At 63.0% G+C, this 57,671-nt stretch carries 48 protein-coding genes and 3 pseudogenes (2 of these 51 running past the window's edge); 17 read left to right on the top strand and 34 right to left on the bottom strand.

Features of this window, described 5'->3' with window-relative positions:
- The 13 genes and pseudogenes from OKW30_RS26070 to OKW30_RS26010 form a co-directional block, all read right to left on the bottom strand.
- Window positions 1-2,157, bottom strand: the 5' portion of a protein-coding gene (locus tag OKW30_RS26070) for a DUF3141 domain-containing protein (RefSeq protein WP_429347999.1). 180 nt of this gene lie to the left of the window's left edge; only the first 2,157 of its 2,337 coding nucleotides appear in the window; it begins with the start codon at window positions 2,155-2,157; its stop codon lies off the left edge, out of view.
- Between the two features lie 178 nt (window positions 2,158-2,335).
- Window positions 2,336-2,947, bottom strand: coding sequence for a PqiC family protein (locus OKW30_RS26065; protein ID WP_429347998.1), 612 nt, complete (start codon window positions 2,945-2,947; stop codon window positions 2,336-2,338).
- Window positions 2,944-4,557: an intermembrane transport protein PqiB gene (locus tag OKW30_RS26060; protein ID WP_184064535.1), complete on the bottom strand. Its 1,614-nt coding sequence runs from the start codon at window positions 4,555-4,557 to the stop codon at window positions 2,944-2,946. The genes OKW30_RS26065 and OKW30_RS26060 overlap by 4 nt, the downstream gene beginning before the upstream one ends.
- A complete protein-coding gene (locus OKW30_RS26055; RefSeq protein ID WP_429347997.1) occupies window positions 4,541-5,821 on the bottom strand; it encodes a paraquat-inducible protein A in 1,281 nt (426 codons plus the stop codon). Before OKW30_RS26055 ends, OKW30_RS26060 begins: the two co-directional genes overlap by 17 nt.
- Window positions 5,818-7,332 carry an efflux transporter outer membrane subunit gene (locus OKW30_RS26050; protein WP_184064526.1) on the bottom strand — a complete coding sequence of 505 codons (1,515 nt, stop codon included), beginning with the start codon at window positions 7,330-7,332 and terminating at the stop codon, window positions 5,818-5,820. The genes OKW30_RS26055 and OKW30_RS26050 overlap by 4 nt, the downstream gene beginning before the upstream one ends.
- Window position 7,333: 1 nt before the next feature.
- Window positions 7,334-10,567 (bottom strand): efflux RND transporter permease subunit, encoded by a 3,234-nt coding sequence (locus OKW30_RS26045; protein ID WP_184064523.1) that lies wholly within the window; start codon window positions 10,565-10,567, stop codon window positions 7,334-7,336.
- 13 nt (window positions 10,568-10,580) lie between these two features.
- Window positions 10,581-11,828, bottom strand: a complete 1,248-nt coding sequence (locus OKW30_RS26040; RefSeq protein WP_429347996.1) for an efflux RND transporter periplasmic adaptor subunit — start codon at window positions 11,826-11,828, stop codon at window positions 10,581-10,583.
- Window positions 11,829-11,844: 16 nt separating this feature from the next.
- Window positions 11,845-12,237, bottom strand: a complete 393-nt coding sequence (locus OKW30_RS26035; RefSeq protein ID WP_184064517.1) for a hypothetical protein — start codon at window positions 12,235-12,237, stop codon at window positions 11,845-11,847.
- Window positions 12,238-12,453: 216 nt separating this feature from the next.
- Window positions 12,454-12,840: a response regulator transcription factor gene (locus OKW30_RS26030; protein ID WP_090808964.1), complete on the bottom strand. Its 387-nt coding sequence runs from the start codon at window positions 12,838-12,840 to the stop codon at window positions 12,454-12,456.
- 162 nt (window positions 12,841-13,002) lie between these two features.
- Window positions 13,003-13,627, bottom strand: a pseudogene (locus OKW30_RS26025) (response regulator transcription factor).
- On the bottom strand, window positions 13,624-15,093 hold the full coding sequence (locus OKW30_RS26020) for a PAS domain-containing sensor histidine kinase (RefSeq protein ID WP_429347995.1): 1,470 nt from the start codon (window positions 15,091-15,093) through the stop codon (window positions 13,624-13,626). The pseudogene OKW30_RS26025 and the gene OKW30_RS26020 overlap by 4 nt, the downstream one beginning before the upstream one ends.
- 937 nt (window positions 15,094-16,030) lie before the next feature.
- The gene (locus OKW30_RS26015) at window positions 16,031-16,618 is read right to left on the bottom strand and encodes a BPSL1445 family SYLF domain-containing lipoprotein (protein ID WP_409340005.1); all 588 of its coding nucleotides are present in this window, start codon (window positions 16,616-16,618) and stop codon (window positions 16,031-16,033) included.
- A 283-nt stretch (window positions 16,619-16,901) separates the two neighbouring features.
- Complete coding sequence (locus OKW30_RS26010; RefSeq protein WP_429347994.1) at window positions 16,902-17,582, bottom strand: hypothetical protein; 681 nt, start codon at window positions 17,580-17,582, stop codon at window positions 16,902-16,904.
- A gap of 231 nt (window positions 17,583-17,813) precedes the next feature.
- On the opposite strand from OKW30_RS26010, the gene ppk2 reads away from it, so the two are divergent.
- Window positions 17,814-18,629, top strand: a complete 816-nt coding sequence (ppk2, locus tag OKW30_RS26005) for a polyphosphate kinase 2 (protein WP_429347993.1) — start codon at window positions 17,814-17,816, stop codon at window positions 18,627-18,629.
- 27 nt (window positions 18,630-18,656) lie between these two features.
- Here ppk2 and OKW30_RS26000 read toward each other — a convergent pair whose 3' ends face one another.
- The 5 genes and pseudogenes from OKW30_RS26000 to OKW30_RS25980 form a co-directional block, all read right to left on the bottom strand.
- Window positions 18,657-18,935, bottom strand: a complete 279-nt coding sequence (locus OKW30_RS26000; protein ID WP_311539612.1) for an acyl-CoA dehydrogenase C-terminal domain-containing protein — start codon at window positions 18,933-18,935, stop codon at window positions 18,657-18,659.
- Between the two features lie 196 nt (window positions 18,936-19,131).
- Window positions 19,132-19,503, bottom strand: a pseudogene (locus OKW30_RS25995) (acyl-CoA dehydrogenase family protein); the annotation flags it as partial.
- 62 nt (window positions 19,504-19,565) lie between these two features.
- Window positions 19,566-21,362: a feruloyl-CoA synthase gene (locus OKW30_RS25990; protein WP_429347992.1), complete on the bottom strand. Its 1,797-nt coding sequence runs from the start codon at window positions 21,360-21,362 to the stop codon at window positions 19,566-19,568.
- Between the two features lie 72 nt (window positions 21,363-21,434).
- Window positions 21,435-22,886: an aldehyde dehydrogenase gene (locus tag OKW30_RS25985; RefSeq protein ID WP_184064501.1), complete on the bottom strand. Its 1,452-nt coding sequence runs from the start codon at window positions 22,884-22,886 to the stop codon at window positions 21,435-21,437.
- 38 nt (window positions 22,887-22,924) lie between these two features.
- Window positions 22,925-23,752 (bottom strand): p-hydroxycinnamoyl CoA hydratase/lyase, encoded by an 828-nt coding sequence (locus OKW30_RS25980; RefSeq protein ID WP_090810398.1) that lies wholly within the window; start codon window positions 23,750-23,752, stop codon window positions 22,925-22,927.
- 214 nt (window positions 23,753-23,966) lie between these two features.
- On the opposite strand from OKW30_RS25980, the gene OKW30_RS25975 reads away from it, so the two are divergent.
- Window positions 23,967-24,380 carry a MarR family winged helix-turn-helix transcriptional regulator gene (locus OKW30_RS25975; RefSeq protein WP_311539611.1) on the top strand — a complete coding sequence of 138 codons (414 nt, stop codon included), beginning with the start codon at window positions 23,967-23,969 and terminating at the stop codon, window positions 24,378-24,380.
- Window positions 24,381-24,413: 33 nt separating this feature from the next.
- Window positions 24,414-25,313 carry an amidohydrolase family protein gene (locus tag OKW30_RS25970; RefSeq protein ID WP_429347991.1) on the top strand — a complete coding sequence of 300 codons (900 nt, stop codon included), beginning with the start codon at window positions 24,414-24,416 and terminating at the stop codon, window positions 25,311-25,313.
- 58 nt (window positions 25,314-25,371) lie between these two features.
- On the opposite strand, the gene mhpT is transcribed toward OKW30_RS25970, so the two are convergent.
- Window positions 25,372-26,601: a 3-(3-hydroxy-phenyl)propionate transporter MhpT gene (gene mhpT / locus OKW30_RS25965; protein ID WP_429347990.1), complete on the bottom strand. Its 1,230-nt coding sequence runs from the start codon at window positions 26,599-26,601 to the stop codon at window positions 25,372-25,374.
- Window positions 26,602-26,836: 235 nt separating this feature from the next.
- On the opposite strand from mhpT, the gene OKW30_RS25960 reads away from it, so the two are divergent.
- The 3 genes from OKW30_RS25960 to OKW30_RS25950 all read left to right on the top strand — a co-directional run bounded on the left by OKW30_RS25960 (window position 26,837) and on the right by OKW30_RS25950 (window position 28,690).
- On the top strand, window positions 26,837-27,310 hold the full coding sequence (locus OKW30_RS25960; protein ID WP_429347989.1) for a MarR family winged helix-turn-helix transcriptional regulator: 474 nt from the start codon (window positions 26,837-26,839) through the stop codon (window positions 27,308-27,310).
- A 334-nt stretch (window positions 27,311-27,644) separates the two neighbouring features.
- Entirely contained in the window at window positions 27,645-28,223 is a 579-nt protein-coding gene (locus tag OKW30_RS25955; RefSeq protein ID WP_184064488.1) for a DJ-1/PfpI family protein, read from the top strand.
- 128 nt (window positions 28,224-28,351) lie between these two features.
- A complete protein-coding gene (locus OKW30_RS25950; protein WP_184052147.1) occupies window positions 28,352-28,690 on the top strand; it encodes a ribbon-helix-helix domain-containing protein in 339 nt (112 codons plus the stop codon).
- A gap of 77 nt (window positions 28,691-28,767) precedes the next feature.
- On the opposite strand, the gene OKW30_RS25945 is transcribed toward OKW30_RS25950, so the two are convergent.
- Entirely contained in the window at window positions 28,768-30,006 is a 1,239-nt protein-coding gene (locus OKW30_RS25945) for an MFS transporter (protein WP_429347988.1), read from the bottom strand.
- Between the two features lie 463 nt (window positions 30,007-30,469).
- Here OKW30_RS25945 and OKW30_RS25940 point away from each other — a divergent pair, with 463 nt between their 5' ends.
- The 7 genes from OKW30_RS25940 (at window position 30,470) to OKW30_RS25910 (ending at window position 41,651) form a co-directional block, all read left to right on the top strand.
- Window positions 30,470-30,838, top strand: a complete 369-nt coding sequence (locus tag OKW30_RS25940) for a hypothetical protein (protein WP_429347987.1) — start codon at window positions 30,470-30,472, stop codon at window positions 30,836-30,838.
- Between the two features lie 520 nt (window positions 30,839-31,358).
- Complete coding sequence (gene ptsP / locus OKW30_RS25935) at window positions 31,359-33,887, top strand: phosphoenolpyruvate--protein phosphotransferase (RefSeq protein ID WP_429347986.1); 2,529 nt, start codon at window positions 31,359-31,361, stop codon at window positions 33,885-33,887.
- A 22-nt stretch (window positions 33,888-33,909) separates the two neighbouring features.
- A complete protein-coding gene (gene ptsG / locus OKW30_RS25930; protein ID WP_429347985.1) occupies window positions 33,910-35,694 on the top strand; it encodes a PTS glucose transporter subunit IIBC in 1,785 nt (594 codons plus the stop codon).
- A 98-nt stretch (window positions 35,695-35,792) separates the two neighbouring features.
- Entirely contained in the window at window positions 35,793-37,382 is a 1,590-nt protein-coding gene (locus OKW30_RS25925; protein ID WP_429292196.1) for an aspartate:alanine exchanger family transporter, read from the top strand.
- A gap of 185 nt (window positions 37,383-37,567) precedes the next feature.
- Window positions 37,568-38,875 carry a c-type cytochrome gene (locus OKW30_RS25920; RefSeq protein WP_429347984.1) on the top strand — a complete coding sequence of 436 codons (1,308 nt, stop codon included), beginning with the start codon at window positions 37,568-37,570 and terminating at the stop codon, window positions 38,873-38,875.
- Window positions 38,872-39,354 carry a (2Fe-2S)-binding protein gene (locus OKW30_RS25915; RefSeq protein WP_184064464.1) on the top strand — a complete coding sequence of 161 codons (483 nt, stop codon included), beginning with the start codon at window positions 38,872-38,874 and terminating at the stop codon, window positions 39,352-39,354. The genes OKW30_RS25920 and OKW30_RS25915 overlap by 4 nt, the downstream gene beginning before the upstream one ends.
- A complete protein-coding gene (locus OKW30_RS25910; RefSeq protein ID WP_429347983.1) occupies window positions 39,351-41,651 on the top strand; it encodes a molybdopterin cofactor-binding domain-containing protein in 2,301 nt (766 codons plus the stop codon). Before OKW30_RS25915 ends, OKW30_RS25910 begins: the two co-directional genes overlap by 4 nt.
- Before the next feature lie 124 nt (window positions 41,652-41,775).
- On the opposite strand, the gene OKW30_RS25905 is transcribed toward OKW30_RS25910, so the two are convergent.
- The 3 genes from OKW30_RS25905 to OKW30_RS25895 all read right to left on the bottom strand — a co-directional run bounded on the left by OKW30_RS25905 (window position 41,776) and on the right by OKW30_RS25895 (window position 44,699).
- Entirely contained in the window at window positions 41,776-42,249 is a 474-nt protein-coding gene (locus tag OKW30_RS25905) for a carboxypeptidase regulatory-like domain-containing protein (protein WP_429292192.1), read from the bottom strand.
- Window positions 42,250-42,379: 130 nt separating this feature from the next.
- Window positions 42,380-43,882, bottom strand: coding sequence for a Na+/H+ antiporter NhaC family protein (locus OKW30_RS25900; RefSeq protein WP_429347982.1), 1,503 nt, complete (start codon window positions 43,880-43,882; stop codon window positions 42,380-42,382).
- Window positions 43,883-44,234: 352 nt separating this feature from the next.
- Window positions 44,235-44,699, bottom strand: a complete 465-nt coding sequence (locus OKW30_RS25895; protein ID WP_429347981.1) for a hypothetical protein — start codon at window positions 44,697-44,699, stop codon at window positions 44,235-44,237.
- A gap of 701 nt (window positions 44,700-45,400) precedes the next feature.
- On the opposite strand from OKW30_RS25895, the gene OKW30_RS25890 reads away from it, so the two are divergent.
- On the top strand, window positions 45,401-45,838 hold the full coding sequence (locus tag OKW30_RS25890; RefSeq protein ID WP_187630525.1) for a response regulator: 438 nt from the start codon (window positions 45,401-45,403) through the stop codon (window positions 45,836-45,838).
- 90 nt (window positions 45,839-45,928) lie between these two features.
- Window positions 45,929-46,483: a hypothetical protein gene (locus OKW30_RS25885; protein WP_429347980.1), complete on the top strand. Its 555-nt coding sequence runs from the start codon at window positions 45,929-45,931 to the stop codon at window positions 46,481-46,483.
- A gap of 282 nt (window positions 46,484-46,765) precedes the next feature.
- On the opposite strand, the gene OKW30_RS25880 is transcribed toward OKW30_RS25885, so the two are convergent.
- From OKW30_RS25880 to OKW30_RS25860, 5 genes and pseudogenes are all read right to left on the bottom strand, one after another.
- Window positions 46,766-47,887: a sensor histidine kinase gene (locus OKW30_RS25880; RefSeq protein ID WP_184064446.1), complete on the bottom strand. Its 1,122-nt coding sequence runs from the start codon at window positions 47,885-47,887 to the stop codon at window positions 46,766-46,768.
- 636 nt (window positions 47,888-48,523) lie between these two features.
- On the bottom strand, window positions 48,524-48,739 hold the full coding sequence (locus OKW30_RS25875) for a hypothetical protein (RefSeq protein WP_184064443.1): 216 nt from the start codon (window positions 48,737-48,739) through the stop codon (window positions 48,524-48,526).
- 62 nt (window positions 48,740-48,801) lie between these two features.
- Window positions 48,802-49,221, bottom strand: a complete 420-nt coding sequence (locus OKW30_RS25870) for a hypothetical protein (protein ID WP_260336015.1) — start codon at window positions 49,219-49,221, stop codon at window positions 48,802-48,804.
- Between the two features lie 313 nt (window positions 49,222-49,534).
- Window positions 49,535-49,806: pseudogene (locus tag OKW30_RS25865) on the bottom strand (translation initiation factor IF-1).
- Between the two features lie 370 nt (window positions 49,807-50,176).
- Window positions 50,177-50,464, bottom strand: coding sequence for a hypothetical protein (locus OKW30_RS25860; protein ID WP_090810393.1), 288 nt, complete (start codon window positions 50,462-50,464; stop codon window positions 50,177-50,179).
- A 536-nt stretch (window positions 50,465-51,000) separates the two neighbouring features.
- On the opposite strand from OKW30_RS25860, the gene OKW30_RS25855 reads away from it, so the two are divergent.
- The gene (locus OKW30_RS25855) at window positions 51,001-51,285 is read left to right on the top strand and encodes a hypothetical protein (protein ID WP_429292187.1); all 285 of its coding nucleotides are present in this window, start codon (window positions 51,001-51,003) and stop codon (window positions 51,283-51,285) included.
- A 444-nt stretch (window positions 51,286-51,729) separates the two neighbouring features.
- On the opposite strand, the gene OKW30_RS25850 is transcribed toward OKW30_RS25855, so the two are convergent.
- The 6 genes from OKW30_RS25850 to OKW30_RS25825 all read right to left on the bottom strand — a co-directional run bounded on the left by OKW30_RS25850 (window position 51,730) and on the right by OKW30_RS25825 (window position 57,112).
- Window positions 51,730-51,954 carry a hypothetical protein gene (locus OKW30_RS25850; protein ID WP_184032310.1) on the bottom strand — a complete coding sequence of 75 codons (225 nt, stop codon included), beginning with the start codon at window positions 51,952-51,954 and terminating at the stop codon, window positions 51,730-51,732.
- Between the two features lie 276 nt (window positions 51,955-52,230).
- Entirely contained in the window at window positions 52,231-52,434 is a 204-nt protein-coding gene (locus OKW30_RS25845) for a cold-shock protein (protein WP_012428559.1), read from the bottom strand.
- 512 nt (window positions 52,435-52,946) lie between these two features.
- Window positions 52,947-54,062 (bottom strand): dihydrolipoamide acetyltransferase family protein, encoded by a 1,116-nt coding sequence (locus OKW30_RS25840; RefSeq protein WP_429347979.1) that lies wholly within the window; start codon window positions 54,060-54,062, stop codon window positions 52,947-52,949.
- A gap of 7 nt (window positions 54,063-54,069) precedes the next feature.
- Window positions 54,070-55,047, bottom strand: a complete 978-nt coding sequence (locus OKW30_RS25835) for an alpha-ketoacid dehydrogenase subunit beta (RefSeq protein ID WP_187630139.1) — start codon at window positions 55,045-55,047, stop codon at window positions 54,070-54,072.
- Window positions 55,040-56,128, bottom strand: coding sequence for a pyruvate dehydrogenase (acetyl-transferring) E1 component subunit alpha (gene pdhA / locus OKW30_RS25830; RefSeq protein WP_429347978.1), 1,089 nt, complete (start codon window positions 56,126-56,128; stop codon window positions 55,040-55,042). Before pdhA ends, OKW30_RS25835 begins: the two co-directional genes overlap by 8 nt.
- Window positions 56,129-56,452: 324 nt before the next feature.
- The gene (locus OKW30_RS25825) at window positions 56,453-57,112 is read right to left on the bottom strand and encodes a TetR/AcrR family transcriptional regulator (protein WP_316251690.1); all 660 of its coding nucleotides are present in this window, start codon (window positions 57,110-57,112) and stop codon (window positions 56,453-56,455) included.
- 18 nt (window positions 57,113-57,130) lie between these two features.
- On the opposite strand from OKW30_RS25825, the gene OKW30_RS25820 reads away from it, so the two are divergent.
- Window positions 57,131-57,671, top strand: the start of a protein-coding gene (locus OKW30_RS25820; RefSeq protein WP_429347977.1) for an efflux RND transporter permease subunit. Its footprint extends 2,678 nt past the window's final position; 541 of the gene's 3,219 nt are visible here — the first part of the coding sequence; its start codon is at window positions 57,131-57,133; its stop codon lies beyond the right edge, outside the window.

Here is a 57,671-nt window from a genome sequence, read left to right as displayed (position 1 = left end):
GGAAAGCAGCTTCGGCAGCGTGGCTATCGCCTCGTCCGGTTCGAAGCTGACGATGATTTCCTGCTCGCCCCGGATCCGCCGCCAGTGATCGGGGCTGATGTCGGGCAGGTACTCCGCGCAACTTTCGGCGATCTCCTTGCGCATCTCCAGGCGCGCGAGCGGCAACGACCCGCCCTTGCGCGACAACAGATAGGCCGCGCGCGCGAGCGCCTCCGTGTAGCCGCCGTCGCCGATCGCCTGCAACGCCGTGCGCACGAACGGCAGCTCGCGCGGATCGATCGCGCCGGCTTGCGCGGCCACGCCATCGGCGGCCGGCTTGCTCAGATACGTCGCATACAGATTCGCGTACACGCTGAAGAAGCTGGCCTCGGTCCCCGCGTCGCGCATCGCGCGGTAAAAGTCCAGCGACGCGCTGATCATTTGCGAGCCGTTGCGTTCGAGCTTGCTCCACGGGTTATCGGCGGCGGCCCGCTGGCGATTCTCACGAACCGACTGCGCGGCCGCCGGCAGCCAGCCAAGCCACGGGTTCATCGCGGACACGGCCCAGCGCTGCCAGCGCAGCGGATGAAACTGGCGCAGCAGGCGGGCGCTCGTTTCGTTCGACATCGCCTGCACGAACGGCTGCGCGAGCAGTTCATACATGCGCTGATTCAGATTGGACACCGCGGCGACCGCTTCGAACGGCTTTTCGTCGATGCGGCCGAAGCGGTTGTAACGCGCGGAAATCTCCTCGAGCCGCCGCTCATGAAATTCGACCTCGTATTCGATCTCCCCGGCCGCGTTCCTGGCCTCGTTGATGGTCATGCCGTAGAGTCCCGGCGGAAAGGTTTCGATGGTCTCGAGCACGGACATGATCTGCTTGTGCTCCTTCTTCGCGACTTTCCCGGACACGAAAATGCCCAGATGCCCGATGTTCTGGTGCGTCAGACCGACGATCACCTGGCCGCGCGCCTTGATCTCCTCGGTGCTGCCGTACAGGTCCGCGACCCAGTTGAACGCCTGTTGAGGCGGCCTGATGTTGTCCCCCATCGACGCGAACAGGATGATCGGCGAGCGGATTTCACGCAGATCGAAAGCCTGGCCGCTGCTATTCGTCACTCCGCCCGACCACAGCTTGTTGCCGACGAACAGGTTGCGCGTGATCCATTCGATCTCCTCGCGATTCATCAGGTAGTAGCTGCCCCACCAGCGCTCGAATTCCAGAAAGCGTGGCGGCTCGGTATCGACGTTCGAGAACAGGTGGTAGTACTTGTCCCAGAACGTGTTGGCCGGGTTCAGGTTTTCGAAGTTCTCCACCAGATACGCGCCGTCGAACTTGCCGTTGCCGAGATCCGCCGCGTACGACGCGACCCACGCGCCGCCCAGCATGCCGCCCGCGTAACGCATCGGGTTGTCGCCCTCGCCTTCGCTCCAGGCCGCGCTCCAGTACGACATCGGCGCACCGTTGATGACGATCGGGCCGGTCTCCTCGGGGTCGGAGCTGGCGAGCATCATCGCCGCCCAGCCGCCCTGGCAATTGCCGATGATCGCGGGCTTCGGACTGTCGGGATGCAGCGCGCGCACCTTGCGCACGAATAGCTGCTCGGCGTTGCACACGTCGAGCAGGGTCTGACCGGGCTCGGGGTCGCGAAAGAACACCACGAAGTAGACGGGATAGCCCGCGCGCAGCGCGATGCCCGCCTGCGAATCGTCCTTGAAGCCGCCAATGCCGGGGCCGTGCCCCGCGCGCGGATCGATGATCAGATACGGGCGTTTGCGCACGTCCACGCCCACGCCTTCGAGCGGACGAAGTTGCAGCAGCGCATAGTTGACCGGCCGCTCGAACGTGCGGCCGTCCAGCACCATGTCGTACTCGAAATGCAGCACGGGCGTGGGACCGCTGACGCTGCGTTCGACGAACTCGTTGCCGCGCCGGTACAGCGTGTCCCAGAACAGCAGCGAGCGCTGCGCGGCATCTACCGTGTATTGCCACGCACTGAGCGGATCGAACGGCGCGGGCATCGCGCTTGCGGTCGGGGCGCCATCGTGATCGAGCCCCAGCGTTTCGGTGACCCGTTCACTCAGATGCCGCTGGGCGATTTGCGTGCGCTTCTGCAGCACGTGGGTGATTTTCGAGGCAATGTCCTGGCTTTGTGACAACAGCGTTTCAGCGTCCATCGGAAGACTCCTGAAAGGTGCGCGTCACGATCGGTGCCGAGGCACGCGCCGTGCATCGATTGAATCGTGGAGTTGACCCAGAGCTCTAGCAATCGGACCAAGGTCTTATTATGCGCGCGACCCGGTGCAGCGCACGGGTTCGGGCGCGGCGCGTGTGGACGTGACGCAGCGCGACGTCTCATTGAACGGGGTTCGCCTGCACCGCTGCGGCGATATCGCGGCTCACCGAGGCGAGCGCGCGATCGTAGGCGGCGATGATCGGCTCGAATCCGGGACCGGACACGCTCTCGCGCGCAACCGAGCGGCCGGTGACGGCGCGGACCTTGCCGGGCGGCCGCACGGTCCACAGCACATCGACGGTGACGTCGCGCCCCGGCACGGACTCGAAGCGCATCACGTCGATCCGCACGCGCCAGACGACGGACGGATCGCGTACCGCATCGAATACCGAAATCTGCTGCGAGTTCAGGAGCGCGCCGAGATCGGCCGCGATCACGCGGCCGATGTCGCCACTGAGCGGCTGCGCCCAGCGGTCGAATTCGTTGACCGCGACCTCGTTGTTAGCGATCCGCGTGACGATCTGCGGCCGGTCCACGATCTCGGGTATCGTGACCGGACCGATCACCGCCGTAATCGGCCGGCTCGCGCCGGTGCTGCTCAACGAATCGTCCGGGCTCAGCGTGTAGAAGTTCGTCGCCGGCGACTTGCAGGCGCCGAGCAGAGCGCCGGCGAGCACGAGCATCAGGCCGGCCGCGAAGCGGCTTATAAAGCGGCGCATCGCATCTGTCATGGCTTCTTGTCCTCGGACTTGCCGCGCACGAGCGATTCCGGATGCTGCGCCAGATAGTCGGCCAGCGTGCGCAGCGAGGCAGCGGTGCGAGTCAATTCACGCATTGCGTCCTCCGTCGATTGCTGCAGCGACGAGTCGGGCTGCAGCGCGGCATTCGCGGAATCGAGCGTCGATTGCGCGGACAGCAGCGTGTCGCGCGCTTTCGGCACGACCTGCGTGTTGAGCTGCCCGAGCATCGCGTTGGTGGTGCGCAGCGTCGAGCGCGCGTCCTTGCCGATATCCTCGAACGGTATGTTGTTGATCTTGGCGAGCAGTCGCGTGACCGATTCCTGCAGCGATTGCAGCGTGCGCGGAATCGCGGGCATTTCGGGCGGCGTCTTGCTCCAGTCGATCGACGCCTTCGGCGCGTCGGGGAAATAGTCGAGCGCGAGATACTGCTGGCCGGTCAGCAGATTGCCGGTTCTCAGCTGGAAGCGGAAGCCGTGCTCGACCAGATAGTTCGCGAGACCGCGCGGGTCGTCGGTGAGGTGTCCGCCGGCGCCGTCGTTCTGATAGCGCGACGTGAACCGCTCCGGATAGATATTGATCTCGACCGGACTGCTGAAGCGGCGGGTGTCCGGATCGAAGCGCGTGTAGAGCGCCGTCACTTCGCCGATTTCGACGCCGCGGAAATCGACCGGCGCGCCAACTGTCAGACCGCGCACCGAATCCGTGAAGTTCACCACGTATTTGACGACGATGCGATCGTGCATCTTCATCGCGTCGGCGCGCGTGGTGTACAGCTCGAACCGGGTGCTGGTATCGGCGCTCGTCTCTACCTGTGAATCGGGCGGCGATTCGAACGCGATCCCGCCGATGATGATCGACACGATCGACTGCGTTTCGACGCGCAAGCCGCTGCTGTCGAACGCCATATCGACACCGCTGGCGTGCCAGAAGCGCGTGTCGGTTCTGACGAAGCGGTCATACGGCGCGTTGACGAACACCTTCACCGTGACGCCGCGGCCGTCGGGGTCCAACTGGTACGACGCGACCTGGCCCACCTGAATTCTGCGGAAAAACACGGGCGTACCCACGTCGAGCGAGCCGAGTCCCGTGCCGTGCAACGTGTACTCGTGCCCCGGCACGTCGCTCGCGATCACGGGGGGCTCCTCGAGGCCGACGAAACTGCGGCGCGCTTTTGGCGAATTGCCGACGTCGACGTCAATATACGAGCCCGACAGCAGCGTGCCGAGCCCCGACACCGTACCGCCCGAAATGCGCGGACGCACGACCCAGAAGCGCGTGTTGTCGACGAGCAGGTCCGACACGTCGCGCGTCACCTCGGCCTTGGCCACCACGCGCTTGTGGTCCGGCGTCAGCGAGACCGCTTCGACCACACCGATATCGACGTCCTTGAACTTGAGCTTGGTCTTGCCTGCTTCGAGACCGTCGCCGGTCTTGAAGCTGATGCTGATCTGCTCGCCGCGCTCCATCACCGCCTTCACCGCCAGCCAACCGCCGATCAGGATCGCCACGATCGGCACGAGCCAGACCAGTTGCATCCGCCAGCGCGAGCGCGGCACCGGCTCCGCGGCGGGCAGCTCGGGCTCTTCAGTCGGAGTGGACACGTTCCGTCTCCAAAGCGTCCCACATCAGGCGCGGATCGAACGCCATCGAGGCCAGCAAGGTCAGCACGACGACCGCGCCGAACGCGATCGCCGCCGGCCCCGCCTTGATCGTCGCCAGCGCCTGGAACTGCACCAGCGCGACCAGCATCGTGATCACGTAGATGTCGAGCATCGACCAGCGACCGATCAGCTCGATCAGGCGATAGATCCGCGTGCGCTGCCCGGGCAGCCATTGCCAACGAAGCTGCGTCGACAGCGCGAGATACCCGATGCCGAGAATCTTCAGCATCGGCACGACGATGCTCGCGATGAACACGAGCAGCGCAAGCGGCCAGGAGCCCGATACCCACAGATAGACCACTCCGCTCATGATCGTGTCCTTCTGCGTGCCGAACAGCGAACTCGTGTCCATCACGGGCAGCACGTTGGCCGGAATGTAGAGCACCATCGCGGCCACCAGATACGCCCACGTGCGCGACAGGCTCGCGGGCTTGCGCTGGTGCAACGACGCCTTGCAGCGCGGACAGACGTGCTTGACCGCGCCGCTGGGCTGCTTGAGCAGCAGGCCGCATTCTTCGCACAGCACGAGCCCGTAGGCAGACGCCGTGATGGCATTGCGGCGCACGCGGATCGGCGGCAACTGCCACGCCTGCGCGCCACGCGCTGCCATGATGCGCGCCCACACCTCATGCGGATCGAAGGTCGCCGCCGCGGCCGCGAGCAGCAGCATCAGCGCGATGAACGACCACAGCGCGGTGCCCGGCACCACCTTGGCGATGTGCGCGAGCTTGACCAGCGCGACCAGCAAGCCGAGGATCAGCACCTCGGTCATGCCCCACGGCCGCGCGAGCTGAAACAGACGAAAGCACTCGGCCGGCCGCCACGGCACGCGCCCGAAGCGCAGCGGCAGCAGCAGCCACAGCATCGCCGCGGTTTGCAGCACCGGCGTGACGATCGTCGTCAGGCCGACCAGCAAGGCGAGCGGCCACGAGCCGTGGCTGTACAGCATGCGCACCGAACCCGCGAGCGTCGTCTGCACGACATGGCCGTTCAGCGACAGACCGACGATCGGAAACACGTTCGAGATCACGAGCAGCACCGCGGACGCGCACGAGAATGCGAGCGCATACTCCGGCCCGTTCGAGCGTCCGCGCCTCAACTCCGCGCGGCAACGCCGGCAGCGCAACGCATTGCCGGCGGCGGGCGGCGCGCCGAGCTGAAGCAGGTCGCACTCTTCGCACGCAATCAGCTCGTTACCCGTCATCTCGCCTCCACTGCACCCGACGTTCCAGCCGGCGCGGGCGCGTTCTGCGAGACCGGCGCCATCGCCGGCGAGTTTTGCGGCGCGGGCGGCGGCGCCGTCAGTTTTTCCGCCTCGGCCACCCAGCCACCGCCCGTCGCCTTGTAGAGCGTGACATACGAGGCCAGCACCGCGCCTTGAGTTTGCGCATAGTTCAGTTGCGCGTTGAACAGGCTGCGCTCCGCATCGAGCACTTCGATGTAGCTCGTATAGCCGCCTTCGTAGCGCTGCCGCGCGAGGTGCGCATAGGTGTGCAGCGCCTCGACCTGGAGGTTTTGCGCATCGAGTGCCTGATGCGTCTTCTGCACGGAGATGAGCGCGTCCTCGACCTCCTGGAACGCGACCTGGATCGCCTTTTCGTACGAGTACAGCGATTCCTGCTGGCGCGCTTCGGCCTGGTGCACCTGGCCGGTGATGTTGCCCGCCGTGAAGATCGGCTGCGTGACGCTGCCGGCAAACGACCACACGCGCGCCGGGCCGGTGAACAGATTCGAGAACTGCGCGCTGACCGAACCGAACAGCCCGGTCAGCGAAATCGACGGGAAGTACAGCGCGCGCGCCGCCCCGATCAGCGCGTTTTGCGCGACCAGCGTCTGCTCGGCCTCCAGCAGGTCGGGACGGCGTTCGAGCAGATCGGACGGCAGCCCCTCGGGAATCGGCGGCGTGCCCATCTGCGACAGCTCGCGGCCGCGCAGTATCGCGCCGGGATTCCTGCCGATCAACACCGACAACGCGTCTTCCTGCTGGGCGATCTGCGCTTCGAGCTGCGGAATCGTGACTTGCGCGGCTTGATACTCCGACTGGCTTTGCGCGAGTTCCATCTGCGAGACCTCGCCGTAGCGGAAGCGCGCCTCGAACACGCGCACCGATTCCGCGCGGCTTTGCACGGTCTCCTTCGCGATCACCAGCTGCCGGTCCAGACTGCGCAGATTGATGTAGGCCGACGCGACCGAGCTCACCAGCGTCAGAATCGTGGCGCGGCGGCCCTCTTCGCTTGCGAGCAGATTCGCGCGTGCCGCCTCGGTTTCCCGGCGCACCTTGCCGAACAGATCGACTTCCCAGGACACCGCCAGCGTCGCGTCGAACTGGTTGTAGACGGGGCTCACGCCCTTCGGCACCGGCACGCCTTCGTCCTGCGAGACCCGTTGACGCGACGCGTCGGCGCCTGCCGAAAGCTGCGGGAACAGCCCGGAGCGCGTGGTCACGAACTGCCCGCGAAACTCGTCGACGCGCGCGGCCGCGACCTTCACGTCGCGATTGTCCTGCAGCGCGGCGGCGATCAGCTGATCGAGCACCGGGTCCTGAAACTGCTCCCACCACACGGGGTTGGCGATGCCCGCGGCCTCGCCCTGGGCGAAACGATAAGTGGCCGGCACGTCGACCGCCGGGCGCTGGTAGTTGGGGCCTAGCAGGCATCCGCTCAGCGCGAGCAGCATGACGGATGCGAGCAAACGCGCCGGTGCCGTGCCGTGCATGTCATTCACCTGCCTGCGGCGCGGACGGCGCCTCGCTCGACGCACCGGGCCCCGGCACCGCCGAGGGTTCGCGTCCTGCGCCGCCGCTGGGCTCCACGCCCGGCGTCGGCTTTTTGCCTCCCTTCGAGCGCGACGACATGGTTTCGAGCAGGTAATAAAACATCGGGATGAAGAATACGGCGATCGCCGTCGCGCCCAACATGCCGCCGATCACACCGGTGCCGATCGAATGACGGCTGTTGGCCGACGCGCCCGTCGCGATCGCGAGCGGCACGCAGCCGAGAATGAATGCGAGCGAGGTCATCACGATCGGGCGCAGCCGTTCTTCCGCCGCGGTCATCGTCGCGTCGAACACCGAGGCGCCGCTCTCGCGATTGAGCACCGCGAATTCGAAGATCAGGATCGCGTTCTTCGCGGCGAGCGCGACCAGCATCGTCAGCCCGATCTGGAAGTAGACGTCGTTGGACAGGCCGCGCAGCATGATCGCGAGCAACGCGCCGAACAGCGCGAACGGCACCGCCATCAGCACACCGACCGGCAGCGACCACTTCTCGTACTGCGCGGCGAGGATCAGGAACACCATCACGAGACCGAACACGAACACCAGCCCGGACGTGCCGCCCGACTGCCGTTCCTCGAATGCTTCGCCGCTCCATGCCACGTCGTAGCCTTCCGGCATCTGCGCGGCGATCTGTTCCAGCGTCGAGATCACCTGTCCGGAGCTGTAGCCCGGCGCGGCATTCGCCGTGACCTTGATGGCCGGGAAATTATTGAATCGCGTGACGAGGTCCGGGCCCGTCGTAAAGCGATAGCTTGCCACCGACTTGATCGGCACCATCGTGCCGTTCGTGCTGCGCACGAAGATCTGATCGAGATCAGTAGGCTTCAGGCGATACCGCGGGTCCGCCTGCAGGATCACCTGCCACAGCCGGCTCGAGCGGTTGAACTGCGATACGTACAGCGAGCCGAACATCGTCTGCATCGAGCTATAGACGTCTTCGATCGGCACGCCGAGCGTCTCCGACTTGTCGCGATCCACGTCGACCAGCAGTTGCCGCGACGCCGCATTGAAGGTCATCGTGACGCCGGTGAGCTCCTTGCGCGCCCGCGCTTTCTGCACGAACTGGTCGGCCACGCCCGCGAGCTGTGCGATGGAAGCATCCCCCTTGCTCTGAATCCACACCTCCGTGCCGCCTGTCGTGCCGAGCCCCGGAATCGACGGCGGGTTGACCGGCAGAATAATGCCCTCCTGGACGTTCGCGAAGTGGCGATACGCGTCGAGCAGCACCTGGCGCGCGTTCTGCGTCGCGCGGTTGGCGCGCGTATAGCGTTCGTCGAAGCTCTTCAGACCGACGAAGAAGGTGCCGGCATTGTTCTTGTTCTGGCTGTCGAGCAGGCTGAAACCATCGACCGTGGTGATGCTGCCGACCGCCTCCTGTTTCATGAAATAGTCAGTGATGACTTGCGACACCTGGCCGGTGCGGTCGAGGCTAGCCGCGTCCGGCATGATGACCGCGCCGAGCAGATAACCCTGGTCTTCAGGCGGCAGGAACGCCGACGGAATCGAGCGCACCATCAGCACCGCCAGCACGATCATCGCCGCGAAGAACACGAGCCCCATGACAAAGCGCTTGATGATGAGCTTGACCGCGCGTGTATAGCCCGACGTCATGCGGGCGAACTGATTGTCGAACCAGCGGAAAAAGCCCTTCTTCTCGTGGTGCGTGCTTTTCAGCAGCAACGCGGCGAGCGCCGGTGACAAGGTCAGTGCGACGATGCCGGACAGCACCACCGAAATCGCGATCGTGATCGCGAACTGCTTGTACATCTGGCCGGTGATGCCGCCGAGAAACGCGACCGGCACGAACACCGCGCACAGCACCAGCACGATCGCCACGACCGGGCCGGCGACTTCGTCCATCGCCTTCTTCGAGGCGTCTTTCGGTGACAGCTTGTACACCGTCATGTTGCGCTCGACGTTCTCGATCACGACGATCGCGTCGTCGACGACGATACCGATCGCGAGCACCATGCCGAACAAGGTCAGCATGTTGATCGAAAAGCCGAGCAGCAGCATGAACATGCAGGTGCCGACGATCGACACCGGCACCGCGATGATCGGAATCAGCGTCGCACGCAGGCTTTGCAGGAATACGAACACGACGATCACGACGAGCACCAGCGCTTCGAAGAACGTATGGATCACGTCCGAGATCGACGCTCGCGTGAACTCGGTCGTGTCCATCGCGATTTCGTAAGTCATGCCTTCCGGAAACGACTTCTTCAGTTCCGCGAGTGTCGTGCGCACCTGCTTCGCCACGTCGAGCGCGTTGGCGCCCGGCTGCTGATACACGGCGAGCACGGTGGCCGGCTTGCCCTGGAAGCGGCTGCGAATCGAGTAGTCTTTCTGGCCGAGCTCGGCGCGGCCGATGTCCTTGAGCCGCACGATCGCCGCGCCGCCGCTCGCGGCGCGCACGATGATGTTGTCGAACTGCGAAGGCTCGGCGAGGCGCCCCGTGGTCGTGACCGCGAACGATTGCTGGACCGCTCCGCTGGTCGGCGACTGTCCGATACTGCCCACCGCGAACTGCTGGTTCTGGTTCGCGACGACCCGTTGCACGTCGGCGGCCGTCACGCCCAGCTGCGCCATCCGGTCGGGCTTCAGCCAGATCCGCATCGCGTAGTCTGGCGTGCCGAAGATACTCGACTGGTTCGCGCCCGGAATCCGCTTGATCGCGTCAAGCACGTAGATGTTCGTAAAGTTCGCGATATACGTCGAATCGTAGCGGTTGGTGGGCGAATAGATCGCGATCACCATCATGAACGCCTGTGACTTTTTCTGTACCTGAATGCCCTGCGCCTGTACCGATTGCGGCAGCTGCGGCAGCGCGAGATTCACGCGGTTCTGCACGTCGACCTGGGCCAGTTCGGGGTTCGTGCCGATCTGGAAGTACACGTTGAGCGTCATACTGCCGGTCGACGAACTGGACGAGTTCATGTAGATCATGTTGTCCGCGCCATTGACCTGCTGCTCGATCGGCGCGGCGACGTTGTTCGCGACGACCTCGGCGCTGGCGCCCGGATAGGTGGCGGACACCGTGATTTGCGGCGGCGTGATGTCGGGGTACTGCGCGACCGGCAGCGAGAACATCGCCAATGCGCCGCCGAGCGTGATGACGATCGAAATGACTGACGCGAAAATCGGCCGATCGATGCAGTAGCGCGAAATGTTCATGGCGACTGCCCCGTCACTCGGCGGCGGGCGCTGCCGCGGCGCCTTGCGATGCAGCCGTCGCCACCGCCGCCTGGCTTTTCCCGCCGGCCGCCAGGGTTTTGATGATTTTCAGCTGCGAATCCGCGGTAACGCGCAGCGCGCCGTCCACGACGATGCGCTCGCCCGCCTTGAGTCCGTCGGTAACAAACCAGTTATCGCCCTGCCAGTCGCCGACCTCGACGACGCGCTGATGCGCCTTCGAGTCGCTATCGACGACCCACACGAAGTGGCTCTTCGCGCCCTGCAACACCGCGCGCTGCGGCACGAGCGTCGCATTGGGCCGGATCGCACCGGAAACGCGGGCCCGCACGAACTGGCCGGGGCGCAACGTGCCCTGCGGGTTTTGGAAGGTCGCGCGCACGAGGAAGGTTCCCGTTTCGGTACTGAACGCCGGGTTCGCGAAGTCGATCTGACCTTGCTCGGCATAGGGCGAGCCGTCGGCGAGAATCAGATGCACGGAGAAATCGTTGTGCGCGGGAAATCGCAGAAGTCCTGCCGCAATGTCATCCCGGTACTTCAGCATTTCGTTCTCGGAGATGCTGAAGTTCACCCACATCGGATCGAGCTGGTACACGTAGGTCAGCAAACCGTTCGTGGTCGCCGTCACGTAGCTGCCATCCTGCAGACGCGCGAAACTCGCCAGGCCGTTCAGCGGCGACTTGATCGTCGTGTAGCTGAGGTTCAGCAGCGCGGTGTCGACTTCACCCTGGGCGGCGATCACGGCGGCGGCGCTTTGCTTCTCGTTGCCGACCGCGTCGTCGAGATCCTTCTTGCTCAACGCGTTCTGCGCCGCCAACGGCACCACGCGCGCGAGATTGGCCTTGGCGACTTCGAGACGCGCCTCCTGCTGGGCCAGTTGCCCTTTCGCGGTCCGCAGCGCCGCCTCGAACGGCTTGCGGTCCATCTGGAACATCGTTTGTCCCGCCTTGACCAACGCGCCTTCGGTGTACATGCGCTTGTCGAGGAAGCCGTCCACCCGCGCGCGGATCTCGACTTCACGCGAACTCTGCGTTTGCGCCGTAAATTCGAAGTCGACCGGCGTGTCCTGCTGCGTCACCGTCATCACGGTCACTTCCGGCGCGGCGACGACCGGCGGCGGTGGCGCCTTCTTGCACGACGCGAGCAACGTGAGCAGCGTCAGCGCCGCGACGACGGCGAGCAATGGGAGAGCGCCGCGAGAATGTGGCCGCGGCGAGGCCAGGGACACGGGTACGGTTTTCATCGCGCACTCCGCCTGATCACAAAGGCGTGCAGTTGCCGAACAGCACGAAGGCATCGTTTCTGTTCGCGATCGTCAGCGTCATCTCGCCGTCCGTCGAATCGACGACCAGCGTCCAGCCAAAGCCCATCTCATTGCCGAGGATCAGGAGCTGATCCGCGTCCTTGGTGACCGACAGCATCGGCGTCGTGCGCGCGGGACCGACGACCGCGCGTTTGTCGAAATCGAGAGTCAGGAATTTCGGCAGACCGAGATCCGCGGGCAACGCGCGCGTGCAGGCGATGCCGGGATCGCAGGCGTGCGCGTCGATCGTCGCGCAGATCAGCCGCTTGCTGCCGTCGAAGTCCGCCGCGCCCACCTGCATCGCAGCGGTACCGAGAAGAATCGCGAGACAAACCGAAATTGATTTCATCACGTGCGCTCCCGCTTTTATCCTTGAACGCTGCCGCACTCCGCGCGGCGCATCGCACGCGCAAAGGCACGCACGCGCCGCAACCTGTCCGGTTTCGAATTCGGTGCGGCGCAGCCGGTGTTCGGTTCGACGCGTTGACTGAGTTCAGTTTGGTGGTCCGAAGAAACGGCGACAATCGGACCTTGGTCTCATATCATCCGGCGCGAAGACGCGCGTTCAGGGTGTCGGCGGACCACCGATGGCCACCTCGACCGCCTTGAACAGAATCGCGCTGGTGAAAGGCTTGCGCAGATACGCGGCCGCGCCGGCCGCGAGCGCGGTCTGGCGGACGGAGAGATCGTCATAGGCGGTAATCACGATGACCGGCACGCCCATTTGCGCGAGCTGACGCTGGACTTCCAGGCCGTTGGTTCCCGGCATCTGGACGTCCAGAATCACGCAGGCAGGCCGATACGACGGAATTGCCACAAGCGCATTCAAGAACTCGTCACCGCTGCAAAACGTCTCCGCCCTGATACCTTCGGAATGCAGCAAACGCTTGATGGCTCGGCACACCGACTCGTCATCGTCGACCACCGCAACGAATTGGTTAGGGTTGACCATATGACAGCGCGAACGCGCAGTCGCTCCGGAAAGTGGACCACTGATGCCTTAGCGTACTGGTTGAAACCCCAATGAGATATAAGACTTTGGTCCACTAGCGGTATCGGCCAGCGCCGCTGAAAGTGGCGGCGCAACGCGGGAGTCGGCGCCTGGTTCGGGCGATTATTCTTCGTCGGCCGTACAAACGCCGCCCTTTCGCACCAGATGAACGAGGTCGACGATCGATCGGGCCTTCATCTTCTCCATCACGCGGGCCCGATGAATCTTGATCGTTTTTTCGGCCGCGCCCAGATCGCTCGCAACCTGTTTGTTCAGGCGGCCAGTCACGACGAGTTCCATGACTTCGCGTTCGCGGCGGGTCAGATGCCTCATCCGCTCTTCTATTTCCTCGCGTTCGTGGCGCCGCCTGCTTTCCACACACGCGCGCGCGAGCGCGCCGATCCACCGCGGCGAGCAACAGCGAGTCGCGCACCGGCTTGGGCAGAAAGTCGACCGCTCCGCCTTTCATCGCGTCGACGCTCGAGCCGATGTCGCCGTGCCCGGTCAGGAATACGATCGGCAGCAGCTGATCGAGCTTGCGCTGCACTTCGAGTCCCGTCATGCCCGGCATCTGCAGGTCGAGAACGAGGCAGGCTGGCATGCTCGTCAGATCGGCTCGTTCGAGAAAAGCCTCAGGACTGTCGAAGCATTCGACCTGGTAGCCGGAGGCGCGCAGCAAGCGGGCGAGCGCGCTGCGCACGCTGTCGTCGTCGTCGACGATGAAGACGCGAGTGTTGGTCTGGTTCATGATGATCGGGGCACGAGTCTCTGTCGGATATCGGTCGCGACGGGAAGCGTGACGTGAAACGATGCCCCTTTGCCCTCGTTGTTTTCCGCCCACAGCCGGCCGCGGTGCGCCGTGACGATCGTGCGGCTGATCGAAAGACCCAGTCCGAGCCCCTGCGGTTTGGTGGTGAAAAATGGCCGGAAAATCCTTTCCATGCTGTCGACGTCGAGGCCCTGGCCGCGATCTTTTACCGTTATCCGTATCAGTCCGTCCGCTTCCTCACGCGCTGTCGTTTCGACGAGGCGGTCCGCGGCAGGGCAATCCTTGACCGCGTCGAAAGCGTTGAGCAGCAGGTTCAGGATCACCTGCTGAAGCTGAACCTTGTCGCCGCAAATCAGCGCCAGATTCTTCGGAATGTCGAAGCTCGTGCGCACGCTGCGCGTCAACGCATCGCTGTGCACGAGCGTCGCGATGTCGCGCACGACGTTGCCGACGTCCAGCAACTGCAACTCGATATCGCCTTTGCGTACCAGCGCGCGGATCTTCTGCAGCACGTCGTTCGCGCGGCAATTGTCGGCCACGATGTCTTCGAGCGCTTCGCGCAGCTCCACTACGTTGGTCGTCTCCGCATCCATGAATTTGCGTGCGGCTTGCGCGTTGAACAGGATCGCGGTAAGCGGCTGCTTCAACTCGTGCGCGAGCGATCCGGCGAGTTCGCCCAATGAAGAAACGCGCGCGAGATGCGCGAGATCCCTCGTATTTCCATCGACTTCGCCGCACGCACTGCAATCCGATATCGCGGTGATCCGCAATTCCTGATCGTGCACGCGGCATCGCGTGGTTTCCGCCTCCGCGTGAAAGCCGCCCCCATCGCGCCGCCGCGCGATCAGAATCTGCGTGGTCGTGACGCCGGGGATTTGTATCTTCGCGCCACGCTTGCCTGAGGCCGACCGATCGGCATTGATGCCATCGATCGGAAACAGCTTGGCGGTCGGCGCGCCGATCAGCTCTTCCCTCGTGTAGCCGAACAGTTGCGCCGCCCGCGTGTTCGCGAAGATGATCTGGTCCCGCTGATCGACCGTGACGATCGGAACCGGCAACATTTCGAGCGTCTCGCACAGCGGCATTCTCGCTTCGAGCATGCGCCGCGTGCTGCTGTCGCCTTCGCCTCGCAGCCACGACGCGCAAGCGGCGACACAGCGCCGCCATGCCGGCAACGCGTACGGCGGCTCGTGGGTATCGCGGGTATCGTGGGTACTCTGTCGGCTCGACACGCCGGAGATACTGCGAGCGCGCTGAAACCGGTGATGCCTGGGTGAAGACTGTCTGGAAGGGTCGCGCCCGGACAGTGGAGCACCGTCGTTGCGCGTAGCGTCGATCTGTGACGGGCCGCTTTGACCCATGTGGCGCGGTTGCGCGTTCAGCGCCGTGAGAATTCCCGCTACCCCGATCGCCAGGTGTCTGCCACGCACGATCAGATTAATCATTGGCACCTCCGGGTCCAGTGCGAACGGATTCCGTACAACTGCGACGTCTTTATCTTTGGGCTTCGAACCACATAATTGACTTCACAATCGATACTTCGCACGTCGGGTGGCTGGAAGTCAGTATAGGCTATCCAGAATCACTTACCGAAGGGTTACCTTAATTTATGCCGCTTACTCGGGAAACTACTCAATAGTGTTCTGCGTTGTCCGCCATCAATCGGAAAATGCCGACAGAGTTTGTTAGGCAGTTAATTATTGCCGGGCGGGGCAGTGTCCGTGCCGTCCGTTTGCACGCACAGGAAAGTTAGCAAACTGGCAACGTCGCCGTACGAGCCGCAATGTTCCCCTGCGCCGTGACGGATTTGCACTAGCCCATGAAGCCCGGCGAGATAGCGCTTTCAGATGAAAACTTCCAACCGTAAAGCTTTCATGCATCGCGAATCGCAGAGTCAGCGGGTATACCCAACGCTAATTCTCCAATTTAATTAATTGGTCGGCGATAGGTTTTTTTGAAGCAAGTCAACGCTTTTATCGCCCGCTATTCCAGTGCGAATCATTTTCATTCATCGACCACAAAAAATAAAATTATGCCAGGCAGATGACTAAACGCAGCGCCGCGGCGAGAAGGCGTGTTTCGGCTTCGTCTTTTCTACCGGTATTGAATAAACAGGACGGTCAGTGCAGATTACAGGCAGCGTGGCTGCGAGTCGCGAGCGCATCTGGCTCGCAGCATTTCGTGGGAACAACGGGAGGGATGATAGGGAGGCTTGGCGAGGTGAGTCCGCCAAAAAACTATCCACTGCGCGTCACCGTGCCAAGGCACGCGTAGCGTGTCGCGCGGCCTGGCTGTAGCGAAACCGCGCAACACGCGATAGACGCGCCACCGTGTGACAGCGCCATGACGATTCGATCGAATGCCGCTGCTTGCCGCGCCCTGTTACAGATTCATGCGCGTAACCTTGGTGCCGGCCAGCGACAGGTCTGCCATTAGGCCCGTATTTGTCAAGACCATCGCGACGACCTCGGCGGTCGCCGACGAGGTATCGACCGCGCCGGTAGCGCCGACCTTCAGCAGTGAAACCGAAGCATCGGCGCCCACCGACCAGCCCTTCGCGTTGCGGAATTTCTCGAGCGAATCTTTCGTCATGAACAGGAAGAACACGGCGGTCGACTGCGCGCCGGCCTGCAATCCGAACGATGCCGCGGCGGTACTGTAATAGCCGACCGTCGCTCCGCCGACGCGCAATGCCCCTTCGCCGTACTCGCCACCGACGATGAACGCCGCCTTCTTCACCGAAGGAAACACCAGCACGCCCTGCGCCTTCGATACCAGTTCGTGCGAGCCTTGCACCGTCTCGAACAATTTCGACAGCGCACCGTTCACGGCCGCGTCGATCTCCTGCCGTTTGGCGGCGTCGGTAGTGGCGCTCTCGCCACTGCCTCCGGTCGTCGTGCAACCCGCCAAAGCCAGACTCGCGGCCATGGATGTAAGCGCGAGCGTGTGCACAAAGTTCCGTCTGTTCACTATCGACTCCGTTCTGGTTACGATCCGAGTCGCCAGTCCTGATGGCTGGAAGCCTCGATCTTTTTTCTCCGCCGTGAAGCGGCATAGCCGCCCAAGGAACCATCAATGCCATCGCCGCGCGTCGATTTTCTTCGGTATCCGGATGCGACGACTACAACGCTTGCAGATACATGATGTCACGCTGAAACCGCTGCGGAATCGGACCTTGGTCTTACAGGAAGCGCGGTGTCGATGATGAATGAAACGCGAAGCCAGCGAAGCTGATTGGCGGGGCCGACCTCGATCATCCGCCGAGCGCGATGATCGCCACGGTCAGCAGGACGCCGACCGCCGCCATCGCAAGGCCGGCCTGCCAGCCGCGAAATCCCGCGTAATGCCCCAGCGCCATGCCGCTGCCGAATAACATCGCGATGGTCAAGACACGGGAGACGATCAGCGCCGTCGGAACGTTCGCGAACAGCACGAAGGGCAACGCGACCGGGAATGTTGCGGCTACTACGAGCACAAAGATAGCCGCGGCGGCGGTGAAATCGTCGCGCACGAATACTGCCCGCTGCGGCAGATCCGGCCGCGCCGCAACACGCCTGCGGATGGACTCGAGCTCCGTATCGCCGATCAACGGTCTGAGCCACGCGGCCATTGCGTCGTGAAGCGTCCGAACGCCCGCGGCCGCATTCGGCTGGCTTCGCACGGAATGCGCAAGCGTCACACGCCTGCCGCGAGCCACCAGCGTACGCACGAGGAACATCACCGCGTCCGCGAGGCCCCATGCGAGATTGCAGCCGAGCGCGGTGTAGAACATCTTGTGCCCCGCGTCGGCACCCGCGCCGACGGCCGAGACGGTGCCGACGAACGTCAGCGCCATGAAGAGGCCGAAACATAACTCGCACACTCGATCGACGACATCGAGAACCGGCTCCCTATCGCCGAAGTTTTCCTGCTCCGTGTGACCCGTGGCATCCATGAGGCCTCCCGTGGCGATGACGTGAACCGGACCCGCCCGTTGCTGGCATACGGATGAGGCGCGACGAGGACAGTCGGATCGGGCAGGCGCGAGCGGACGCCCGCAGCATACAGCGCGCCCCGTACCGGCGATATTGGACCAAGGTCGTATGGCCCTGCTTCGCGTCGCGCTCTACCGTGGGAATGGATCATTGCGTAGTACGCTGGAACAGTCCGCGCTGGGGAGAAGAGAATGGCCAAAACGAAGTCGGACAACGAGCAGCCCGAGCAAGACAGGGCGCTGTCGTACAAGGAATATCGCAAGGCGCTTTTCGATCTGCATGTCGAGCTGGTCAAGCTGCAGGAATGGGTCGTGCAAACGGGAAGCAAGGTCTGCGTCGTCTTCGAGGGACGTGACGGCGCGGGCAAAGGCGGCACGATCAAGGCGATGACCGAGCGCGTCAGTCCGCGCGTCTTCCGCGTCGTTGCATTGCCCGCGCCTAGCGAACGTGAAAAAAGCCAGATGTATATGCAGCGCTACGTGCCGCACTTGCCGGCCGCGGGCGAGATCGTCATTTTCGACCGCAGCTGGTACAACCGCGCGGGCGTCGAGCGCGTGATGGGTTTCTGCTCCGAGGAGGACGTGCAGACGTTCTTCAAGGCCGTGCCGCTCGTCGAGCGGGCGATCGTCGAATCCGGGGTCCTCCTCCTCAAGTACTGGCTCGAGGTCAGCCCCGAGGAACAGACCCGACGTCTCGAGGCACGCATCCACGACGGTCGCAAGATCTGGAAACTGACCGAGATGGACCTGAAATCCTATAGCCGATGGTATGACTACTCGCGTACCCGCGATGAGATGCTCGCGGCGTCGGACACCGACTATGCTTCGTGGTTCATAGCGAATTCAAACGACAAGCGGCGCGCGCGACTGAACATCATCAGCGACATGCTTCAGAGGATTCCGTACAAGCAGCCTGCCCGCAAGAAGGTCTCGCTGCCGAAACGGCAAAAGCCCGACGGATACAAGGAACCAGACTATCCGTTTAAATACGTGGCCGAGCGGTATTGATCAGGCAGGTGTTGCTCAAGCTGACTTTCAAACGTACGGCAGCGTTGCCTCGCACCCGGCTTCAACGAGGCTGCGGCGATAAGCGAAGGCCGCGAGCGGGTAGTCGAAGAAGAAGCGGCCCGTCTCCCGCTTCTCCACATAGAACGTTTCCGCCTCGCATTGCGGCGTCGCAATTCGCAGCGTGCGCGCCCATGCGAACGCCAGCAGCATCCAGCCAAGCATCGCGAGATAGTCGTCCGCGACCCGGTATGCCGTCTCCGGGTCTTGCGCGTGGCGTGCCTTGATCGACCGTGTCGTGCTCTCCACTGTCTGTGCGAGCTCTGCGAGCTTCGCGCCGGCGGCACGAACCGGCGGATCGGACTCCTGACACAGCCGCGCGCGAACGGATCAGGCCGACATCGCTGCCGGCCTGGGGCTCGGTCAGACACATCGTCGATAGCCGCTCACCACTCGCGACTTTCGGCAGCAATGCCTGTTTCACGCGTTCGCTGCCATACGTCTGCAAGCATGCCGTCGCGCCGTGCGTGAGCCCGGGCGACATCAACCATGCATGGTTGGCGCCCGCGAGCATTTCCTGAAGCGCGACGTCGAGAAGCTGCGGCAGGCCCTGTCCGCCGTGCCCGGTGTCGAGCGATAATGTCGGCCAACCCGCTTCGACGAATTCCGCGTAGGACTCGCGAAAGCCCGCGGGCGTCGTCACCTTGCCCGCGTCGAAACGACATCCTTCGAGATCGGCGCTCGCGTTGAGCGGCGCGATGCGCTCCTCGACGAAACGCGCCGCTTCCTCGAGCACCTGCTGCGCGGTCTGCGAGTCGAGGTCTTGCCAGTCGGGCACGTCGCGCCACCACGAAGTGGCGTCGAGCCACTCGTCCATCACGAAGCGCATATCGCGTAGCGGCGCCTGATAAGTCAACGTCATTTGTTCCTGTCCCTGGACTAGCTGCCTCTGCGCGCATGGATCACGGTCGCGTCGGCGGCGTCGGCTTCGTGCATTGCTTCCACGAGCGCGGCCCGGTGCTGGAGCACGGCGCGCTGATTGATCGAGCCTTTGTCGGTGATCTCGCCGAGGTCGAGCGACGGCGGCACGCTCAGCAGGTGCATGCGGGCAATGAACGAGGCACTGCCCGTCGCACTCCGATTCAGCCGCGCGACGAGTTCGCTGAAGAAGTCGCGCACGGCGGCCGTGTTGAGCACGTCCTCGGCGCTCGCATCGGCGGGCGAACCCGCCAACGAGCGACACGCGTCGAGGCGCGGAAAAATCATCGCGCCCACTTCGTCGCGATTCATCCCCGTAATGACGGCATCCTGAACGTAGGGCGCCCCTTCGCTGATGATGCGCGCGCGCATCGGCCCGACGCTGACGAACGTTCCCGACGCAAGCTTGAAGTCCTCCGCAATGCGGCCATCGAACATCAGGCCCAGTTCGGGACGTTGCGGGTCGACGAAACGCACGGCGTCTCCTGTGCGGTAGTAGCCTTCATCGTCGAACACGCTGCTCTGAAGCGCCGGCGATGCTCGCCAGTAACCGCCCATCACGTGAGGGCCGCGAAAGCGCGCTTCGAATTTGTCATCGACGGGCGCGACCTTGGCCTGGCACCCGGGCGGCGGCAAGCCGATATAGCCGGCGCACGATACCGGTCCCGTCGTGAACAGACACGACGGCGCGGTCTCGGTCATGCCGAGCCCGGCCATGATGCGGATGCGTTCTCCGCAATGTTCGAGCGTTACGCGCTCGAGACGCTCCCACGCCGCCTGCGACAGACCGGCGCCCGCGAAGAAATACATCTTCACGCGCGAGAAAAACCGCTCGCGCAGCGCCGCATCCTTTTCCAGCGCGATGGTCAGTTCTTCCCAACCCTTCGGCACGTTGAAGTAGATGGTCGGCGCGACCTCACGCAGATTGCGCAGCGTCTCGTCGAATTTGCCGGCCACGGGCTTGCCGTCATCGATATAGAGCGTGCCGCCGTTGTACAGCACGATGCCGACGTTGTGGCTGCCGCCGAACGTGTGATTCCACGGCAGCCAGTCGACGAGGACCGGCGGCTCGATGCCGAACTGCGGAAAGGTTTCGAGCAGCATCTGCTGGTTTGCGCCCAGCATGCGATGCGTCGTCGGCACGGCTTTCGGCAGGTTCGTCGAGCCGGACGTGAACAGGAACTTCGCAATCGAGTCGCCGTTCACGCGCGCGTTGGCAGCGTCGACGTCGCTTCCCAGCGCGGCATCGAGCGCCGCTGTGTATGCGCCGATATCGTCCGCGTAGACCAGACCCGGTTTGAGCAGTTCGAGGACATGGCGCAGCTTTCCGTAATCGCCCGACATCAACGAATAGGCCGGCGAAACGGGTGCGTAAGCGATACCCGCCCACATCGCGCCGAGTGCGAGTTGCATATGTTCGACGCTGTTGCCCGACAGGATCACCAACGGGCGTTCCGCGCTGAGATCTCGATCGAGCAGCGCCTGCCCGATCGCACGCGCGCGCTCGAGCATCTGCGCATACGTGATGCCCTGCCACGCGCCACCGGCATCGCGTCGTGCGACGAGCAGCCGGTCGGGATGCGCGCGTGCGCCGCTCAGCAGGCGGTCCGTAAAGCGCTCCGGAAACGGACCCAGAGGTTCAGGTGTCTCGAGGTACCAGCAGTCGCCGCGTTTCTCGATCCGCGCTGAAGGCGCTCCGACGGCGACGCTCCGGTATCCGGTCGCCAGAGAGCTTGCGTGGCTGTGCTCCGATTCCAAAACCTGTCTCCTGATTGTGCCATTTCATGCAAGGATGGGGTGGCCGCAATCGTTGCGGCCGGGAGCTGGCGTCTAGATCGGATAATGACGCGGACTCGTCTGCACCGTGATCCAGCGCAACTCGGTGAACTCGGGAATCGACGCCTTGCTGCCGAAGCGCCCATAACCACTCGCCTTCACGCCGCCGAACGGCATCTGCGCCTCATCGTGCACGGTCGGGCCGTTGATGTGGCAGATGCCCGACTCGATGCGTTTCGCGACGTTCATCGCGCGCGCGATATCGCGGCTGAACACGGCGGCCGACAAGCCGTACTCGCTATCGTTGGCGACCGTCAGCGCCTCTTCGTCGCCGTCCACGCGCTGCACCGTCACCACGGGGCCGAACGATTCATCGGCATAAAGCTTCATCTCGCGCGTCACGTTCTCCACGATCACCGGCTGCATGATCGCGCCTTTCACCTCGCAACCGAGCGGCAGCTTCGCACCCTTTTCGCGGGCGTCTTCGACCAGCGCGCGAATGCGCCGCGCGGCGGCTTCGCTCTCGAGCGTGCCGAGGATCGAGCCCGGCTGTGTCGGATCGCCTGCCTTCAGCGTGCGCGCTTTCGCGACGAGCTTTTCGACGAACGCATCGGCAACCTTGCGATCGACGATCACGCGTTCCGTCGACATGCAGATCTGCCCTTGATTGAAGAACGCGCCGAACGCGATGCCCTCGACGGCAGCGTCGAGGTCCGCGTCGTCGAGCACGAGCACCGGCGCCTTGCCGCCCAGTTCGAGCAATGCGGGTTTCAGATGGCGCGCGGACAGCTCGGCGACGATGCGGCCGACACGCGTCGAACCGGTGAAATTCACACGCTTCACGGCAGGATTCGCGACCAGACGCTCGACGATCGCGGGCGCGTCTTCCGGCGCATGCGTGAGCACGTTGACGACGCCTTCGCCGAGACCCGCGTCGTTCAGCGCTTCGCCGATCAGCGCATGCACGCCGGGACAACCTTCCGATGCCTTCAGCACGACCGTGTTGCCGCACGCGAGCGGCATGGCGAGCGCGCGCGTCGCGAGAATCACGGGCGCGTTCCACGGCGCCATGCCAAGCACGACGCCGCACGGCTGGCGCACGGCCATTGCGAGGCTGCCCGGGACGTCGGACGGAATCACCGCGCCGTCGATCTGCGTCGTCATCGCCGCGGCTTCGCGCAGCATGTTGGCCGCGAGCATGACGTTAAAGCCGTACCAGTTCGCCATCGCACCCGTTTCGGCCGCGCCGATCTCGATGAACTCGGCCGTGCGCGCGTCCATGCGGTCGGCGGCGGCTAGCAGGCGTTTGCGGCGCTCCGTCGGCGTGAGCGCCGCCCATGCCGGGAACGCGCGCGCCGCCGCGGCGACGGCCGCATCGGCATCCTCGACGGTGGCCGCCGCGGCGCGGGTGGCAACCGCCCCCGTCGCGGGATTGATGCGCTCGAAGGTCTTGCCGTTCGACGCGGCACGTCTCGCGCCGCCAATCAAAAGGTTCGTCTGATGCATGTGTTCGTCTCCTCAGTCGTCCTGCTGAAGTGCGCCGCTTAGCGCTTGTAGGTCTGCAAGCCCGGCTTGATGCTCTTGTCGTCGAGGAACTGCTTGAGGCCCTGTTCGCGGCCGCCTTCCGGATCGCGATAGTTCGCCTGGTCGAGCTTCGCGTACAGGTAATCTTCGTTCTGCTCCCACGTGAGTTCGCGCGAACGCTTGAAGCCATGCTTCGCGTTGCGCAGCACGACCGGGTTCTTGTTCAGCAGCTTCGCCGCGAGAGCGATCGTTTCGTCGCGCAGTTGCGCGAGCGGCACGCTTTTGTTCACCAGACCCATCTTCGCGGCTTGCGGACCCGTGAAGGTGTCGCCCGTCATGATGTAGTACAGCGCTTCACGATGACCGACGGTATCGGCCATCGCCTTGCTCACGAGGTTGCCCGGCGGAATCCCCCAGTTGATTTCGGACAGGCCGAACACGGCTTCGTCCGCGGCGATCGCGAGATCGCAGGCGACGAGCGGAGAGAAGCCGCCGCCGAAGCACCAGCCGTTGACCATGGCGATCGTCGGCTTCGAGTACATGCGCAGCAATTGCCATTGCCAGCGGCTCGCGTCGCGGCGAATCCGCTCCTGCAGCACGTCCGGGCCCGCGTCCACTTCGCGGAAATATTCCTTCAGGTCCATGCCGGCCGTCCATGCACTGCCTTCGCCGGTCAACACGAGAACCTGGGCTTCGGCGTCGAGTTCGAGCGTCTCGAGAACGTCGATCATTTCCTTGTTCAGCGTCGGGCTCATCGCGTTGCGCTTATCCGGACGATTGAACGTGACCCAGGCGATTCCGCCTTCCACCGCGACCTTGACCGTTTTCCAGCGTCCTTCGTAACTCATCTGCTTCTCCGTATCAATGCCGCCCTCGCGGCCTGAGCTCAATTTAATATCAGGTGACCTGATAAGTAAAGTACAATATAGAAGTCTTGGTACAAACCCCTAACCGCCTATGCCGACGATCACGAGAAAGCCGTCAGGGTCTGAATCGACAGCGCGCGCCACGGCGCGGCGCAACCTGCGCAACCTGCGCGATCGAAGGCACGCTGCCGCTCCGGTGCGTCTCAGCTACCTGGCCGGGCAGCTCGACAAGATTCTCACGCGGCAGCTTTCCGAAGCGCTTGCCTCGCATGGTCTGACGTTGCCGCAATACACCGCGCTGTCGGTGCTGCGGGCGCGCGCACGTTCGTCGAACGCACAGCTCGCGCAGCGCTCGTTGATCACGCCGCAAGCGGCCAGCGCGGTCGTCAAATCGATGGAAGCGAATGGATGGGTGACGCGCGTGGCCGGTCCGCTCAACCGTCGCGTCGGGCTGCTGTCGCTGACGAAGGCCGGCGAAACATTGCTGGCTCAGTGCGACGGTGCCGCTGACAGGGTCGAGCAATCGATGCTCGGCGAAATCGATGAACACGATTCACAGATGCTGAAAAACCTGCTGTTGACGTGCGTGCGCAATCTTCGCGCAGCCTGACGCATCAGCGTTAATTACACATAGGAGACCCCATTGAACATCGATCAACTGAAGGCCATCGACACCCACGTGCACGCCGAGGTGTCGTGCTGCCAACCGCCGGACCTGTTTGCAAATGAATTCGACGAAGCCGCCGACAAATACTTCGGCACCGTGCTCAAACAAGGGTGCCGCCCGACCATTCCCGAAACGATCGAGCACTATCGGGAGCGCAATATCGGCTTCGTGATGTTTACCGTCGACTGCGAAGCGAACATCGGGCGCCGTCGCATTTCGAACGAAGAGGTCGCGGAGTTCGCGCAGAAAAACTCCGACATCATGATCGCGTTCGCCAGCATCGATCCGCACAAAGGCAAGTTCGGCGCGCGCGAAGCGCGGCGGCTCATCGAGGAGCACGGCGTGCGCGGTTTCAAGTTTCACCCCACGATGCAGGGTTTCTTCGCCAACGACCGCATGGCATACTCGCTCTACGAAGTGATTGCCGAGTACCGGCTGCCGGCGGTTTTTCACAGTGGACACTCGGGCATGGGCTCGGGCATGCGCGGCGGCGGCGGTTTGCGCCTCAAGTATTCGGAGCCGATCTACCTCGACGATGTCGCCGCCGACTTCCCTGACATGAAGATCGTGATCGCGCATCCCTCCTGGCCATGGCAGGAGCAGGCGCTGTCGATCGCGCTGCACAAGCCGAACGTGTATATCGATCTGTCGGGCTGGTCGCCGAAGTACTTTTCGCCCGAGCTGGTCAAATATGCGAACACGCTGTTGCGCAACAAGGTGCTGTTCGCGTCCGACTTCCCACTGATCCGCCCCGACCGCTGGCTCGAAGACTTCGATACGCTCGACATCAAGCCCGAAGTAAAGCCGCTCGTTCTGAAGGAGAACGCCGTCAGGTTGCTTGATCTGCGGGCCCGAGGCACGACGAATCACGAATGACGCATGGAAAATGGCCCGGCGCGAAAACGCCGGGCCAGCTGGGTCCATCAACGAAGAGTTAGCGTTTCGCGGCGTTGGAGCGAATGACGAGCAATGCTGTAATCGCCGCGATGATCGTCACCGGCACGCTCGCGCCGATGACGAGCGCCGAGCTCTTTCCCATCGCAAGCAATTGCCCGGCGGCTACGGGGCCGACAATCGAGCCGACGCGTCCCACCGCCACCGCGGCGCCGACTCCCGTACCACGCACGCTGGTCGGATAGCTGGCGGCGGACAGCGAATACAGCATCGACTGCGCGCCGACGACGCCCATCCCGGCAAACAGCACGGCAACGGACAGCGTCTCGATGCTGGCGACTTGCGAAAGCGCGACCAATGCACCGACGATGCACGCGTAGATTGCCGTGACTGACAGGCCTTGTCTGAAGCGGTCCATCAGCAGACCGATGCCCAGTACGCCGATCACACTGCCGACGTTGAAAAAGATCTGGGCAATCCCCGCCTGCGAGCGGCTCATGCCGCGCCCCACGGTCAACGAAGGCAGCCAGTTCAGCAGGAAGTAAAGAACGATCAGCGTGCAGAAGAAGCTGATCCAGATACCGATCGTCGCGGCGGCGCGCCCCTCGCCGAACAGGACTTCGCGCGTCGAAAGGAGCGGTTTGTCCGCCGTCGTGAATTCCCGCGATTCGGTGGCGAATTCGCGCGACTCAGGCAGCAATGCCATCAGCAGCGGAATGATGATCAGCGGTCCGGCTCCGCCCACGTAGAAGATATGACGCCACGCGGTAGCACCCGCGCTCAGTACGGCGATCAATGCGGCAAGCGCGCCGCCGAGCGGCATACCGCAATACATGACGCTAACCGCGGTGTTGCGGTGACGCGCATCGACCGCCTCGGACGACAACGCGATCAGGTTCGGCATCGCGCCGCCGAGCCCGATGCCCGTCAGCACGCGAGCAATCAGCAGACTTTCGAAACTCCAGACTTGCGCGGTCGCAATCGAGAAGATGCCGAATATCGCCATCGAGATCATCAGAACGCGCTTGCGGCCGATCCGGTCGGCGAGTCTGCCACCGATCATCGCGCCCGGCAAAAGCCCCAACATGCCGGCGCTGAAAGCGAGCCCCAACTGGCTGACCGACAAGCCGAACTCGTGCGCCATTCGAGGCGCCGCGACGCCAGTGGACTGCAGGTCGATACCCTCCAGCACTGCGACGAGAAAGCACAATGCCAACGTTAGTGCAGTACTGGAGCCCACCGCACTCGACCGATTAGCAACACTTGACATGACGTCTCCTTCACCTTTGATTGAATTGCCAGAGGCGAGCCACGCTTCGTTCTTCGACGAAGCGGCCATGGGAAGGAGAAGATTTCTGACAATGATCTTGCGCCACTTATCAGACTCCTTCCCACAGCGCCCCCGGAATTGACGATGAGTCTAGTCTCAGGATGCCTGATATTGAAAAGTAGAATATGATATGCCTGGTAGAAACACCTAAGGCAACCTGATAATGATCAAGACAATGGAGAAGCGGCGAACGCCCCTTGCCAAACAGGCCGGTTCAACGAAAACCGGTGCGCCACCTTCCCGCGTTTCCTATGTGGTCGGCCAACTCGACCGCCTGCTCAAACGCAGTTTGATCGATGTACTGGGTGAATTCGGGCTGACCTTGCCTCAGTTCACCGCGCTCTCCGTCATCAGCGCCAGCGGCGCGATGACCAATGCGAAACTCGCCGAACGCTCGTTCATCACGCCGCAGTCGGCCAACGAAGTTGTCAAGACGATGGAAGCCAACGGTTGGGTCGGACGCGTGGGGCATCCTACCCACGGTCGACTGATTCATCTGTTTCTGACCGACGAAGGGCGTCGGGTACTGCAGGAATGCGATTCGGCGATCGACGCGCTCGAAGCGTCCATGCTGGACGGAGTAACGGAAATCCCGGTCGATACGCTGCGCAAGGTGCTGCAGCGATGTGTGTCGAATCTGCGCGGTTGAATGGACGTTCCCAATGATAAAAGAGTCGCACTCGAATGGAGCGCGACTCTTTTTCTTTCGCCTGATGGAAGCAGGAAAACCTCAGCGACCGCCCGTCGATCTCGCTGAGACGCAGGCCTTTGGTTTCCCTTACCGATCGCTCCACCTACCGCGATCGTCTGCCGCATTCGGGCTGATTTCCGTTCAGCTCAGTGAAATCCCTGGTCGGCATTTAGCCGCGTATTACCTGGCCCACTGCGTCGATCGCTATATTGCTTCTCAACGGCCGCCGCCTTCACACCGCGATAGCGCGTCCGCCTCGCCATTTCCCACCCCATTCGAGAGGAGACGAAGCATGTCAAAGCGAATTCTTATCATCGCCGGCGATTTCGTCGAAGATTATGAGCTGATGGTGCCGTTTCAGGCACTGGCGGCAGTCGGGCATTCGGTGGACGTCGTCGCGCCCGGCAAGCGCGCGGGCGACGCGATTCGCACCGCCATCCACGACTTCGAAGGCGATCAGACCTACACCGAAAAGCGTGGCCATAACTTCACGCTGAACGCCGATTTCGCGTCGGTGAACCCCGCCCAATATGACGCGCTGCTCGTGCCCGGCGGCCGCGCCCCCGAATATCTGCGGCTCAACGACGAGGTGATCGGCTGGGTGCGCCAATTCGCCGAAGCGAAGAAGCCGATTGCCGCGGTCTGCCACGGCGCGCAACTGCTGGCTGCGGCAGGTGTGATCGAAGGCCGGCGCATCTCGGCGTATCCGGCCTGCGCGCCCGAAGTGAAGCTCGCGGGCGCGCAGTACGTGGCGCTCGACTGGCCTGACGCGATCACCGACGAGAACTTCGTCACCGCGCCCGCATGGACCTCGCACGTGAACTGGCTTGCGCAGTTCCTTGCGCTGCTGGGCACGCGCATCGCGCATTGAAGGAGCGCGCCTCGACCGAGGCGCGGCGCGGGCGACCAACCGTGTTAGGCTCGATCACGACGGCATGAGCGCCCGCGCCGCGCGCTTCGCGTCCTGCGACGTCATCATTCGCGAGAAAGGCTGAACGTATGTGCAACGTCTATGTCAACGCTGATCCGATCCTCTACGAGTCGCGTACGCGCGCGCTGCGCATTCATGGCGTCGTGACCACGGTGAGGCTCGAAAATCTCTTCTGGGACGTGCTTCGGGAAATCGCCAACCGCGAGAACGTGACGACGACCCAGTTCGTAGTGAAGCTTCACGACGAACTGGTCGCCTTGCGTGGCGAAGAGCCGTTGAATTTCGCGTCTTTTTTGCGCGTGTGCTGTTTGCGCTATCTATCGACGAGCGCCGCCCGCAACGAGGCCGCTGGCGACGTGTCGCTCAACGCCCCGTTTCAACCCAGAGTCGTGAAGACGGCTGTTTGACGGCTTCGGTCGCCTGGCGGTCGCCACAGTTGGCTAGCGCGGTGCGGTCCAGTCACGCGACGTACTGTCTCGACGCGTCAGTCAACCGACGCATCGCAGGCGCAATCAAGGGAAGCCGCCGTGGCCGGCCGTTCCAATACAGCAAGCCGTTGCAGTGCCACGAGGCCCAGTAGCGCGAGTCCAAGTCCCAGCGTGAAGTCAGCGTGAACGCCCGCACGGTCGACAATGGTGCCCCCCACTGCCGAGCCCACCGCAATCGCCACCTGGATGATGCTGACGAACATGGCCGACCCCGCTTCGGGCAGGTCTGTCGTGCCGCGCTGAATCCACACACTGAGGCAAAGCGGAAGCGCTCCGAACGCGATTCCCCACAGCAGCATCCCCGCGGTCTCGCCGATCGGCGAATGTTCGAGCAGCAACATCGACGACATCGCGCCCAATAGCAGCAGAACCATCGCGGCGACGGATTTCTTTAGATGGTCCGAAATCACCATCGATGTCAACGCATTGGAGAAGAAGCCGATCAGACCGAATCCGAACAGCAACAGCGTGATGGCGCTCAACGAGAAGTCGTGTTCGAGCAGCGGCGCAATATACGTGTAGGTCGAGAAATGCGCGCCGAAGACGAGCGCGACCATCACCATGCTCAACCTCGTATGAGGCCGGACAAGCAGGGTTTTGAAATCGGCGATCCGCAATGCCGATGCCGACGGCAACGAAGGCACGAGGAACGCCTGCGCCAGTAATGCGAGCGACACGAGGCCCGCGGTGGCGGCGAACGCCATGCGCCACGATGCAAACGATGCGATGAACGTCCCGAGCGGCACGCCGATCACGGTTGCGCAGGTCACGCCGGTCAGAATGGTCGCGGTCGCTTTGGCGGCATCCTTTGCTTGCACGAGTCGAGGAGCCGCCGCCGTCGCCAGAGTCCAGAAGCCACCCAGCGCGCCGCCAAGCAGAGCCCGTCCTACGAGCATGATCGCGAGGTTCGGTGCGATGGCACACACGACGTTCGCGATCAACAGTACCGCCGTGAGGAACAGGAAAACGTACCGGCGGTCCATGCGGCCCGCGCTGACTATCAGCGTCGGCGCCAATATCGCGGCCATCACGCCGGGCGTGGTGACCATGAGGCCAGCGACACCGGTCGACACGCCGAGGTCGTGTGCGATTTGCGGCAACAGCCCGACAGGCAAAAACTCGGCCGTGACGAAGGCGAATGCGCTTACCGCTACCGCTATGACGGAGAGCCATTGACCCGCGGAGGTTGAATGTCCTTCCAACGATGCCGGGATTGCAGGTGTATCGATTTGCATGACGACCTTGATGCCAGATTGAAGTCTCGTACTTTAGGCTGGGTCTCATGTCCGAAAAAGAGTCGTCCGATGAAAAGACTAGAAGGTGTGGCTGAACAATGCCTCTGCGGCGAAATCTCGCTATGAGTCAGCTAGTCTCGCGAAACGACCCGTACGGCTCTTCCATATACGTCGGCACGGAAGCGTTCGCCATCAGCAACGTGATGCGCATTGGCCAAACCGTCGACGCTCCTACTGTTTTTTTGACAGTCTTCCACAATGTTACGAGGTCTCGTAAGTCGTGCCGCCGTGCGTTCTCAGGGCCGCGATAGAGGTATTGCAGCGTTCGCGGCGGTTTGAGGGCTTCGTTTTTTGCAGCGTGCAATTGAGCCCCCGTGATAGGTATACCAACTGATCTGATCGCACCAGGGAGGCGGATTATGTTGTTCCATTCAGCCCCGGGAGTCCCTGAAGGAATTACGCGATGGACCTTATCAAGAAATTCAATGCGTTCCATGACTGGTATTTGATGGGCGTATCCGCGGACCGTGAGGCAAGCATCGTTGAGCTTGCCTTGATGTTCGACAACAGGAAAGACCGGGTTCGCGTTCAATTCAAGGGCGCGACGCGCAGTCTTGCGAACGATTTCCTCATCCAGAACGTTATTTATGAAGTAAAGGTACTCACGGATTTCCAGTCCCCTGATTATCAGCGCGCCCTCCATGCGCTAGAAAAATCATATTTCGGGAAAGAGAACCGCCCCAATATGCCGATTGCATCCGTAGGCGCCTCGTTGGGCGCGGAATTGCTCATCGAGTTCGATACGGTGGATGTCGTCACGGATCTACTCTGAACAGCAAGGGTGAGCGCGTTGTCGGGCCGTCGCCTTTCGCTAAGCGAATAAAACACAGACTAATGAACGCGTCACACGCCAATTAATAAAGACCCTCCATCTCCCGCCAGGAAATTGCAAATTTCAGGCGTTCCCGTCCGAAATCGTCTTGTCTTGCAATCTGCGCTCAGTAACATATGCTCTTTTTCAGAGCGCTTTCCGGGTCCTTTTTTCCGGGACCAAGGTGCAAAAGGTTGCGCACGGGTGCGAGGCGGCCCGGCAAATGCAAACAGCGCCGTCGGAGCGCGCCTGACGTTTCTCCATTCATCCCGGTCGAGGCGGCGCGGGCGCACACGGGCGACGTGCGCGACCTTGTTTGGTTTCCCGAGTTTTTGTCACCGACGCTTTTGTAACGTCCGCCGCTCACAAGTGGGTGAGCGGCGTGAGCGGCAATGGTGCCGACCGCACGTGTGAATGTCGCGCCCATGCGGCTCGAGTCGAGCCACCTGAGGCGAGCGTCAATGTACAAGGAGTCCTGGCGATGAAAGCTCCTCAGCGTCCTCAGCGCATCGGGTTGATGGCGCCACTGTCGGGCGTACTGGTTCCTCTCGAGAGCGTGCCCGATCCGGTCTTCGCCCAGAAGATGGTCGGCGATGGCGTGTCGATCGATCCGACCTCGGATGAACTGCTGTCGCCGCTTGCCGGCAAGGTCACGCAACTCCATAGCTCTGGCCACGCCACGACGATCACCGGCGACAACGGTCTGCAAGTGCTGCTGCACATCGGGCTCGACACCGTGTTGCTGCGCGGCGAGGGCTTCATGCCGTTGGTCAAGGAAGGCGACGCCGTCGCGACGGGCACGCCGCTGATCCGCTTCGACCCAATCGCGGTCGGCGCAAAAGCAACCAGCCTGCTCACGCAAATGGTGATCGCCAATGGCGATCTCGTCACGCGCTACGTTCCCGCGAAAGGGCTCGTCGTCGCCGGCACCGACGTCGCGCTGTACGTCGAGCTGGTCGGCAGCATGGAGGACAAGGACACGGCCAGCGCCACCGGCGCGATCTTCTCCGACGAGATCACGCTGCCGAATCCAGCGGGCCTGCATGCACGGCCCGCCGCGGTCGTCGCGGTCGAGGCGAAGAAATTCAAGTCCGAGATCCGGCTGCTGCGCGGCGATGCCAGCGCAAATGCCAAGTCCGTCGTCGCGATCATGGGGCTCGCAACGAAGTTCGGCGACAAGCTGCGCGTCGAGGCCCGCGGTCCCGACGCGGCGGAGGCGGCCAGCACCGTCGCGCGTCTGCTTGGCGAGGGATCGGGCGAAAAGCCCGGCGATGCGCCCGCACCTGCGGCGGCTGCGCCGGTGCCAGCACCGACCGAAGCGGCTCCCGCCGACACCAACGAATTCATCGGCGTATCCGCTTCGCCAGGGCTTTCGGTCGGCAGGATCGTGCAGTTCCGCCAGCAGGTCATCGAGGTGAACGAAGCGGGCGAGTCGCCGCAACGCGAACGGGCGCAACTCGAAGCGGCCCAGCATCAGGCGCGTCAGCAGATCGAGGCGCTCAAGGCGACGCTCACCGATCCGTCGAAAGCGCAGATTCTCGACGCGCATCTCGAACTGCTGGACGATCCTGGCCTCAACGACGCCGCGATCAGCAGCATCAGCGCGGGAAAGGGCGCGGGGTTCGCGTGGCGCGATGCGTTCCAGAACCATGCAAGCACGCTCGAAAAGCTCGACAATCCGCTGCTGCGCGAACGCGCCGGCGATATCCGCGACGTCGGCCGCCGTGTGCTCGCGCTGCTCGCCGGCGTGAAGCAGGCGCAGATCGACGTGCCTGACGAATCGATCCTGATTGCCGAGGAGCTCTCGCCGTCCGACACCACGTCGCTCGATCGCAGCAAGGTGCTCGGCTTTTGCACGACGAGCGGCGGCGCGACGAGCCACGTCGCGATCCTCGCGCGCTCGCTCGGCATTCCGGCGATCTGCGGTATCGACGCGCGCGCGCTGCAACTCGCCGACGGCACGCCCGTCGTGCTCGACGGTTCGCGCGGCAGCTTGCGGCGCAACCCGAGCGCCGAGGAACTCGAGAAGGCGCGCGAACGCATCAGCCGCCAGGCCGCCAAACGCGAAGACGAAAAGCTCGCGGCAACCAAACTCGCAATGACGGCCGACGGCCACCGCGTCGAGGTCGTCGCGAACATCCGCAATGCGCAGGAAGCACGCGACGCGGTCGCGGCCGGCGCCGAAGGTGTGGGCCTGTTGCGCTCCGAGTTCCTGTTCGACGCGCGAGACACCGCGCCGACCGAAGACGAACAGGCCGCCGAATATAGCGCCGTCGCCGAAGCGCTTGGCCGCGAGCGGCCGCTCGTGGTCCGCACGCTCGACGTCGGCGGCGACAAACCGCTGTCGTATCTGCCGCTGCCGAAGGAAGACAACCCGTTTCTCGGCCTGCGCGGTGTGCGCGTGAGCCTGGCGCGTCCCGACATCTTCCGCACGCAACTGCGCGCGATCCTGCGCGCGGCGCCGCTTGGGCATCTGCACGTGATGTTCCCGATGATTGCCGCGATCGAGGAGGTGCGGGCAGCGCGCAAGATCCTGCTCGAAGAAGCCGGCGATCGCGCGGCGAGCGTGAAAGTCGGCATCATGATCGAAGTCCCCGCGGCCGCGCTGATCGCCGAGCCGCTCGCACGCGAAGTCGATTTCTTCTCGATCGGCACGAACGATCTCACGCAATACACGCTCGCGATGGACCGCGGCCATCCGCAGCTCGCGAAGCAGGCCGACGCGCTGCACCCGGCGGTGTTGCGTCTGATCGGCATGACGGTCGACGGTGCGCACAAGCATGGCAAATGGGTCGGCATTTGCGGCGGGATCGCGTCGGATGCGATGGCGGTGCCGGTGCTCGTCGGCCTTGGCATCGACGAGCTGTCGGTGAGCATTCCGGCGGTCGGTTCGATCAAGGCTCAGCTTGCACGCGTGACGACCGAAGAAGCCAGGAAGCTCGCCGCCGAGGTGCTGTGTCTGGGCACCGCCGCGGAAGTCCGCGCGCATCTGTCGCGCTTTGCCGAGTGAGCGGATCAACAGGAGATCAGCCATGTTCTCGCATGCCTTCGGAGTCTTGCAGAAGATCGGCAAATCGCTGATGCTGCCCGTCGCCGTGCTCCCGGTGGCCGGCCTGCTGCTCGGTCTCGGCGCCACCGACTTTCACGGTTACGTGCCGGCCGTCGTGCTCGCGCTGATGAAGAACGCGGGCGACGTGATCTTCGGCAACCTACCGCTGATCTTCGCGATCGGCGTCGCGCTCGGCTTCACCGAGAACGATGGCGTCTCGGGCATCGCCGCAACGATCGGATATCTGGTGATGACGGCCACGTTGGGTGTGATCGGCAAGCTCCAGGGCGTCGAAACCGACACGATCATGGGCATACCATCGATCCAGACCGGCGTGTTCGGCGGCATCCTCGCCGGTGGTCTTGCGGCATGGATGTTCAACCGCTACTACCGGATCACGTTGCCGCCCTATCTCGGCTTCTTCGCCGGCAAGCGCTTCGTGCCGATCGTGACCGCGATCGGCTCGATCGTGCTCGGCGCGATCCTGTCTTTCGTGTGGCCGCCGATCGGCAGCGCAATCAAGGCTTTTTCGCATTGGGCGGCGGTTTCCGACCCGCGCACCGCCGCGACGGTCTATGGTTTCGTCGAACGTCTGCTGATTCCGTTCGGCCTGCATCACATCTGGAACGTGCCGTTCTTCTTCGAAATGGGCAGCTACCTCGACCCGACGACCGGCAAGACGGTTCACGGCGACATCACCCGTTTTTTCGCGGGCGACCGGACCGCGGGCATCCTGGCGGGCGCGTTCCTGTTCAAGATGTTCGGCCTGCCGGCCGCGGCGATCGCGATCTGGCATTGCGCGAAGCCGGAGAAGAAGGTGGCCGTCGGCGGCATGATGGTCTCGGCCGCGCTGACTTCTTTCCTCACCGGCATCACCGAGCCGATCGAATTCGCGTTCCTGTTCGTCGCGCCGGTGCTTTACCTGATTCACGCATGCCTCGCGGCGTCGGCGCAGTTCGTGGCGAACACACTGGGCATGCGCATGGGCTTCACGTTTTCGCAAGGCGGCATCGATTTTCTGATGTTCAACCTGATCGGCGGGAAGGCCACGCACGCGTGGTACGTTTTCATCCTTGGTCCAATTTACGCGGTGATCTATTACGGCGTGTTCCGCTTCGTCATCACGCGCTTCAACCTCAAGACACCCGGCCGCGAGGACGACACGGCTGAAACAGCGGCGGTTGCCGCGAGCGGCGCGGGAGGACGTTCGCGCGAACTCGTACTCGCCTTTGGCGGCCGCTCCAATATCACGAGTCTCGACGCTTGCATCACGCGGCTGCGCATCTCCGTGAAGGACCCGGCGGGCGTCGACGAACACAAGCTCAAGGCGCTCGGTGCCGCGGGGGTTGTGCGCGTGGGCAACGGCGTGCAGGCGATCTTCGGGCCGTTGTCGGAGAACATGAAAACCGACATGCAGGACTATCTGAAGACAGCGGGCGCCGACGCGGATTTGCCGGCGGCGGGGGTGCCTGGTGTGGAAGGCGCAGCGGCGGCGGCTCCAGCGGGTGTGGCTGCCTCGGTGCAAAACTCGCCGCAGGAAACGGAGCGCGCGGAAAAGATTCGTGCGGCGCTGGGCGGCGCGGCCAACATCAGGAAGCTCGACGCGCTGGCGGCCACGCGGTTGCGTGTCGAGCTATCGGACGCGTCGCGCATCGACGCGGCCGCATTGAAAGCGGCGGGCGTGGTCGCGACGCAAGCGTTGAAGAACGGCGCACTCGATCTGATCGTGGGTCTCGGCTCGGGCAACCTCGCAGGCGCAATGCGATAGCAGCAACGAGTATCGTCAGCAACTGCCGTGCGTCGAACGCGAGGCCTACCCGGTGGAAGCGCTCAGTCGCGTTGCTTTGTCCACCTATAGGGGGCGGCATGGAAGCAGCCAGAACTTTCCTCGAAACTCAGCCGCTGTTCGCGCTTTTTCTGACCATCGCGCTTGGCTACCTGGTCGGCGAAATCACTATCAAGGGCGTGGCTCTAGGCTCGGGGGCCGTGCTGTTCGTTGGACTGGCGCTCGGCGCGTTCGCGCCGAAATCCGCGCCGCCGGCGTTGCTGGGCACGCTCGGTCTGCTCCTGTTTCTGTATGGCATCGGCATTCAGTACGGCGCGCAGTTCTTCCGCGGACTCACGAGCCGGGAAGGCGTGAAGGCCAACGCGGCCGCATGTCTGGGCGTGATCGTTTCGGGTCTGGTGGCGTGCGCCTTCATCCATTTCGGCATCACGCTCGCCGATGCGCTCGGCATGTTCGCCGGCAGCGGCACCAGCACGGCGAGCCTGCAGGTTGCCATCGCATCGATGAAAAGCAGCAATGCCGCCGTGGCTTATAGCGTCACCTATCCGTTCGGCGTGGCCGGGCCGATCCTATTCCTCTATGTGCTTAACTCGGTCCTGAAAGCCAAAATACCGAAACCGCCCGCGAAGGTGCTGGAGACCGCGGAAATCGCGCTGCGCAATGCCAGTCTCTTCGGTCTCAAGCTGTCGGAGCTCTCGACTCGCCTGCCTGCCGGCGTAGTGATCGCGGCCGTGCGGCGCGCGCATCACAATCAGCTGCCCAGCGACGACTTCACGCTGCGCGCCGACGACGTCCTCCTTGCCACCGCCACCGAGCGCCGCCCGCTCGACGAAGCAACGGCGCTCTGCGGCGAGCTACAGCCCGGGCGTATCTCGAGTCATCGGGAAGACCTGGACTATATGCGCGTGTTCGCGTCGAGTCCGTCAGTCGTCGGCACGGCGCTCGGCAATCTGCGCTTTCCGGATGGCGTGAACTGCGCGGTCGCGCACGTGCGGCGCGGCGACGCCGATCTACTGTCGACGCCAGAGCTCATTCTCGAAGCTGGCGACCGCGTCGGCCTGCTCGTCAGTAGCGCGCATCGCGCGAGGGTCCGCGCGTTTTTCGGCGATTCGATCAAGGGCACGGCCGACCTCAGTTTCATCTGTCTGGGCATCGGCGCGGCAGCGGGGCTGCTGGTCGGCGCGATCCCGCTGCGCGCGCCCGGTCTCGGCGTGTTCAGCCTGGGTCTCGCGGCGTTGCTACTGGTCGCGCTGTGCCTCGGCAAGGCGCGCCGCAACGGACCGTTCGTGTGGGTGATGCCGCTCTCTGCAAATCTCGTGCTGCGCAATCTCGGGCTGACGATTTTTCTCGCGCAGGTGGGCCTGTCTTGCGGACCGAAGTTCGTCGCGACCGTCGGCAGTGCCGGACCGCTGCTGCTGCTTTATGGCGTGATCACGCTGCTGGTGCTGGTCGGCGTCACGGCTGTGTGCTGCCTGTGGGTCTTCAGACTGTCTTTCGATACATCGGTCGGCGTGATCTGCGGGGCGACCGGCAATCCCGCGATTCTCGCCTTCGCCAACCGCATCGCGCCGACGGATCAGCCCGACATCATGTACGCGATGATTTTTCCGTCGATGACCATCGTCAAGGTGCTTTTCGTGCAGATCGCCATCGCGATCGCAGCCGGCTAGGCGAGACCGTTATCGCGACCTGCCGCTGTTCGACCCTAAAGCTTCCGTCCTCGTAGACAGCGGCGAACCGCGGAGCGGCGGACAGCCGCAGACTTCCGCGAATATCAGGAACGCCGCTTGCGCCACCTGGAGCCGCGCGACGTAGTCTGGAACCATGATGCGGACGGCTCGGCGATGGAGGCTAGATGAAAGGACGGGTGGCGAGTGCAGGCGTGGCCGTTGTTCTGGTTGCCCTCATGGCCGCATACGGCGGACCCACCGCGCATGCACGGGAGCCCGCGTCGAGTCCCGTCACCGCGCCCATCGCGGCCGGCAGAGATACCGCGGCCGCGGCGCGCGGTGCGAAGCTCGCGGCCGTTGGCAATTGCGTCGCGTGCCACACCGCGACGGGCGGCCTTCCGCTCGCGGGCGGACTGCCACTGCATACACCGTTTGGCGTCATTTACTCGACCAACATCACTCCGGACAACGAGACGGGTATCGGGGGCTGGTCACTCGACGCGTTCGCACGCGCAATGCGGCGCGGCGTGTCCAGCGACGGCCATCTGCTCTATCCCGCGTTCCCCTATCCGCACTTCACGCACATCAGCGATGCCGATATGGGCTCGCTGTATGCGTGGCTGATGAGCCGCGCTCCCGTCAAGGCGCCTGCGCCGCACAACGAGCTGATCTTCCCGCTCGGCTTCAGGCCCCTCATCGCCGTGTGGAATCTTTTTTACCTGCATACCGGTACCGAACCCGCGCCGGCCCCGCCCGAAGCGCCGGACGTCGCACGCGGACGATACCTGGTCGAAAGCCTCGGTCATTGCGGTGCGTGCCACACGCCGCTCGACCGCCTCGGTGCCGAGCGCCGCGACCGCGCGCTGCAAGGCGGCACGATCGACGGATGGGACGCGCCCGCGCTGACGGACCTCGCGTCACGCCCCACGCCCTGGACGCAGGCACAGCTCGTCAGCTATCTGCGCACGGGCCTCGCGAGCGCCCATGGGGCGGCGGCGGGTCCGATGCGCCCCGTCACGCGCATGCTCGCGGACGCATCCGCCTCCGACGTAGAGGCAATTGCCGCGTATCTGCTGGCGTTGCCGTCCGGGGGCCCAGGCGTGCCGGAGCATCCGGTCGCCTCGCCCTCCGCTTCCGCCGCGCCCGTGTCCACCGCGCCCGGCGGCGGCGCGAATCTATTCTCCGCGGCCTGTGCATCGTGCCATGCCGAAGGCGCGCCGATGTCGAGCGGGGGCGCTCGACCGTCGCTGTCCCTTTCCACGGCCGTCAACGCCGACAGCCCGCGCAACATGGTCCGCATCATCCTCGATGGAATCGACTGGCACGAAAGCGATAGCGCGCCCTTCATGCCATCATTCGCCAACACATTCACGGATGCGCAGATAGCGGAGCTCGCCAACTACACGCGCGAACGCTTCACCGCGCGCGACGCGTGGCCCTCGCTCGACGCCGGCGCGGTTGCGCATTTTCGCAAGGACGGCCTGCCACGATGATCACGCTCAACGTCAACGGAGTCAGTCATACGGTCGATGTCGACCCGTCAACGCCGCTGCTCTACGTGCTGCGCAACCAGTTGCAGCTCGATGGCGCGAAGTTCGGCTGCGGTCTCGGTCAATGCGGCGCATGCACGGTCAGCGTCGGCGGCGAACCGGTGTTCTCGTGCCTCATGCCGGTCGTGGCCGTTGGCGACCGGCCAGTGCGAACCGTCGAAGGACTTGGCAGCGCGCAACATCCGGGACCACTTCAGCAAGCCTTCATTGACGAGCAAGCCGCGCAATGCGGCTATTGCATCGCCGGTATGATCATGCGCGCGCACACGCTGCTGGAGCGAACCCCGCACCCAGGCGATGAACAGATCCGCCGCTACATGCAGCCGAACCTGTGCCGCTGCGGCACGCACATGCGCATACTCGCGGCGATCCGGCAAGCCGCGACGGGTTCGCCGCGAACGGACGAAGGAGCGCAGTCGTGAGCGACGGCCCCCCGTGCTCCGTCGCTCACGGCAGCGGCCCCGATGACCCCGCGCGGCGCCGCTTCCTCGTTGGCGGCTCGCTGATGGTGAGCTTCGCGATCGTGCCCGGCATGGCCGCGCTTGCGCAAACCACCATCGAAGCGGGCACCTTCAACGCGAGCGCCCCGAAACTGCCGGGCAGTCTCAAGAGCACGCCGTTGCTCGATGCGTGGATCAAGGTCGCCCCTGACGGCCACGTGAGCGTATTCACGGGCAAGGCGGAGCTTGGCACAGGCATTCGCACCGCGCTGCTGCAGGTCGCCGCGGAAGAGCTGGATCTCGCGCCGCATGCGATCGAGCTGATCACCGCCGACACCGCCGCAACGCCGAACGAAGGCTACACCGCAGGCAGTCACACGATGGCGGACAGCGGCACCGCGATCCTCAACGCCGCCGCTCAGGTACGCGCGCTGCTGGTCGCGAGCGCGGCGTCGCAGTTGGGCGTCGACGCAGCGGCCCTGACGACGCGCGACGGCGCCGTCATTGCCGCCGACGGAAGACGCGTGAGCTATGGCGAAGCCGTGCAATACGCGAACCTCCATCAGAACGCGCAGCCCGACGCGCCGAAAAAGCCGCCATCGGCCTACGCGCTGATTGGTCATATGCTGCCGCGCGTGGATATACCGGGCAAGGTGACGGGCGGCGCGAGCTACGTCCAGGACCTGCGGCCGCACGGCATGCTGCATGCCCGCGTGGTGCGGCCGCCGTCTTATGGCGCGAGCCTCGTCGCAGTCGATAGCGGGCGCGTCCAGGCGCTACCCGGCGTCATCAAGGTCGTGCGCAACGGCAACTACCTCGCAGTGGTCGCCGACGACGAATGGCGCGCGATCCTCGCGATGCGTGAGCTTGCGCTTGCCGCGCAATGGCAGGCCGGGCCGCCGCTGCCCGATCCGGCGAACGTTCACGCATTGCTGATGAGTCTGCCTTCACAGGAAATCGCGGTGGCCGATCAGGGCGCAGCGACGGGCGCGGCCGCGCCTGTGGCGACGCTGCGGGCGCGCTATTCGAGGCCGTATCTGACGCATGGCTCGATTGGGCCATCGTGCGCTGTCGCGCAGCTCGACAACGATGTGATGACCGTGTGGACGCACACGCAAGGCGTCTATCCGCTGCGTGCGGGCATCGCCGAAATGCTCGCGATGCCACCCGACAAGGTGCGCTGCGTGCATGTGGAAGGTTCGGGCTGCTACGGACACAACGGCGCGGACGATGTCGCGGCCGACGCCGCCCTCGTTGCACGCGAGCTGCCTGGCCGCCCGGTGCGCGTGCAATTGATGCGCGAACAGGAACACATGTGGGAGCCGTTCGGCCCGGCCATGACAGTCGAGGCGAATGCAACGCTCGATTCGGCAGGCACGCTTGCCGACTGGCGTTACGAGCTATGGAGCAACACGCATAACAACCGCATCGAGAATGCGGGCCGCCTGTTGCCCGCGCAGCTCCTTGCGCAACCGTTCACCCCCGCGCCGCCGAAGCCGATTCCGATGCCGGAAGGCGGAGGCGACCGCAACAGCATTCCGCTTTACCGCGTGCCCAGCCTGCACGTGCAGCATCATTTCGTGCCGACGATGCCGATACGCGTCTCTGCCATGCGCTCGCTCGGCGCGCACATGAACGTGTTCGCGATCGAGAGCTTCATCGACGAGCTCGCCAGAGCCGCGCACGCCGACCCCGTCGCGTTTCGCCTCAAACATCTCGATGATCCGCGCGCGCATGGCGTCATTAGCGCCGTAGTCGATCAATTCGGCTGGCGAGCCCGCAGCGCGCGAACGGGCGACTCGAGCCCGCGCTCGCACGGTACCGGCTTTGCGTTTGCCCAATACAAGAACCTGATGGCCTACCTTGCCGTCGCGATGGACGTGACGGTCATGCGCGATACCGGCGAGCTCAGCATCGAGCGTGTCGTAGCAGCCGTCGATTGCGGACAGATCGTCAATCCGGACGGCGTGCGCAATCAGATCGAAGGCGGCATTTTGCAAACCACGAGCTGGACGCTCTATGAAGAAACGCATTTCGACCCGCAACGCATCACGAGCTATGACTGGAGCACTTATCCGATCATGCGCTTCTCGTCTGTACCCAAACGCGTGGACGTGCTGTTGATCGACCGGCCGGGCCTGCCATTCCTCGGGGTCGGGGAAGCGGCGCAAGGCCCGGCCGCCGCGGCGCTCGCGAATGCGATCGACGACGCGACCGGTGTGCGGATCCGCGACTTGCCGTTGCTCGGGACGAAGGGGAAGAACCTGCTCAAGGCATGAGGCTTTCGTTCCGCAAAAGTACAGATACTGGCGTGTAAAAGCCAAATAAGCCTATGGCTGGGTCCAGGCCCCTTGTCAAACGAACGCGACGCGCGCGACCTTCGGCGCGGCGTCGGGACCGCGCTCAGTGGGTGGACGGAAACGCGAACGTCGCACGCGCGCTGCCATTGCCGCGGACGTTCACGGTCTCCCTTCTGGTCACGCTGCCGTAAGTGGCGTTGACCGTATAGCGCCCTTGAGGCAGCCGCACGAGCATGTACGGCCCCTTCGACGTGGCCTCGAACACGCTCGCGCCGCCAGCTTTGGCAATCTTCACCTGGACGTCGGCCACATAGCTCGCCCCGGGACCGGTGAACTGCAGAGACAACGGCCACTGCCTTCGTGCCTGCCGCAGCGCAGTCGACTCGTCGCGACCGACTCCGCCGGTCACGAACGATATGTCGCCCTGCTGCTGCGTCTCGGGCATGCCGGTCCTATGGATCTCGCTGGCGCTCTGCGGAGCAGCCGTCTGCGACACTGCGACGCCTGCCTGAGCCAGTGTGAACGCCGCGGCGAGCATCATGGACGCGATCCGGGGAGCGTTTCGTTGCATTTTCATCTTGACTGCTCCTTACAGTATTGCCGACGGTTCGTCGGACGGAAGAACGCTTGCAATAGGTTGGAAACACATCGCGCGCCGGGTATCGGCCACGAGCCAGGGTGCCTGACGACTCGAGTAAGAATACCCGTCAATTCTGTTTGGCGTCTTCATGGACCGAAGTTGGGGGGCCACCTGCCGTTGAGGTCCCGGCTTGGGCTGGAGGGACGCGTGGCATGCGGATACCCGCGTAGGCGATCGCCACCGTCAGCAGCGGACTTACCACGCAAAATACGGCATAGGGCGCATAACTGAGTGTCGGCACGCCAAGGGTCACCGCCATAAACGCGCCGCAACTGTTCCAGGGGATCAGCGCGCCTGTGGTCGTGGCCGAATCACCAACGGAACGCGATAACACGATGGGCGCGTAGCCGCGTGCCGCGAATGCATTTCTGAACATCCGGGCCGGCAGCACGACTGCGATAAACTGGTCTGCCGTAACGATGTTCGTCGCGATGGTCGCCAGGACCAGGGAGCCGACCAGCGCCCCACCGCTCCTGGCCCAATTGACTACCGGAGCAATGAGGCGTTCTATCGCACCGCACTTCTCGACCACCCCTCCGAATGCCAGTGCCGTGATGATCAGCCAGATAGTATTCAACATGCTGTCCATACCGCCGCGAGTGAGGAGCGTATCAAGCACTGGATTTCCAGTCGTGGACCTGTAGCCGCTCCCAAGCGCAAGCCATACGCCTTTGAGCATCGCAATCGGGATCGGCACGCCCTCTCGCGCGGCGGCAAATGCGAGGACTCGCGCTGGCTCGACGAAAACGGCAACCACGCCACCCGCCAATGCGCCAAGAAAGATGGTGGTAAATGGCGGAAGCCGGAACAGCGTCAGCACGACGACAAGAATGAGCGGCAGGAACAGCACGGGCGATATGTAGAATGCGCTCTGCATTGCCGCAACCTCCGCGCTCGCATCGAAGGCGCCCGGGCGGCGAAGCAGATAAAACACGGCCAGCGTGATGACAATCGCGACGAGTGATGTCAGCAGCGTCTCTCGCACGTGTTGATACAGGTCGACACCGGCGGCAGCGGCCGCAAGATTCGCGGTGTCCGAGAGCGGCGAAGACTTGTCGCCGAAATAAGCGCCGGAAATCACTGCACCGGCCGTTATGGCGGGACTCAGGCCCATGCTGTGCGCAATGCCCATCAGGCCGATTCCGATCGTACCCACGACAGTCCACGAGGTCCCAATGGCGAACGAGATCACCGCGCAGATTCCAGCCGCCGTGACGTAAAAGTAGTCCGGGTTCAGCAATTTCAGCCCGTAATAGACCATGGCGACGATCGTGCCGCAGAGCGCCCACGTGCCGATCAGCGCGCCGACTGCGAACAGGATGAGAATCGCGCCGATACCGGAACTGACACTGGCATTCGCGGCCTCGCCCAGCGAAGCGAGCGAATGACCGCGACGCCAACCGACAAATACGGCCAACATGGTCGCCACGACGAGTGCCACCTGGTTCGGCCCGTTCGCACCACCATCGCCGAACAGGTAGAAGGACAGACTGACGAGAAAGACGAGGCCAGCGATCGGTATCAGTGCTTCGAGCATCGTGACCGGCTGGGGTGACTCGCTCCGCTTCATCGCCACGCTCCGTTCGTTTGCTGGGTAGTCCAAACGTTGCCATCCAGACCGCCGGGTAGCCGGTGAATCATCGAAACATGCGCGAACGGCTGCTTTGATTCGATGTCACGGCGCAGGCGTGCGGCCCTCGGTCCTGCGACTCGGCAATGGCAGCTCCGGCGGGCTCGCCGTTGCTTAAAGCATAGGAAAGAATCGTTGCTGCGTGAAGAATTGCAGGATTCGTGCAGAACATCCCGCCTGCGGTTACAGGCTGCCGTACCTACTCTCTCTCAGCGCGAGACCTGCAGTCAACGGCAGCTCACCAGGCGTAGCGAAAACCGACGTCGCCCCAGACGCTCCAGGACCGCTGATCTCAACCGTCAGCGATCGTCAGCATGCCTACACTGCCCGGACTGACACCGACACCGAGAAAGGTTCCGGCGGAAAGCGTGCCGCCGGCGCCACTGACGACGGCCGTCGCCGTCGATCCGCCCCCGATCTGCAGAGTCCCGCTCGAACTGGAAACGGCGCCCCCATTTGTCACGCTCAGTTGCGCAGGTCCGCTGTTCCCAACAATAAAAAAGCCCGCGTTGTTCGTATACATCGAACCTTCACCGGTAACTGTGAGTACACCGCTGCTACCCGGGTTGTAACCGACGTAGCTCTGAGAGGCGCTGAAGACCGTGCCGCCGGCGCTGACGTTCAGCGTTCCCGATCCGTTAAAACCGATGTAATACTGCGACTGCGGGTTTGTCGTCATAATGTTCCCGCCATTCACGGTTATGAGGCCACTACTTCCCTTCCGACTGCAAGTCCAAGGCTTGCCGCCGCTACACAACCCAGCCGAGGTTTCAACTTTTCATAACCGCTCGTGGTTATTCATGCCTTGCAAGGATTATGGTTTTTTGTTAATTAACTGTGCGCTGATTGTGTGGGTCTACCCCGCATAGACGGAACAACGACGGAAGAATCCGACACTAATTCGAGAAAAAACGACCGTTTTTTCCTCAGGCAGAAGTGAATATCCATCGGGTAACCGCAAAATTCCAGGTCAGTGAAATCCCATTTTCAATGATCTGCGGCGGCAGAAAAACTCGAACTGGTCAATCGTTCCGGCCAGTAACAACTCGCCGGTTTCAATGGCGCGATTCATTTGGCATAAAGCGGCCGGATTGGGTTAATCGGCCGTCCCGCGAATTGGTCGGCGGCGCATCCGCGTTCGCAGCGAGGAACTCGCGCGATCGCCGATATGACCCAAGCCGTCACCAAAACACCAAATCGATTAACTTCCAGACGGAAGTTTTATGATTATCCGGTTCAAGTCGATGACTCCCACCGGTCGACGTATCCAATATAGTCAACGGGGTGCGGCGGACTTGCGCTGCTGCTTTGGTAAGAGCAAAGCGGGCGAGCGCAATGCCGCAACCATGTCGCCCGACCGCCCACGTGTTGGACACAGACTGTAGTCGAACAGGCAGCGAGCGCTACCTGGGTATGCCGCTTGCGAGACCCAGTAGGATCCTTCCACCGTGTCGTGTCATGTCCACCGTACTGCTCATCGACGATGACCTTGAAAACCGATGCGCGCTGCAACTGGCGTTGGAGAGTCGCGGACACCGTGTTGTGCTCGCGGAGAACGGATGGGACGCACTGCAGAAGGCCCACACGGATTTTCCGGAACTCGTTATCACCGATTTGGAGATGCCGGAAATGGACGGCAAGGAGCTTTGCCGGCGTCTGAAGTGTCAGGCGGTCTTTTCCGGCTTACCGGTGGTGCTGCTGTCGGCTATGCCGGAACCTACGGAAGAGATTCGCTGCTGGACAGCGTTCCTGCGAAAGCCGGCCTCGATAGCGGCGTTGCTTGACGCCGTCGACAGGTACATTGCAGCGCGCCTGACCTATGCGCGGGCGCCACGCGACTCCGAGTACCCCGCCGCGGCGCGCTGGCGAGCCATCGATTCGCGATGCTGGCCGTAAAGCCCAAGCTGTTGGAATGCGAAGCCACGGGTTAATACACGCAGCAAGGCGGGGTTTGCTGTACGGCCGGTCCCGTTCTTGGCGGATGGCATGCAAAGCGGCGAGATTGCTGAAACCCGGGTTGAGCCATCCACCTGGGTTTTCAGATTTGACTGGAATGATGCAACGGTCGTGACCCATCACATCGTCAGCAATGAGCCCGTACAGGAACCGTCGCGACAGAGCAGCGCCTGCGCGCTGACACAATGTAAAAGATGGCAAGAGATTTCGTCCCCCTTCTCGCGGGCGGCAACAGCGCACGCCTATTGTTTGCCACTTCCTCCGGGCATGCCTCATGCTGCACGCAGGTCAGAGAAAGCAGTTCCCGAACGGGAGACGATCATGAAGTTGATAATGGCAGGAATCAGCGCAATTTCCATCATCGCTAGCGCTTGCGCATTTGCGCAGACCAACACCGGCAACGCTGCGCCAGCACACCGTGATACTCAAAACGCGCAGCCGGGTGCCGCTGGCCAGAGCATGGGCCGTGCTGCGGACGCCGGCAACAGCAAGCCCGCCAGTGGCACATTGATGCAGAAGCGTGAGCACGCGATGTCGCCTCAAGGCGCGTCAAACTCGAACGCAACTGGCGCGATGAAACAATAATGGCGACGCGAGACCCCGATGGCGTGCACGAGCGCGTTTTCTCGATGAGATCTGACCGGGTTCCAATGGTCGAGGCTGATCGCGCGCATGGAGCAGCCCGAGCCGAATAGGTAATCGGGGCGCGCACCCTTCCTGTTGCGACGATGCCGCGGATTTGCTTCATGCAGTCGTGGTCGGTCTGTGAGGACCGGCGATGGAATGGGCGCGTCTCGGCAGGTGTAAAACCACCAGCAAATCCCCACATAATTCGTGGCATGCCCGTTACCAAGCCGGGCTCGCCTGCTACGCCCGGCGCGGCAGACGTACGGCGAATGCGGTCTCTTCTTTATCGGACCGCGCCTCGATCGCGCCGTGATGCGCCTTGGCGATTTCGCTCGCGATATACAGCCCGAGCCCAAGGCTGCCTTGCGCGTCCTCGTTGATTTTTCGCTCTGGACCTCGCTGAAGAGGGTCAAAGATGCGCTCCAGCAACAGTCCCTCGATGGCTGGTCCGCTATTGCAGACTTCGAAGCGCACCTCGGCCTCGTCGCCAGTCACCACGACGCGAACGGGCGCGTCTCGCGCGCCATATCTGAGCGCATTCAGAACGAGATTGCCGAGCAGTTGCTGCAGACGCGGACCGTCCCAGACACCCTGAACGTCACCGTGCACCTCGAGCTCGATCTGCCGGTCTGGATGGACTGCGCGCAACTGGTCCAGCTCATCGGTGAACACTTTCGTCAGATCAACGGGAGCAGGTATGACGTTAATACCTAGCCCGAGCCTTGTTCGGTTGAAATCGCACAGATCATCCAGAAGTGCCTGCATCCGGGCGCCGCTGCGCACCAGACGGGCTGCAGCTTCTGAAACGCGCTGCCCCGCGTTGAGCGCGGACAGATATGAAGCTGTCACCTGGATCGTCTGCAGCGGGCTCCGCATGTCGTGTCCGAGCATCCCAAGCAACAGATTGCGAGCCTGATCGACTTGTGTGCTGAAAAAACCGACTGATTCGGCCAGCGCCTGATCGATGGCCTCATTGAAACGGATGATGTCATCCAGATGAGGCGCATCGGGCTGACACTCATCCATCCACAAACGCAGCACGCTTGCACGCAAAGCGCGGTATTCCGCGGCCAGCTGGTTGATGTTGAAACCGCCTCGAGCGCGCAGGACCGCATGGGATTGCGCAGCTGTCTCCGGCGCATCCGTCAGCCGGGGTGCCCGCCCCAAGGATTTTTCGTGCTGCGCTTCCCTGGTCTGCGAAGTCTGCAAATCTCTGGCTACTGCTTCCAGAATCTGCTGCGCGTGGTCGCGCAACGCGAGGGAGCCCATGTTGCCAGCGGCTGGCAGCAGCGTGGCGGCAAACGCCTCCCACTGCGCCAGAATGGGCTCCATTTCCTGCACGATAAAATCGGACAGTCGCATGCCTGCTCCGGCGAAGAAATTGAGGAGATTTTTAGCCGAACCGATATTACGCGCCAGTTCGTCGCGGGATCCATCGGGTTTACACCGTCTTGGACTACCTGGAGGTAGTCCATGTACTCGTAATGAACCGCCTGGATTTTCTCGACAGTGGTGAGCGTTCGTGTCCGGCCTTTCATGAAACGCCACAACGATTCGCCGCACGCCCCTGAGCGGGGAGAACTGGAGCGGCAGGTCGAATCGCTTCGACGCGATATCCGCCGATTGCAGCTTGAACACGACATCCGGGAGAAGACGTTGCTGGCCGGGGTGGCTCTCACGTATGCGCGACGCGAAACTGATTCGGTCGATGTCGCGCAAAGGGTGTTCGCCCGACAATGCGGCCCACGCAGTCTCCGACGGCTCTTTCTCTTTAGACCTGACGCTTAGGTGATCCGATGTCCGTACGGCCCCCTGCTTTTCGAGTTCTACTCTCTCGGGTACTGCGGCCGTCAAGCAAAGGCACCGGTTTACCAGAACCGATGGGCAAGCGATTGGATCGAAACGCGTGACCAACACCCCGCTGCATCTTCCTCTGATGGCGAATGGCCGGCCTGCACGCCAATCCCTCTCTCGTTGCGTCCGTAGGTGAGACGTCTGTCACCCGAAGCGCGCGTGCAGCCAGTCCTGCGCCCAGTTCTTCGCATAGGCTACCGCGTCCTCGCGTGCGTCGAAGCCTGCCAGATCGCCACTCGAATGAATCTCGTACCCGGTGCCGTCGGCACGGCTGCCGCTGATGCGTGCGTGGGCCATGTACTCGCCGTCGGCCCGCCGGGGGGTCGGGTCGATAACGATCAGGGTGGAATTGAAGCGCATGGTATTCCTTTGGGGTTATCGCTCGATTGCGACTGTCGCAGAGGGGCGTCGAAAAGCGCGACCTAAGTGCTCAGCATGGCCATGATTTGTCCGGCCTCGCGATCCGAATCGCAGCTTGCCATGCCGCGTTCGCATAGAAGCGCACGAATCGACATGAACATCAGAAACGCGCCCGCATCGATCTCGTGACGGTGGTCATGGATGAGGCTATCCAGTTCGCCCTGCGCGCCGGGCGGCAGAAACCTATCGACGATGTCAGCACCATTGCACCGAATCCATTTCAGCAGGTCGTTTCTTTCCATACCAGACTCCAATGGTTGCAACGGCTCTGAGTCAACCACCAGCGGATGAAGTTCGAGCCTGCGGTAGAGACGGGAACCGGTTGTGATCGGTACCTTTGAGGCCGTCTCATTGTGTAGCGGAAAAGACGAAGCGTAGCGACGTGGGCCACTGCGTCCGCAGCCCTTCAGGAGGTCGGCCACGTCTCGGTTTTGGGTGAAAGCGGATCTCCGGTTCCGTCGGGTAAGCAGCTTGGGGACGCGAGGAACGGTCGCAGGTCGAGTGACGATTTCATGCTACGCCCATTGATGGATTTGTACAGATAAACTCGTGCTCCAGGCGCCGTCAGAGAATCACGGGGACCATGCAAGTCAACCCGGCACTTACGTACCGCAGCGCCGGTAGGCGGCGGCGATCCGAAGATCCACATCGGACTGCCTCTCTCCTCAGGCTCATCATGTGGCGACGCAGAGTGCGCCTCCGACATGCGCGGCAAGCAGTCTCGACGTCAACAATTCAACGACGGCGAAACGAAGCGCGCGAAACGGCAGTGCAGCCCCGTTCGCCCTTTTTGGCGGAAATCGATTCACCCTTTCGTCAGGTCATAAGGAGTTGCAGCGTTACCCGGCCGCCTGCGAGGAGACCGATGCGATGTTTGCGCCTCTGGCACGACGCGGACGCGCCCGCGACCACGCCATTGCCGAGCGTGACACGCAACGGCTATCCGGACCGACTTCATTTCGGGGGTACGTGTTCGTCGCGGAACCGCCGGGAACGCGTGGCCCGATTGGGCGACGAGACGGCGTGAGCCAGCGCCGCCAATTGCTGCTCGACTTGCAGGTCTGCGGTACGTTTTTGCAGCCGGCCACATCGAATCTTCGGGGATGGCCAAATCGCGAATCGTTCGGGAGGATGATCGCCGACGAGCGTCCCGGGCAGCATGTCGATCGCAGCCCTGTCCCGCTATTGCGGCAATGAGGTATGCTCACCGCCGGGTAAAGGGTCCGTTGCGCAGCGGAATGCGGCCATACCGGTCGCCAAAAGCTGGAGGTGCCGGCCGCCTTTTATGTGCGAGCGGCGATCAGATCGGCCATCAGGCAGACAGTAATTCGTCGCACGATCGAGCACATCGATGGATGCTGTCCGTCAGCGGCGTTTTCATATGTCGATGACCGAAGCGCCGCTCACCTTTCCGTCGACGATGTCCTTTCCCTGCTGCCGGGCGGCTCGCCTTGCCGTACCGAAGTCAGAGAACGTATGCGTTTGGTTCAGCCTGAAGACCCGGCTTGCGGAGGGAATTGCTGTCGCCGCCGGACGACATATCCGTACTGCAATTTCGTAACCTTCCGCGTAACGGGAATGTCCGTCAAAGCGACTGAATGTGCGGGGAAAGACAAGGGGATGAAGTTCGTACCCCTTGTAGAGAAGAATCGGGTGTGTCGACATGTTGGTCACTCCACAGGGTATGGCTCACTATACGCTGGAACGGGTTACATCGGGCCGCGCAGACGCGGAGACTGTTACCAGAATTGTATTGACCGATAGTACTGTCGCGCGTACCTTGAAACGTGGGGTCGGCAAAGCGGGGCACTGCCCGGATTGTCATAGCGTTGGCTTAGATGGCCGGCGACGACTGCCTGCCTGGTTCCACCTCTGCGCTTACGTTGCAAACCCTTCAAGAACACCACGATCAACAGCGTCTGCTTGCCACGCGCGATGAGGCTGGCCAAGGATACGGGAGCGACCCACTTCGTGAGTTCGGGACAGTGTGGTGCCCGATCGGACAAACGTGAGCGGAATGCCGGGTGAGGGAACGCTTGCGGATGTTAAGCACGAAGCTCGGGTATCCGCGTACCGGACAGCTAGCCAGGAAACTTCGTTCCGGTCGCCTCGTCGGTGTGGCTCGGGGGCGTATCTCCTTCGGCCAAACCTGCACAACGATCAAAAACGTGCTGCTTGCTGCGGCCAAAAGGAGTGACCTGATGACAACCATTCGCCATTATCGCGGTCTCGATATTTCCCTACTCGTGTATCCGCATCGCACGACTCAACCGGGACATGGTCACAATTACGAGGAAGGATTCGATGCGTCGATTCGCATCAGCGACCCGGATTCCATGACGGACAACCCGCGAAGTCGCTTATTCCGTGTGCCCGGCAAGAGGCCCTTCTTGAATGCCGGCGACGCAAGGCGCGCGTCGGTGGCCTACGCCGAAATGCTGATTGATACTGACGGCTTTGATCGCACCATCCTGGAATCCCCCTGAGTGCTAAAGCCAGAACCCGAGTCTATGCAGAAGGTACCCGTGTTCGCGCGCGCCAGGGGCACGCCATCAACAATGTGTGTGATAAAGAAGTTGACCTTCTGATCGTCAGTCGCCACATGCTCGGCAGGCTATGCCGGTGCGACCGCATTGCTGCCAGTTCCGGTCATCGCCTCCTCAGGCGTCGACCACGAAGTAGATACCGTCATGCCCGAAGGGAAGCCATGTCCATTCCATCTCGGCCGCATAGTGACCGATGGGTGATTGCCGTCCGCCCGCGCCTGCGTTCACACTTCGACCCATTCTGAAAGCTCAAAGAAGTTCGCACTGAGCGCCCGGCTCAAATCGGAAAGTAACCGATCGATCGCGCGTGATGTTTGCGCGCGCCTTATTGCACGCGTCCTGACGCCTAAGATGCGTTGAGCGTGCAGAAGTGGGGCGTCGCCGTTAACCGCGCGTGTCGACCCAGTTGCGTGCCCAGCGTGTCGAGTGCTGCAACGCCTGCTCCTCACTCGTGAAGTAATCGAGCGAATAGAACTGGTAGCGGCCGTCCGCGCGCTCGCTATCGGCGCGTTCTAGCAGCAGGTTGGAGGAAAAACTGCCGTCGGGCAAACGATGCGCCGAGGGCTGGACGGCATAGCCGTTGTATTGTTGAATTTGTTTGTTCTGCATTTTAGTTTTAATAATGTCGAGTGCGCGCGTGCCTTGCGAAATGTGCACAGGTACGCTGATTCAAAGGCATCTCAGGCCGAATCTGAAGCAGTCGGAAAGCGAAGACGTGGCGCTAATGCCAGAGGGGAAAATGAGCGCAATGAGACGTATGGCGCTTGGCAAGCTGCCGGCGAAACCGATGCAGCCAGGAGCGAACACGCCACTTCGGGAAACAACGCTCCGTAAGGATGTCCCTGCAACCCGGCGTCCGTCGCGGAACGCCGGGCTCTTCAAACTTTACAGCGGCTTGATGTTAGCTGCCTGCAGACCCTTCGGGCCTTGCTTCGTTTCGAAGCTCACCTTCTGATTTTCAGCCAGCGTCTTGAAGCCGTCGCCGCTGATTTCGGAGAAGTGAGCGAAAAGGTCGTCACCGCCCTTGTCCGGGGTGATGAAGCCAAAACCTTTGCTATCGTTGAACCACTTAACAGTACCGGTATCCATGAAGAATCCTTGAGAAAAAACGGGAAAATGTGCTCCGTTGAAGAGCGTATGAAGCGTCAAGGAGGGAGAGGACAACGAATACCGCTGAGGAGCGAGCAATTGATGAACAGCAATCGAACTTCTTGAACTTCATGCGACACCCTAACCGCCAAGTGGTACCAGCGTCAATACTTATCTTGTAACTGTTTCACGGGGCGGGGCCGTTTTGCAGACGAAGCGATCCAAAGACCGGGTGCGCTGCACGAAGCTGCGAACCGGCACGCCTCGATCGATTTACGGATTGGCATACGATTTCGCTGTGCCTGTATGGCCGACATGCTCCATATGCAGAACGGACGCCATATTGTCGCAATCGCAGTTAGCAAAAGACACGCTCCCGAGCAAATTGAACAGGCGCTATCGTTGAAGGGCTGTCCCCCCACCCGTTACGGCTTGGCAGCAGAAATCTGCGAACGTCCCAAGCTGGACACAACGCATACACCTTCTGAATTTTTGAATTCGCGCAGTCACAGCTACTGCGCCATCTGCAGATCCACGATCGCCGCGGCGAGAAACCGTGCTGCTTCGCCGCCCGTGACGACCCGATGGTCGAACGTCAGACTAAGCGGCAAGATCCGATGCACGGCCGGAACGCCACTTACCGCCACGACCTGCTCGTGAATGCGCCCCGCTCCGAGGATCGCGACAGTGGGCGGCACGACCACGGGAGCTGCGTATTTGCCGGCGATCATGCCGAAGTTCGACAACGTGATCGTATTGCCGCGCAGTTCCTCCGGTGGAATCTTGCGTGCCCGGATGTCCACACGCATCCGGTCGAGGCCGCCGCGCAGATCCGCTGCGTTGCGGTGCGCAACGTCGCGCAATACCGGTACAAAGAGGCCATCCGGTAGATCGACGGCGATGCCGAGGTCGATCTTTTCCAGTACGTGGCGCCGTCCCGCATGTCCGTCGAACCATGCGTTGAGCCCGGGTTCGGCGCTGCACCCTGCTACCAGCGCACGGATCAGGCGGATCGTCACATCGGTATGTGGCGGCCACTCATGAATGTCGGCGTCGTCGATGACGGTCGCGGCCGCCACTTCGCTCTGCGCGCGCGCCATGTTCTGCGCCATCGCGCGCCGCACGCCGCGCAGCACTTCGGGCGGACCGAGCTGAGCGAGTATCTTCGCGACGCGCTGCACGTCAGCCGCCGTGATGACACCCTCCGCCCCCGAAGGTGTCACCATCGCAAGATCGACATCAAGCTTGCGTGCGAGCGCCCGCACCGCCGGGATCGCCTTGATTGTGCCGACACCCGTGCCCGGGCTGCCGCCGAGCGCCGCCGGCGCTTCGTGCACCACATGCTGGCCGACCTCCATATGACCGACCACCGTACCGGCATCGGCTTCGTCGGCCGCTCCTTCGAACGCGACGAGCGGCGCCCCCAGATGCACGATATCGCCGGGCTGGCCGAACAGCTTCGCGACTCGGCCGGATTGAGGCGACGGAATATCGACGATCGCCTTCGCCGTTTCCACCGACAGCAGCGGTTGATCCGCGCGAATGTCTTCGCCGCTCCTGACGTGCCACTCGACGATCTCCGCTTCCTGCAATCCTTCGCCGAGATCAGGCAGTTTGAAGATTTTCATGGCATCCCTACGCTTGCAGCGCCTGCCTGACCGCGCCAACGATGCGCTCAGTGCCTGGCATGTATTGATTCTCGAGTCTGTACAGCGGCACCACCACGTCATAACCGGTGACGCGCTGCACTGGTGCGAGCAGCGAGTACAGTCCGCGCTCGGCGATGTTGGCGGCGATCTCCGCGCCGACCCCTCCGGCATGCGAGCCCTCATGCACGATCACGCAGCGTCCGGTTTTCGCCACCGACGCGAGAATGGTGTTCATGTCGAGCGGCTTGAGCGTCGCCACGTCGATCACCTCGGCCATTACGCCTTCCTGCGCGAGCAGATCGGCCGCGGCCTGCACGTCTTGCAACGCGCCTCCCCAACCCACCAGTGTGACGTCTGCCCCATCGCGCAACGTAAAGCAACTGTCGAGCGGCAGCGCTTCGCCGTCATCCTCCACCGGCTGCCTGAAGAGCCGGTACAGCCGCGTCGGCTCGAAGAAGATCACCGGGTCCGGGTCCCGGATCGCCGCCAGCAGCAAGCCGTACGCGCGTGCTGGCGACGACGGTGTCACGACGCGCAGCCCGGGTATGTGGGTGAACAGCGCTTCAGGGCTTTCGGAATGGTGCTCCGGTGCGTGAATGCCTGCGCCGCATGGTGCACGGATCACAAGCGGACACGTCAGTCGTCCGCGCGTTCGATGCCGCAGACGCGACGCATGATTCAGGATGTGATCGATGGTCGGATAGACAAACCCGGCGAACTGGATCTCCACAACGGGCTTAACGCCCATCGCCGCCATGCCGATCGCGCAGCCGGCGAGGGCGGTTTCGGCCAGCGGCGTGTCGATCACCCGCTGAGCGCCAAAGCGCGTCTGCAACCCGACGGTCGCGCGAAATACGCCGCCGTTCACGCCAATGTCCTCTCCGAGCAGCACAACGGCAGGGTCGTGCGCCAGTTCATATGCGAGCGCCTGATTGAGGGCCTCGACCATGTTGAGGTCAGCCATCGCCGTGCCCCTTAGCCGGCGCGAAACGTTGCGCCATCGCCAGTTGCTCACGCATCGCCGGGGGCAACGCCTCATACAGGTGATCGAACATCGCGGACGGGCCCGGAGGCGGTATCGCCAGGTACGCGTCGACGGCCTGCTCGACCTGCGCCCGGCACGCCTTACCGAGTTCCTCGTCCTGCGCCTTGGTCCAGACGTTCACGTGCATCAGGTAGGTGCGCAAACGAAGCAGCGGTTCGTATTCCCATTGCTTGCCGATGACCTCGGCGTCGCGATAGCGCGTCGCGTCATCGGCCGTCGTGTGATCACCAAGGCGATAGCTGAGCGCCTCGATCAGCGTCGGGCCATCGCCGCGGCGAGCCTTGGCGAGCGCCGCGTGGACAACCTGATGCACGGCGATCACGTCGTTGCCGTCGACCTGCAGCCCCTCTATTCCTGCAGCGATCGCTTTTTGCGCGAGCGTTTGCGCAGCGCTCTGGCGGCTGCGTGGTACCGAAATCGCCCACTGGTTGTTATTGACGACGAGCACAAGCGGCGCCTGCCAGACACCGGCCATGTTCATCGCCTCGTAGAAATCGCCCTTGGATGTGCCGCCGTCGCCGAAGATCGCCACCGCAACGCGCGGCTCGTGACGCAGCAGGAACGCGTAGGCTGCGCCGGCCGCATGGCACACCTGTGTGCCGATCGGCACACAGTTCGGAAAATCGTTACGGGGCACGCTGAAATCGCTGCCGCGCTCGTCGCCGCCCCAATACAGGAGACTTTCCGTCATCGTGACGCCGCGCAGCAATTGCGCGGCGTGATCGCGATACGAAGGGAACAGCACGTCGTCGGGCTGCATCGCGCTGGCGACGCCGACACCGATCGCCTCCTGGCCGACCGACGACGCAAAGGTGCCGAGCTTGCCGGTACGCTGCAGCGCGACCGCCTTCGTGTCGAACGCCCGTGTCAGCACCATCGCGCGATAGAGCGCAATCAGCGCCGCCGGGTCACGTGCGAAGGCTGGCAATGACTGGACAGGCTCGCCATCGGGGCCAAGGTATTGCGTATAGCCGATATGAAAGCTGACAGCCGTCGTCATGTCCGCCTCCCATGTTCTTTCAGATTTCAAATACGTGCCGGAGTTCGCGCGCGAGCGCTACCGCGTTTGTGCCGTCAGAGTTCGGCGCGTACCAACTTGAGTTTAGGCAAGGGAAACACGTACAGGGGGCCAATTCCTCGCCGCCTCAACCACACGCGGCACGGCAACCAGGAATACGAACGCCCGATTGTCGCAATGCAGCAGCGGGTGGCCGGTTGCGCGGCCCCGCAAGCAGACGGGAATTGGGCCGGCATCCCGCCGGCCGCGGCCGCTCCAGGCGAATATCGGCCGGGCAGAATCGGACGAAGACCGCAACGCGCTCGCTCAAAGCACCTTGCATCCAGCGAGGAAGATGCGAACCGCCTCACGCGCGATTCTGTTGCGCTCCGATGCGCCGGGGCGCCTCCTGGTGGCGCCAAGCAGCAGCCGCGCGCGGACCCCGCCGAGTACCAGGTGTAGAAACTGCTCGGTAGCCAGCGCAACGTCATCGAGTTGCAATGCGCCATCGGCGACTGCCGAACGAAGATAGTCCGAAAGCGGCTCCATGCCGCGTAGTCCACCCGCCTTGTTGTAATACCCGCTGATGAGTTCGGGAAAACGATAGGCCTCGGTCAGAAGCAGGCGATGCAATGCGATCATGTCAGGCCGCGTGCCCACATCCAGCAGATGGAGCGCGACCTTCTCGAGGACGTGCTCCGGACGGCGCGCATCGAGCACGATATCGCCGAGCTGCGTGATCCATGAACGACGCAGCGTCTCGACGATTGCGCTGAACAGGCCCGCCTTGCTGCCGAATCGATCGTACAGCGTTTTTTTTGCAATACCCGCCTCTCGCGCGATGCCTTCAAGGCTGGTCTCGCGATATCCAGCGGCAAGAAAATGGCGCTGCGCAACATCGAGCAGGCGCTGCAGACGAATTTCGGACTCTCGCAGCGTAGGACGCCCGCCTGATCGGATAGGTTGAGTCTGTGTTTCGCGCGTCACGATCCAGGCCTATTGACAATGTCTACCGACGGCGGAAACTATACCGGCGCGTTTCCGTCAAGCTACCTGGGACTCGGGGCGAGGTCAATGGTCGATTTCTTTATCGAGCGTCCGATCTTCGCATCGTCGATCGCCATCATCATGGTGCTCGCGGGGCTCATTGCCTGGTTCAACCTGCCGGTGGAGCGGTTTCCGCAGATCACGCCGCCACAGGTTCTGGTCAAGTCGACCTATACGGGTGCGAGCGCGCAGGTCGTGGCGGACACCGTCACCGCGCCGCTCGAAGAGCAGATCAACGGCGTGCCGGGTATGAGCTACCTGTCGTCGGTGAGTGCCAACGATGGCACGTCCACGATCACCGTCACGTTCAACGTCGGCTACAACATCGACATCGGCGCGGTCGATGTGCAGAACCGCATCTCGCAGGCGACGGCGCAGCTTCCCAGCATCGTCAATCAGGCCGGCATCACCATCCAGAAGCAGAACCCGAACTTTGTTCTGGCGGTGAATCTCTATTCGCCAGACGGCTCGATCGATCCTGTCACCCTCAGCAACTACG

The sequence above is a fragment of the Paraburkholderia sp. Clong3 genome (genome assembly GCF_050436485.1).
Classification (GTDB): Bacteria; Pseudomonadota; Gammaproteobacteria; order Burkholderiales; family Burkholderiaceae; genus Paraburkholderia; species Paraburkholderia tuberum.
This window is presented reverse-complemented; position numbering and strand designations above follow the sequence as displayed.

Excerpts from the sequence above, each read along its gene's own strand:
- OKW30_RS26065 (WP_429347998.1), bottom strand. The coding sequence starts at position 2,947 with ATGACAGATGCGATGCGCCGCTTTATAAGCCGCTTCGCGGCCGGCCTG.
- OKW30_RS26055 (WP_429347997.1), bottom strand. The coding sequence starts at position 5,821 with ATGACGGGTAACGAGCTGATTGCGTGCGAAGAGTGCGACCTGCTTCAG.
- OKW30_RS26050 (WP_184064526.1), bottom strand. The coding sequence starts at position 7,332 with ATGCACGGCACGGCACCGGCGCGTTTGCTCGCATCCGTCATGCTGCTC.
- OKW30_RS26045 (WP_184064523.1), bottom strand. The coding sequence starts at position 10,567 with ATGAACATTTCGCGCTACTGCATCGATCGGCCGATTTTCGCGTCAGTC.
- OKW30_RS26040 (WP_429347996.1), bottom strand. The coding sequence starts at position 11,828 with ATGAAAACCGTACCCGTGTCCCTGGCCTCGCCGCGGCCACATTCTCGC.
- OKW30_RS26035 (WP_184064517.1), bottom strand. The coding sequence starts at position 12,237 with ATGAAATCAATTTCGGTTTGTCTCGCGATTCTTCTCGGTACCGCTGCG.
- OKW30_RS26030 (WP_090808964.1), bottom strand. The coding sequence starts at position 12,840 with ATGGTCAACCCTAACCAATTCGTTGCGGTGGTCGACGATGACGAGTCG.
- OKW30_RS26020 (WP_429347995.1), bottom strand. The coding sequence starts at position 15,093 with ATGATTAATCTGATCGTGCGTGGCAGACACCTGGCGATCGGGGTAGCG.
- OKW30_RS26010 (WP_429347994.1), bottom strand. The coding sequence starts at position 17,582 with ATGGATGCCACGGGTCACACGGAGCAGGAAAACTTCGGCGATAGGGAG.
- ppk2 (WP_429347993.1), top strand. The coding sequence starts at position 17,814 with ATGGCCAAAACGAAGTCGGACAACGAGCAGCCCGAGCAAGACAGGGCG.
- OKW30_RS25985 (WP_184064501.1), bottom strand. The coding sequence starts at position 22,886 with ATGCATCAGACGAACCTTTTGATTGGCGGCGCGAGACGTGCCGCGTCG.
- OKW30_RS25980 (WP_090810398.1), bottom strand. The coding sequence starts at position 23,752 with ATGAGTTACGAAGGACGCTGGAAAACGGTCAAGGTCGCGGTGGAAGGC.
- mhpT (WP_429347990.1), bottom strand. The coding sequence starts at position 26,601 with ATGTCAAGTGTTGCTAATCGGTCGAGTGCGGTGGGCTCCAGTACTGCA.
- OKW30_RS25960 (WP_429347989.1), top strand. The coding sequence starts at position 26,837 with ATGGAGAAGCGGCGAACGCCCCTTGCCAAACAGGCCGGTTCAACGAAA.
- OKW30_RS25955 (WP_184064488.1), top strand. The coding sequence starts at position 27,645 with ATGTCAAAGCGAATTCTTATCATCGCCGGCGATTTCGTCGAAGATTAT.
- OKW30_RS25950 (WP_184052147.1), top strand. The coding sequence starts at position 28,352 with ATGTGCAACGTCTATGTCAACGCTGATCCGATCCTCTACGAGTCGCGT.
- OKW30_RS25945 (WP_429347988.1), bottom strand. The coding sequence starts at position 30,006 with ATGCAAATCGATACACCTGCAATCCCGGCATCGTTGGAAGGACATTCA.
- OKW30_RS25940 (WP_429347987.1), top strand. The coding sequence starts at position 30,470 with ATGGACCTTATCAAGAAATTCAATGCGTTCCATGACTGGTATTTGATG.
- ptsP (WP_429347986.1), top strand. The coding sequence starts at position 31,359 with ATGAAAGCTCCTCAGCGTCCTCAGCGCATCGGGTTGATGGCGCCACTG.
- ptsG (WP_429347985.1), top strand. The coding sequence starts at position 33,910 with ATGTTCTCGCATGCCTTCGGAGTCTTGCAGAAGATCGGCAAATCGCTG.
- OKW30_RS25925 (WP_429292196.1), top strand. The coding sequence starts at position 35,793 with ATGGAAGCAGCCAGAACTTTCCTCGAAACTCAGCCGCTGTTCGCGCTT.
- OKW30_RS25920 (WP_429347984.1), top strand. The coding sequence starts at position 37,568 with ATGAAAGGACGGGTGGCGAGTGCAGGCGTGGCCGTTGTTCTGGTTGCC.
- OKW30_RS25915 (WP_184064464.1), top strand. The coding sequence starts at position 38,872 with ATGATCACGCTCAACGTCAACGGAGTCAGTCATACGGTCGATGTCGAC.
- OKW30_RS25905 (WP_429292192.1), bottom strand. The coding sequence starts at position 42,249 with ATGAAAATGCAACGAAACGCTCCCCGGATCGCGTCCATGATGCTCGCC.
- OKW30_RS25900 (WP_429347982.1), bottom strand. The coding sequence starts at position 43,882 with ATGAAGCGGAGCGAGTCACCCCAGCCGGTCACGATGCTCGAAGCACTG.
- OKW30_RS25890 (WP_187630525.1), top strand. The coding sequence starts at position 45,401 with ATGTCCACCGTACTGCTCATCGACGATGACCTTGAAAACCGATGCGCG.
- OKW30_RS25885 (WP_429347980.1), top strand. The coding sequence starts at position 45,929 with ATGCAAAGCGGCGAGATTGCTGAAACCCGGGTTGAGCCATCCACCTGG.
- OKW30_RS25880 (WP_184064446.1), bottom strand. The coding sequence starts at position 47,887 with ATGCGACTGTCCGATTTTATCGTGCAGGAAATGGAGCCCATTCTGGCG.
- OKW30_RS25875 (WP_184064443.1), bottom strand. The coding sequence starts at position 48,739 with ATGCGCTTCAATTCCACCCTGATCGTTATCGACCCGACCCCCCGGCGG.
- OKW30_RS25860 (WP_090810393.1), bottom strand. The coding sequence starts at position 50,464 with ATGTCGACACACCCGATTCTTCTCTACAAGGGGTACGAACTTCATCCC.
- OKW30_RS25855 (WP_429292187.1), top strand. The coding sequence starts at position 51,001 with ATGACAACCATTCGCCATTATCGCGGTCTCGATATTTCCCTACTCGTG.
- OKW30_RS25850 (WP_184032310.1), bottom strand. The coding sequence starts at position 51,954 with ATGCAGAACAAACAAATTCAACAATACAACGGCTATGCCGTCCAGCCC.
- OKW30_RS25845 (WP_012428559.1), bottom strand. The coding sequence starts at position 52,434 with ATGGATACCGGTACTGTTAAGTGGTTCAACGATAGCAAAGGTTTTGGC.
- OKW30_RS25840 (WP_429347979.1), bottom strand. The coding sequence starts at position 54,062 with ATGAAAATCTTCAAACTGCCTGATCTCGGCGAAGGATTGCAGGAAGCG.
- OKW30_RS25835 (WP_187630139.1), bottom strand. The coding sequence starts at position 55,047 with ATGGCTGACCTCAACATGGTCGAGGCCCTCAATCAGGCGCTCGCATAT.
- pdhA (WP_429347978.1), bottom strand. The coding sequence starts at position 56,128 with ATGACGACGGCTGTCAGCTTTCATATCGGCTATACGCAATACCTTGGC.